The following is a 53896-nucleotide window of genomic DNA, read 5'->3' on the forward strand; positions in this document are numbered from 1 at the left end:
GTTGGCCAGAAGCCCGACGTGGCTTCCTCGAACAGGCCTAATACATAGATGCAGTCGGGTTTTCATGTTCAAAAGCGGGTTGACGGTGGGGGTGAGTCCATACATAGGAGCGGGCCCTGCCCGCGATGGGGGCTACCCGGCGGCATCGGCGTCTTGGATTGACGCCGCTCCCTCTCCCCAACCCTCGGCTGCACGCCCGGCCCTCAAGGGAGAGGGGGTCGTTCGGCGTTGTCCTGAACCATTGGTTCGCGAGCAAAAACAGAAGGCCCCGGTTCCTCACGAAACCGGGGCCTTCGTTCAAGCGCAAAACCGCGCCGTTACTGGCGCATCCCCCGCCCGCTCACCAGCAGGCGGATGCAGAAGAAGTACAGGATCACCGTCGCCACCAGCATGAAGATCAGCGCCGTGCCGATCTGGATGTCCGACACCCCGAGGATGCCGTAGCGGAAGGCGTTGACCATGTGCAGGATGGGGTTGGCCAGCGATACCGTCTGCCAGAACTCCGGCAGCATGTGGATGGAGTAGAACACCCCGCCCAGGTAGGTCAGCGGCGTCAGCACGAAGGTCGGGATGATCGAGATATCGTCGAAGTTGCGCGCGTACACCGCGTTGACGAAGCCGCCCATGGAGAAGATGGTGGCCGTCAGCACCACCACCAGCACGGTGATGCCCAGGTGGTGCACCTGCAGCTTGGTGAAGAACAGCGACAGCGCCGTGACGATGACGCCCACCGCCAGCCCGCGCAGCACACCGCCCACGGTGTAGCCGAGGAGGATGGTGTGCGGCGACACCGGCGACACCAGCAGCTCCTCGATGGAGCGCTGGAACTTGCTGCCGAAGAAGCTCGACACCACGTTGCCGTAGGCGTTGGTGATCACCGACATCATGATCAGCCCCGGCACTATGTACTGCATGTAGCTGAAGCCGCCCATGCCGCCGATCTGCCGGCCGATCAGGTTGCCGAAGATGACGAAGTACAGAACCATGGTGATCGCCGGGGGCAGCAGGGTCTGCGGCCAGATGCGGGTGAAGCGGCGGACTTCGCGGTAGACGATGGTGTTCAGGGCCACCCAGTTGGCGCGCAGCTCGCTCATACCGCCACCTTCGACAGGTTCTTCTCGACCAGCGACACGAACAGCTCCTCCAGACGGTTGGTCTTGTTGCGCAGGCTCAGCACCTCGATGCCCTGCCCGTTCAGCTGGGCGAACAGGCCGTTGATGCCGGCCGCCTTGTCCACCTGCACCTCCAGGGTGTGGTCGTCCAGCAGCCGCGCAGGGTAGCCGGGCAGTTGCGGGAGCTGGGCCACGGCGCCCTTGAGGTCGAGCACGAAGGTCTCCACGTGCAGCTGGGTCAGCAGCTTGCGCATGCTCGTGTTCTCGACGATGGTGCCGTGGTCGATGATCGCGATGTTGCGGCAGAGCTGCTCGGCCTCCTCCAGGTAGTGGGTGGTGAGGATGATGCTGATGCCCTGCTGGTTCAGTTCGGTGAGGAAGTTCCACATCGAGCGGCGCAGCTCGATGTCCACCCCGGCGGTGGGCTCGTCGAGGATCAGCAGGCGCGGCTCGTGGATCAGCGCGCGGGCGATCATCAGCCGGCGCTTCATGCCGCCGGAAAGCTCGCGCGAGGCCGAGTTGCGCTTGTCCCACAGGCCCAGCTGGTTGAGGTACTTCTCGGCGCGCTCCTTGGCGATCTTCGCCGGGATGCCGTAGTAGCCGGCCTGGGTCACGACGATGTCGAAGACCTTCTCGAACTGGTTGAAGTTGAACTCCTGGGGCACCACGCCCAGGCAGCGCTTGACCTTCAGCGGCTCGCGGTCGAGGTCGTGGCCGAACACAGTGACCGTGCCGCTGGTCTTGTTCACCAGGGTGGAAAGGATGCCGATGGTGGTGGACTTGCCGGCGCCGTTGGGGCCGAGCAGGGCGAAGAAATCGCCCTCGGCGACGTCCAGGTCGATGCCCTTGAGGGCCTGGAAACCGTTGCCGTAGGTTTTCGTCAGTTGACGGAGGGTAAGCGCGGAACTCATGGAATTTCCCGTGGCTGGGCGGCGCATGAAAATGGAACAGCTAGATAAGGGCCCGCGCCGGCAAATGCAACCTTCGCCGGCGCCGCGGGCGGTTCAGGTCAGCTCGGTCATCACCGCGCTGCGGTAGGCCGGGCGCTCGCGCAGGCGGGCATACCAGGCCTCCAGGTGCGGCATCGGCGGGCGCTGGATGGGCATCTCGAACCAGGCGTAGATGAAGCTGCCCAGGGGGATGTCGCCCATGCCGAAGCGCTCGCCGGACAAGTATGGCTGGCGCCCCAGGGCCTGCTCGGGCACCGCCAGGGCCGTCACGCAGGCCTCGATGCCGGCGGCGATGGCCGCTTCGTCACGCTGCTCCGGCGGGGTGCGCAGGGTACCCCAGAACACCGTGCGGAAGGGCCCGGCGAAGGTCGAGGTGGTCCAGTCCATCCACTTCTCGGCGCTGGCGCGCTGCTGCAGGTCCTGCGGGTAGAGGCTGTCGGGCGCGTACTTCGCCGCCAGGTAGCGGACGATGGCATTGGATTCCCAGAGCACGAAGTCGCCATCCTCCAGGGTCGGCACCACGCCGTTGGGGTTGAGCGCGCGGTAGGCCGGCTCGTTCACCACGCCGAAGGCGCCGCCGGCGTCGATGCGCTGGTAGGCCACCGCGGCCTCCTCGGCGCACCACAGCGCCTTGCGCACGTTGGACGAATTCTTGCGGCCCCAGATTTTCAGCATGGCGTGCAGCCTCTTCTTGTTCGGTGGGTGAACGCGGCCGCGGCAGGTCGGCCGGTGAACCCAAGCACCCTACCGGTCGGCGCGGCAAGAAGAAAGGCGTGCGGACTGATGATGACTATCGATTGCCTTCATGCTTCGGCGCTTCGGCCTGCATGTCGCCGGACAGCGGCGTGGGGCCGGCGTCGAACAGGCGCGCAGGTGGCCGAAGAACAGGTCCTCGGGGACGTCGGCGAACTGGCCGTGGTCGCACAGGTACTCCATGTGCCGCCGGCCGCCCTGGTCGAATTCGTGGAAGACGCTGTCCTGGCGCCCGTCGAATTCCAGCGGCAGCACGCCGAAGGCCTCGCACAGCTCGCGGTTGAAGGCCGGCGTGGCCTTGACCCAGCGGCCGTCGAGGAACAGCTCGGTGTAGCCGTGCATGGCGAACACCTCGCTGCGCAGCATCTCCACCATGCGCCCGCTGGCCAGGTGGTTCTTCACGTCGGCCAGGCCGATGCGCGCGGGGATGCCGCAATGCCGGGCGCAGGCCGCCAGCAGCGCGGCCTTGGGCACGCAGTAGGACTGCCCGGCCTGCAGCGCGTGGCTGGCCTTGAGCGTCTGCGCATCGAGGCTGAACACATAGGGGTTGTAGCGGATGCCGTCGCGCACCGCGTAGTACAGCGCCACCGCCTGCTCGCGCGGCTGCGGCGAGGCGCCACGGTGCCTTTGGGCGAACTCGACCACCGCGGGGTGGTCACTATCCAGGTAGCGGCCGGGTTCGAGGTAAGCCTGCATGGGGGAATCTCCTTCACGGTTCCGGCCAGTCTAAACAGCCCGTCCGCATGCCGTGGAGGACGATCCGGCCAAGCTCGCCGAGGAAGGCGCCAACACCCGGCTAAGCTGTGAGGGATCGCCCCGTCGTTCATCATGGAGGAAAGTGCATGTCGTTGCTCTGGTTGATCGTTCTCGTGCTCGGCGTCGCCTGGCTGGCCCACCGGCGCGTGGCGCCGGCCCCGGCGCTGGGCATAGTCGCCGTCTATCTCATCTTCATGGGCCTGTTCAGCCATGCCCACGGCTGGATGATCCTGCTCTGGCTGCCCTGGCTGGCGGTGGCCGCCGCCCTGGCCCTGCCCGACCTGCGCCGCAAGCTGTTCAGCGGCCCGCTGTACGCCTGGTTCAAACAGGTGCTGCCGCCGATGTCCGACACCGAGCGCGAGGCCATCGAGGCCGGCACAGTGTGGTGGGACGGCGACCTGTTCAGCGGCCGCCCGGACTGGAGCAAGCTACTGGGCGCCCCGGCGCCGCAGCTCACCGAGGAGGAGCAGGCCTTCATCGACGGCCCCACCGAGCAGCTCTGCGCCATGGTCGACGACTGGGACATTTCCCGGCGCATGGACCTGCCGGAGGAAGCCTGGGCCTTCATCAAGGAACAGGGCTTCTTCGGCCTGATCATCCCCAGGGAGTACGGCGGCAAGGGCTTCTCCGCCTTCGCCCACTCCCAGGTGGTGATGAAGCTGGCCAGCCGCAGCGGCGACCTGGCCTCCACCGTGATGGTGCCCAACTCCCTGGGCCCGGCCGAGCTGCTGCTGCACTACGGCACCGACGAGCAGCGCCAGCGCTACCTGCCGGGCCTGGCGCGCGGCGAGGAAATCCCCTGCTTCGGCCTAACCAGCCCGCAGGCCGGCTCCGACGCCGGTGGCATGACCGACATCGGCATCGTCTGCAAGGGCCAGTGGCAGGGCGAGGAAGTGCTCGGCCTGCGCCTGACCTGGGAGAAGCGCTACATCACCCTGGGCCCGGTGGCCACCCTGCTCGGCCTGGCCTTCAAGTGCCACGACCCGGACCACCTGCTGGGCGGCGAGGAAGACCTGGGCATCACCCTGGCCCTGGTGCCCACCGACACTCCCGGAGTGGAGATCGGCCGGCGCCACGTGCCCCTGGGCGCGGCCTTCATGAACGGGCCGAACTCGGGCAAGGACGTGTTCCTGCCGCTGGACTGCATCATTGGCGGCCAGGCGATGATCGGCAAAGGCTGGATGATGCTGATGAACTGCCTGTCGGTGGGCCGCTCCATCTCCCTGCCGGCGGTGGGCACCAGCGCGGCCAAGGGCTGCAGCTACAGCAGCGGGCGCTACGCGCAGATCCGCGAGCAGTTCAACGTGCCCATCGGCGCCTTCGAGGGCATCCAGGAAGCCCTCGGGCGCATCGGCGGCAACGCCTGGATGATGGACTGCGCGCGCATCCTCACCGCCCACGCGGTGGACCTGGGCGAGAAACCCTCGGTACTCTCGGCCATCCTCAAGTACCACCTCACCGAGCGCGGCCGCGAATGCATCAGCCACGCCATGGACATCCACGGCGGCAAGGGCATCATCCTCGGCCCGCGCAACTACCTGGGCCGCGCCTGGCAGACGGCGCCGATCTTCATCACCGTGGAAGGCGCCAACATCCTCTCGCGCAACCTGATGATCTTCGGCCAGGGCGCCATCCGCTGCCATCCCTTCGTGCTCAGGGAGATGGCCCTGGCCCAGCAGGAAGACCAGGGCCACGCCGCCCACGAGTTCGACCGCCTGCTGCTGCGGCACATCGGCTTCGCGGTGAGCAACGCCGCCAGCAGCCTGCTGCTGGGCCTGGGCTTCGGCCGCTTCGACCACGTGCCCGGCGACCGCCTGACGCGCCCCTACTTCCGCGCGGTGAACCGCCTGGCGGCCAGCTTCGCCATGCTCGCCGACTTCAGCATGATGCTGCTGGGCGGCGAGCTGAAGCGCAAGGAACGCCTCTCGGCGCGCCTGGGCGATGCCCTCAGCCACCTCTACCTGGCCTCGGCGGCGCTCAAGCGCTACCACGACCTGAACCATGCCGAGTACCTGCAACCGCTGCTGCGCTGGGCCCTGGAGGAAAACCTGGCGAAGGCCGAGGAGGCCCTGGCCGCCCTGCTGGAGAACTTCCCCAACCGCTGCGTCGGCTGCCTGCTCAAGCTCCTGGTGTTCCCCCTGGGCCGCCGCCACAAGGGCCCGAGCGACGCGCTGGACGCGGAGATCGCCGGCATCCTCGGCCGCCCGCTGGACGACCCGGCGCTGCAGGCGATCCTCTACGGCGCCTTCCTGCCCACGGCGCAAGACGACCCGCTGGCCGACCTGGAGCGCGCCCTCACCGCCCTGCGCGAGGTAGCGCCCCTGCAGAAACAGCTGCACAAGGCGCTCAAGGAAGGCAAGGTGCGCCCGGCGCCCGGCCAGTCGCCGATCGACGCCGCGGTGGCCGCGCGGGTGCTGGACGAAGACCAGGGCCAGCAGCTGCACGCCGCGGAGAAGGCCCGGCGCCAGGTGATCGACGTCGACGACTTCGCCAAGGAGGAACTCGGCCAGCCCGGCAAGGTCTGACCACCCAGAACCCTTCCCTACCCCATGAAGGGAGCAGTACGCCAAGGGCGCCGACACGGCGCCCTTGGCGTTTTCGCCCCGGGGGCTGCCAGTGCCGGCGGATGGGTGCACACTGGCAGGCAAAGGCAACCGGGAGAACGCCCATGCGCATCCTGCCCATCCTCCTCGTCGGCCTGGCCCTGGCAACCACGGCGCAGGCCGATTCCTGGCTCTACCCGAGCCGCAACAGCCCGCCACCGGCGCCGCTGGTCGACCTGGACGCGCAACAGCAGCAGATCGACAGCCTGCAGCGCCAGGCCGAACAACGCCGCGCGCAGCAGCAGGACCAGCGCCTGCAATACGAGGACCAGCGCCTGCAGCTCAAGCAGCAACAGCTCAAGGACCAGCAGCAGGCCCTGGACCGCCAGCGCCAGCAACAGCGCCTGCAGGACCAGACCATCGAGCGCCAGCGCACCGACCTGCAGCAGTTCCGCCTGCAGCAGCAACAGCAGCAGCTCGACATGCAGCGGCGGATGATCGACAACCAGCGCCGGCAGACGCAATCGCGGCCGCTGCGTTGAACCCCGCCGCGCGGCTGGGGGCGGCGAAACCCTATATACTCCGCCCCCGTTTCAGCCGTTTCCGCAGAGGACCCCACCATGGCCAGCGCCTACCTTGACCACCACCTCGCCCTGCTGCAGCACCTGCGCATGATCCTCGGCGCCCTGGGCGAAGCCGAGCAGGTCCCGGAGGAGAACCACGGCCTGTTCCTCGAACGCTTCGACGAACTGCTGCAGGAACTGCCGCGCGACCCGGTGGGCGCCCAGTACCTGGGCCAGGACCTGATTTCCCAGACCTTCCACCGCTACCCGCAGATCGCCCACCTGGTGCCGCGCGACCTGCTGTGGTTCTTCGGCGGCGACTGCCTGCACTTCATGCCCGACGAAGAGATCGACCTGTACCAGCAACTGGACGAACGCCGCTTCGCCGCCGAGGAAAACGGCGAGCCCTTCGACTGGAACAAGGAAAAGGCTTTGCTGGCGTTGCCGGAAGACTCGGCCAAGCATTGAGCCGACGCAATCGCGGATACGGGGATACCGCGTAGGGCGCATAACGCCTACGGCGTTATCCGCCGTTTGGCCTCGGCCCCCGGCGGCTCCGGGGTTGGCCTGGGCATTGGCAGGGAAGCACGATCGTAGGAGCAACTGTCTTGCGCCGAGGTGCTCTTCGTAGGATGGGTTGAGCTTGCGAAACCCATGCTGTTGCGGCGATGGGTATCGCTTCGCTCAACGCCATCCTACGAAAAGCCGTGCTTCCTGGAACCGTAGGAGGACTGCGTCCGCGATCCGGCCGTCAGGCCGCCCTACCCCTCCTCCGGCACCCGTATCCGGTGGCAATCCTTGATCTCCCGCAGCGCCAGGGTCGACTGGATCGACGCGATGCCCGGCTGCTTGCGCAGCACCTTCTCGACGAACTCCGCATAGGCGTCCAGGTCCTTCTCCAGCACCTGCAGGAGAAAGTCCGCATCGCCGGTGATCTTATGGCAGGCCAGCACCTCCGGCAGGTCGCGCACGGTCGCCTCGAAGCGGTCCGAGGCATCGTCGGAATGGGCGGCGAAGCGCACGTGGACGAACGCCAGGATGTCCAGGCCCAGGCGCCGACGGTCGAGGTTGGCCTGGTAGTCGCGGATGTAGCCTTCCTCCTCCAGGCGCTTGCGCCGCCGCCAGCAGGGCGTGACGCTCAGCGCCAGGCGCTCGCTCAGCTCGGCGTTGGACAGGCTGGCGTCGTCCTGCAACAGGCGCAGCATCGCCAGGTCGGTGGCATCCAGGTCGGCCACGCTGGAATTTCTTTTCTTCATTCCTCTCATCCTGAGTCTGTCTTTGCGCAGAAGCCTAGCCCATGCAGTCAGAAAGCACAGTTATTCCCGGCCAGCGGCATAGACTGACCCCAGGCGCCCGATGAACGCGCGGCGCTCCCACTCAGGAGGATGGCAGCATGACCCGTTATCTGGATGTGCAGGACGTTGGCCGACTGCTCGGCGAGGTCGGCCCGGGCGCGGCCATCCGCGCCATGGCCGGCTACATCGAGGCCGACTACCGACGCTGGGATGAATTCACCAAGTGCGCCCGCGTCGCCAACCACTCCGCCCTCGGCGTGATCGAACTGATGCCCGCCGACGACGGCAAGCTGTATGCCTTCAAGTACGTCAACGGCCACCCGAAGAACCACCGCGTCGACCTGCCCACGGTGATGGCCTTCGGCGTGCTGGCCACGGTGGACAGCGGCTACCCGCTGCTGCTCGGCGAACTGACGCTGACCACCGCCGTGCGCACCGCCGCCACCTCGGCGCTGTTCGCCGGCTGCCTGGCCCGCCCCGACGCCCGCCGCATGGCGCTGATCGGCAACGGCGCGCAGAGCGAGTTCCAGGCCATCGCCTTCCACGAGCTGCTGGGCATCGAGGAAATCCGCCTGTTCGACATCGACCCGGCGGCCATCGCCAAGCTGCAGCGCAACCTCGCCGGCCTCCCCGGCCTGAAGCTGGTGGTGGCGGACTCGGTGCGTGAAGCGGTGCGCGGCGCCGATATCGTCACCACGGTCACCGCCGACAAGACCAACGCCACCATCCTCACGGCCGACATGCTCGAACCGGGCATGCACATCAACGCCGTGGGCGGCGACTGCCCGGGCAAGACCGAACTGCAGGCCGAAGTGCTGGAGCGCGCGCGGGTGATAGTCGAGTTCGAACCGCAGACCCGCATCGAAGGCGACATCCAGCAGATGCCGGCGGACTTCCCGGTGATCGAGTTCCAACGCATCCTCGCCGGCGCCGCCGAGGGCCGGCAGAACGCCGAGCAGATCACCGTGTTCGACTCGGTGGGCTTCGCCCTGGAAGACTTCTCCGCCCTGCGCTGGCTGCACGACGCGGCGCGCGAACGCGGCATCGGCCGCGACATCGAGCTGGTTCCACGGCCGCAGGACCCGAAGGACCTGTTCGGCCTGGTCCGGCAGCCTCAGGGCCAGGCGCTGCGTGCCGTGCGCTGAGCCTGGCGCGCCAGGGCAAGGGCCGGCTCACTCCAGCACGCTGAACTCGATGCGCTGGTTGCGCGCCCGGCCCGCCTCGGTGGCGTTGCTGAAGAGCGGCTGGCTGCGCCCGTAGCCCTTGGCCTGCAGACGGTCGGGCGCCACGCCCAGCTCTACCAGGCGCGCCACCACGGCCTCGGCCCGAACGCGGGAGGCCTGCTGGCTGCTCTGCGAATCGTCGCTGTCGTCGGTGTGCCCGCCCACTTCCACGAGGGTGCCCGGCGGCGCCTGGCGGATGGCTTCGGCGGCTTCGGCCAGCACCTCGTCGCTGTCGCGGCTGATGGTGCTCGAGCGGTTGTCGAAGCGAATCCCCAACTGGGTCAGGGCATCGGCCAGTTGCCGGGCGCCGGAGCCCGGCGGCAGGCCGTTGAGGGCGGCCAGGGTGCGGTTCCACAGCCCCAGGAATTCGAAGCCGCCGAAGGTCTCGCGCAATTTCTGCGACAGCTCGATGCGCTGCCCCTGGCTCAGCGCGGTGGAATCCATGCGGATGCGCTCGCCGTTGAAGCCCAGCTTGAGCCCCTCGACCTTCAGTTCCGGCAGCAGCTCCAGCAGTCCGTCGAGCCAGGCCGCGGGGCTGGTTTGCCGCTTGACCAGGATGTCGCCCCGCAGGCGCTCCGCGCCGAAGACCTCCTTCAGCCGCCCCAGCAGCGCCGCGCGCTCGTCGATGCTGGTGAGCTGGCCGTTGATGCGCACCTTGCCCTCGCGCAGTTCGAGCATGAAGCGCGGCGCCTCCAGCACCGGGCTGGCCTCGGGCTGCGGAGCCACCTCCACGGCTGCCGCCACCCGCGCCTGGGCCACGGGCGCGGACGAGCAATGGCGGAACGACAGCACCATGGTGAGCAGCGACAGCACCAGCAGCGCGCCCAACCAGGGCGCCAGCCCACGCTTCGCCTCCGGTCGCGGCCCGGCCGGCTCGCCGATCGCCTCCGGCCGCAGCGCCGGCAGCAATTCGGCGGTGTCGGCCATCAGCACAGTCAGCCCCTCGGCTCCGGCCTGCGCCGCGCCACCGGCAGCGTCCAGCCCGGCCAGCAGTTCCGGCAGGCAGGCGGCGACCGCCTCCTCCAGCCCCTCGTCGGACAGCCCCAGCTGCCGGGCGAAGCGGCCCAGCGTCTCGGCGTCGAACACCTGCTCCAGCTGGGCGCGGTCGGGCGCCTGCGCAGGGGGGCCACCCTGCAGCCAGGCGCCCAGTCCCTGCCGGCGCAGGTGCTGGACGAAACCGGCCCAGCCGCCGCGCTGCTCGTCGAGCACCAGGTGAGCCAGCAGGCCCAGGAGCTTCCCGGCGTTTTCCGGCGCCAGGCCGAAGCGGCGGACGAGCGTCTCCAGGAGCCGCCCAATGAAATCGTCATACATATGAAGAACTACTCGGAGAATATCCATCGACCCGTGCCAGGCATTGCGGCCACACGGTCCCTGCAATGCTGCCCAGGCGCCGATGCGCGCCGGGGAAGCCGGCGCTATCAGAGCAAATCCCCCCGGCGGACCAAATAAGGGCAATCCGAATTCGCTGCCCGGCGCCGGCATTGCCCGGGGGCGAGGAAACGTCTCACCGGCGCCCGCGCCTGCGCCTTATTCCACCGGCCGGGCAAGCCTTGCCAAGCTGGCCGGAACACTTCGCCAAGGCGCTATCGCAGGACCTCCCCATGCCGCACCTCCCACCGATGACCACCAGCCATGGAGGGCTGCGGCTGCGCTCGGGCAGCATCCTCGCCCTGCTGCTGGTGCTGCTGGCGAGCCTGGCGCCCAGCAGCCAGGGCCAGAGCCAGGGCGGGCAGCGGACGGCGAAGGTCGAGGTGGAAAGCTTCGTGCGCCGGCTGTACGGCGACGAAGGCCCCGGGGCGCTGTCCGGCGATATCGGCGAGGCGCGCGCCCGGCGCTGGCTGAGCCCGGCGCTGGCGCGGGCGCTGAAGGCCTACCGCGCCGCCCGCCACGAAGGCGCGGGGCTGCTGGAGAACGACCCGCTCTGCGTCTGCCGGCGTTCGCCTGGCCTGGAACTGGAGCAACTGCACGTCAGCCTGGCCGGCGAGGGCCGGGCCACGGCCAGGGTGATCCTGGTGCACGAGCAGTGGCGCCGCGGCGTGCTGCTGCGCCTGGTCAGGCGCGGGGGAGCCTGGCGCCTGGACGACCTCGCGCAACCGGCCATGCCCAGCCTGCGCCAGGCGCTGGAGCGGGAAACGCGGGGCAGCGAGCCGGCGCCTGCGGATAAGCGAGGGGACGGAAACGCAAAAAGGCTGCCCTGAGGCAGCCTTTTTGTGTGGATCACCGCGAGGGGCGATCCGGATTGGAGCGGGAAACGAGACTCGAACTCGCGACCCCGACCTTGGCAAGGTCGTGCTCTACCAACTGAGCTATTCCCGCATCAACTTGTTGCAACCTCCGGCTTTCGACCGGAGGGTAACGCCATTTCGCTTTCCGTTCACCGCCGGGGCGATGACCGAGAATTTGGAGCGGGAAACGAGACTCGAACTCGCGACCCCGACCTTGGCAAGGTCGTGCTCTACCAACTGAGCTATTCCCGCAATGGCGTCCCCTAGGGGACTCGAACCCCTGTTACCGCCGTGAAAGGGCGGTGTCCTAGGCCACTAGACGAAGGGGACGCGGCCCGGAACTTACAACATTCTTTCCGGCTTCTTCGCTCTGCCTTTCGGCTTTCGCGTCGAAGTGGCGCGCATTCTATGGAGCCTTTGGAGGGGCGTCAACCCTTCCGGAAAAATTTTTTTAAATCAAAGACTTCTGGTCAAATTTTGCGCCGCCGCTATGACCGGTGTCAGCGAGCCATTACACTCGGGAAAAATCCTTCAGGGAGTTTCCAAGGTGTCGCCACTCGTCATCACCGCCCTGGTCGTCGCCGGCATCGTCATTCTGATCGCCATCGTCTTCATCAACCAGCAGCTGGAAAACCGTAAGCTGGAGAAGGCCCGGGAGAAAGCCGACCTGCAGGATCGCTTCCGCCGCTGCGGCGCCATCGCCGAGAGCCTGCCCGGCCAGTTCATCTCCGCGGACCTCAAGCTGCTGCTCAGCCGTTTCGAACTCGCCCTGGGCGAACGCCTGCTCAAGCTGGAAAAGACGCCCCAGGTCGCCGAGCGCGTCGCCGAACTCAACCGTCTGGTAAGCCAGGGCAGCGCCATGGAAGTGCGCAACGCCCCGCAGTTGATCCTCACCGAAGCCAAGGCCAAGGAAGTCCGCTTCCTTTTCGAGGGCCTGCACGCCCAGATCAACCGCTTCGCCCAGGACGGCCTGCTTCCGCGCAACGACGCCCAGCGCTGGCTGAAGGAAATCCGCCACCTGCTCACCCAGCTGCATATAGAGTTCTTCACCAACATCGGCCAGCAGGCGCTGCAGCAGGGCCAGCCCCGCCAGGCCCGCCTGGCCTTCGAGCGCGGCGTGCAGTACCTGCAGAAGCAGGCCGACCTCGGCCGCTACCAGGCCCAGCTGAAGCAACTGGAACAACAGCTCGAACGCGCCAACGCCCTGGTCCTGGAAAGCAGCAAGCCCTCCGCCGAGGAAAACACCGAGCTGACCGAAGGCCTGAAGGCGCTGGACGAAGACGACATCTGGAAGAAGAAGAATCTCTACGACTGAGGAGACCCGCATGAGCCTGACCCTCTACGGCGCCGCTCTATCCCCCTTCGTCCGCAAGGTTCGCCTGTGCCTGGCGGAGAAGGGCCTGGACTACCAGCTGGAGAACGTCGACCCGTTCAACCAGCCGGACTGGTACGCCGACCTCAACCCGCTGCGACGCATCCCCGCCCTGCGCGACGGCGACGTCACCCTGGCCGACTCCAGCGTCATCTGCCACTACCTGGACGACCGCGATCCCCAGGCCACGCCCCTGTGCGGCGGCAATGCCCTGGCCCGCGCGCGGATCAGCTGGCTGGAAAAATACGCCGACTACGAAGTGGCGCCCCTGGCCACCTTCACGGTGTTCCGCAACCGCCTGCTCAAGCCGCTGCTGGGCAAGCCGTGCGACGAGGCGGCGGTAGAGGCCGCGCTGCAGGAGAAACTGCCGCCGCACTTCGACTACCTGGAAGGCTGCCTGGGCGGAGCCGAGTATTTCGTCGACGACCGCTTCAGCCTGGCGGACATCGCCGTGGCCAGCCAACTGGTGAACATGCGCCACGGCGGGGAAGTATTGGATGCCGGGCGCTGGCCGCGTCTGGCCGCGCACTTCCAGCGCATGCTGCAGCGCCCTGCCCTGCAGGCGCTTCTCGAGGGTGAACAGCGGGTCGTCGACAAGATCCGCGCACGCATCGCCCAGGCGCCGGCCTGAATAGAAAGACGCCTTCGGTCGGGGCACGGCGTACATCCCCGTAGCGGACCTTGTCCGCGATAGCCCGAGGTATCGGCGCGGTTCGCGGATGAGATCCGCTCCTACGCCGCCCCACCCGCGCCATTCCCTTGTAGGAGCGTGCCCTGCGCGCGATTTCGCGGGCAGGGCCCGCTCCTACAGGTGCGGGGAAACGCCGTGCCTCACGGAGCGCATAGGGGCACGGAATCGAGCGAGCAGGCCTGCGGCCCCCTCACCCTAACCCTCTCCCAGAGGGAGAGGGGACCGTTCGGAGTGCGTTGGTGTTTCGGCGTTAGCCGTCTAGCGCAGGGGTTGCCGGCTGAAACCAGGCCTTCTCTCGGCACGGACTGGCTCCCTCTCCCTCCGGGAGAGGACCGTTCGGCGTGCGTTGGTGTTTCGGCGTTAGCCGGCTAGCGCAGGGGTCGCCGGCTGGAACCAGGCTTCCTCTCGGCACGGACTAGCTCCTTCCCTCGGGAGAGGACCGTTCGGCGTGCATTGGTGTTTCGGCGTCAGCCGGCAAGCACAGGGATCGCCGGCTGAAACCAGGCCTCCTTTCGGCACGGACTGGCTCCCTCTCCCTCCGGGAGAGGGCTGGGGTGAGGGGAAAGCCCGAGCGCCGATGCCATTCCCCTGCGCGCGATTTCGCGGGCAGGGCCCGCTACAGGTGCGGGGGGAAACGCCGTGCCTCACGGAGCGCATAGGGGCACGGAATCGAGCGAGCAGGCCTGCGGCCCCCTCACCCTAACCCTCTCCCAGAGGGAGAGGGGACCGTTCGGAGTGCGTTGGTGTTTCGGCGTTAGCCGGCTAGCACAGGGATCGCCGGCTGAAACCAGGCCTCCTCTCGGCACGGACTGGCTCCCGCTCCCTCGGGAGAGGACCGTTCGGCGTGCGTTGGTATTTCGGCGTCAGCCGGCAAGCACAGGGATCGCCGGCTGAAACCAGGCCTCCTTTCGGCACGGACTGGCCCCCTCTCCCTCCGGGAGAGGGCTGGGGTGAGGGGAAAGCCCGAGCACCGACGTCATTCCCCTGTAGGAGCGCGCCCTGCGCGCGATTTCGCGGGCAGGGCCCGCTCCTACAATTCGTGCCTCAGCAATCGGTCAGGCGCAGGAAGATCTCGGCCAGGCGCTCGATGCCGGCCTGGTCCTCGGCGCTGAAGCGGCCGATGCTCGGGCTGTCCAGGTCGAGCACGCCGATCAGCCGGCCGTCCTTGACCAGCGGCACCACCAGCTCGCTGTTGGAGGCACTGTCGCAGGCGATGTGCCCGGGGAAGGCGTGCACGTCTTCCACCCGCTGCGTCTGGCGGGTGCGCGCCGCGGCGCCGCACACGCCCTTGGCGAAGGGAATGCGCACGCAGGCCACCTTGCCCTGGAACGGGCCCAGCACCAGTTCCTCGTCCTTGTTCAGGTAGAAACCGGCCCAGTTCAGGTCGCCCAGTTCGTGGAACAGCAGGGCGGCGAACTGCGAGGCGTTGGCGATGAAGTCGCGCTCGTCGGCGAACAGCGCTTCGGCCTGCGCCGCCAGCAGCGCGTAGCCACCCAGCCCGGCGCCGGTCTGTTGCAGGTCGATCATGGTTCTTCTCCTTCGAGCAATTGACGGCCCACCCACTGGCGGGCGAATTGATAGGCGCAGCGGCCGTTGCGGTTGCCGCGCCCGAGGGCCCAGCGGATGGCTTCCTTCTCCAGCGGCTCGTCCCAGGTGAAGGCCAGCCCCGAACGGCCGGCCAGCACTTCCACCCAGTGCCGCACCACGTCCAGGAAGTGCTCCTGGGTGAAGGGGTAGAACGACAGCCACAGGCCGAAACGATCCGACAGGGCAATCTTGTCCTCCACCGCCTCGCTGGGGTGCAGCTCGCCGTCGACCATCTTCCAGTTCTCGTTGTCGCTCTGCTTCTCCGAGACCAGGTGGCGGCGGTTCGAGGTGGCGTACAGCAGGACGTTGTCCGGAGCCTGCTCCAGCGAGCCGTCGAGCACGCTCTTGAGCACCCGGTAGTCGCCCTCGCCGGCGTCGAACGACAGGTCGTCGCAGAACAGCACAAAGCGCTGCGGCAGGCCGTGCAACTGCTCCACCACCCGCGGCAGGTCGGCCAGGTGGTCGCGCTCGATCTCGATCAGGCGCAGGCCGTCGCCGGCCAGCTCGGCCAGCAGCGCGCGCACCAGCGAGGACTTGCCCGTCCCCCGGGCGCCCCACAGCAAGGCGTGGTTGGCCGGCCTGCCGGCGACGAACTGGCGGGTGTTGCGGGCCAGCTGTTCGCGCTGCTTGTCGACGCCGAGCAGGTCGTCCAGGCGCAGGTCGAGGCTCACCTGCAGCGCCTGCAGGTAGCCGCTGCGGCCATCGCGGTGCCAGCGGGCGGCCAGGCAACGCTGCCAGTCGATGGGCTCGCGCAGCGCCGGGAGCAACGGCTCCAGCCGGGCCAGCACGCTTTCGGCGCGGGCCAGGAAATCATTCAGACGGGAATCCACGGCTTTCTCCCTGGGATCTTCAGCGTAGCGACGCTGTCGTTCGGTCATGTCACATGGATGGCATCGCCTCTGCCGACAGCCTGCCGGCTTGGGCTATGCTACGCGCCTGGAAAGCATTCTCGAGGCGAAGTACCGCACCTCATGGATATTGCGCTCACCCATCGCCTCTCGTTCAAGCAGGCCAGCCTGACGGTGCTGGTCGCCTTCATCCTCGGCACCCTGCTCAGCCTCATCCAGGTGGGCGTCGATTATGCCAGCCAGGACGCCTCCATCAACCGCGAAGTACGCGCCCTGCTGGACGTCAGCCACAACCCGGCGGCGCGCATCGCCTACAACATCGACGCCGAACTGGCCCAGGAACTGGTGGTGGGCCTGCTGCGCTCGCCGGCGGTGATCCGCGCGGAGATCATCGACAGCGCCGACGTGGCCCTGGCCAGCGCCGGCCGGCCACCGGCGGAGAGCCGCCTGCGCCCGCTCAGCGACTTCCTCTTCGGGCATATGCGCGTCTACGAGGAGCCGCTGTATATAGAGCACCAGCCCAAGGAATCCCTCGGCGTGCTGCGCCTGGAGATCGACACCTTCGTCTTCGGCAACGACTTCCTGCGCCGCGCCGGCATGACGCTGATCTCCGGCTTCGTCCGCAGCCTGCTGCTGTCGCTGATCCTCCTGGTGCTGTTCTACGGCCTGCTGACCAAGCCGCTGGTGAGCCTGATCGAGGTGCTCGCCCGCCACGACCCGCGCTCGCCCACGCGCCTGCGCCTGCCCTGCCCCCAGGGCCACGAGCGCGACGAGATCGGCGTGCTGGTGGAGGTGACCAACCGCCAGCTCAGCCACATCGCCGTGGAGATGGAGCAGCGCCGCGAGGCCGAGGACCGCCTGACCCGCTACCTGGCCGAGCTGGAGAACATAGTGGCGGCGCGCACCGCCGAGCTGAAAGCGGCCAACGCCCGCCTGACGCAGTCCAACCAGCAACTGGAGCGCGCCCGCCTCAACGCCCTGGACATGGCCCAGGCCCGCGCCACCTTCCTGGCCAACATGAGCCACGAGATCCGCACCCCGCTCAACGGCCTGCTGGGCATGCTCGGCCTGGCCCTGGACGGCCCGCTGAGCCCGGAACAGCGCCAGCAGCTGTCCATCGCCCACGACTCGGGCAAGGTGCTGGTGGACCTGCTCAACGACGTGCTCGACCTGTCCAAGTTCGAGTCCGGCCAGCTGGAGCTGGAGAAGATTCCCTTCGACCTCGCCACCCTGGTGGAGGACACCGCCAGCCTGCTGTCGCAGAACGCCGCCCCGGCGGTGGAGCTGACCTGCCTGGTCAGCCCCGACTTGCCTGCACAGCTGGAAGGCGACCCGACGCGGGTGCGGCAGATCGTCAGCAACCTGCTCTCCAACGCCCTCAAGTTCACCCGCCTGGGCCGCGTCGACCTGCGCGTCGAGCCCTGGGAGGACGGCGTGCGCATCAGCGTCCGCGACACCGGCATCGGCATCGCCGCCGACGCCCTGCAGCGCATCTTCCAGCCCTTCACCCAGGCGGATGCCGGCATCACCCGCCAGTTCGGCGGCACCGGCCTGGGCCTGGCGCTGACGCGCAAGCTGTGCGAGGCCATGCAGGGCGAGCTGAGCGTCAGCTCGCAACCGGGCCTGGGCAGCGAGTTCGCCGCGACCCTGCCGCTGCCCGCCCTGGACCCCGCGCAGGCGCTGGAGCCCCTGAGCGGCAAGGTGGTGGCGCAATGCCCGGCCAGCAGCGGTCTGGCTGAACTATTGCAGACCTGGCTGCCACGCTGGGGCCTGGACTACCGGCGCCTGGACACCGACGCCAGCCTGCTGGGCGTGGAGCTGGACGTGCTGCTGTCCGACTGCCCGGACTGCCTGGTCGGCTTGCGCCAGCACCTCAAGGACCGCCCGGTGCTGCTGGTCACTGCCTATGGCAGCTTCGTCGAGGCCGAACTGGCGCAGCAGTTGGCGCCCCTGCGCCAGTTGGCCCGCCCGCTCAGCCGCGCCACCCTGCACCAGGCCCTGCAGCAGGCCCTCCGCCGCCCGGCCATACAGCCCCAGCGGCAATCGCCGGGCGAAGCCCCGGAGCAATTCGCCGCGCGCGTGCTGCTGGTGGAAGACAACCCGGTCAACCAACTGGTGGCCCGGGGCCTGTTGCAGAAGCTCGGCTGCCGGGTGCGGGTCGCCGCCGATGGCCAGGAGGCCCTGGATGCCCTGGCCGAGGAAGACTTTGAGCTGGTGCTGATGGACTGCAACATGCCGGTGATGGACGGCTACGAGGCGACCCGCCTGATCCGCCAGCAGCCGCGCTGGAAGGACCTGCCAGTGATCGCCCTGACCGCCAACGCCTTGCCCGACGAGCGCGAGCGCTGCCGCCTGGCCGGCATGGACGACTACCTGGCCAAGCCCTTCCACCGCGACGAGATGGCGGCGATGCTGGAGCGCTGGGCGCAGCCCCGGCTGGATGCCTGAGGCCGGCGGCGCCTTACGGCTCCAGCGCCAGCAGTTGCCCGAGCAGGTCGTCCAGGCGTCCGCGCAGCTCATCCATCGCATTGAGGTCCAGGCCGCTGGCACACAGCAGCGCCTCGCGCAGCGGCGCCACCTTCTCGCGCAAGGCGATGCCCTCCCCGCTCAGGCCCAGGTGCACCTCGCGCTCGTCCTGCCGCGCCCGCCGGCGCTGCACCAGGCCGAGCTGCTCCAGGCGCTTGAGCAGCGGCGTCAGGGTGCCGGAGTCGAGCATCAGGCGCTCGCCCAGGGCCTTCACCGTCGGCTGCGCCGGCGGCTTGTCCTGCCATTCCCACAGCACCAGCATCACCAGGTACTGCGGGTAGGTCAGGCCGAGCGCATCGAGCATCGGCCGGTAGCCGCGGATGATCGCCCGCGAGGCAGCGTACAGGCGGAAGCACAGCTGGTTGTCCAGCAGCAGCGCCTGTTCCGGTTCGCGGCGGCTCATCGCAGCAGCGCTTCGATCTCGGCGGTGAGCTCCTCCGGCTTGGTCAGCGGGGCGAAGCGCTTGACCTGGCTGCCGTCGCGGCTGACCAGGAACTTGGTGAAGTTCCACTTGATGCCCTGGCTGCCCAGCACGCCCGGCGCGCGCTTCTTCAACTGCACGTAGAGCGGGTGGGCGTCGGCGCCGTTGACATCGATCTTCTTGAACAGCGGGAAGCTGACGCCGAAGTTCAGCTCGCAGAACTGCGAGATCTCGCCCTCGTCGCCCGGCTCCTGCTTGCCGAACTGGTTGCAGGGGAAGCCCAGCACCACCAGGCCCTTGTCGCGGTACTTCTCCCACAGCGCCTCCAGGCCCTTGTACTGCGGGGTGAAGCCACACTGGCTGGCGGTGTTCACCACCAGCAGGGCCTTGCCACCGAAATCGGCCAGGGTCTTCTGCTCGCCCTTGATGGTCGTGCAGGGGATATCCAGCAATGCGTCGCTCATGGAACCGGCTCCAGGAAAGTGGGAGCGATCAAGATAGCTCGCAATTAAATTGCACACAATTTATTTACATCGAAAAAAGGCCCGCCGACGACCGGCGGGCCTTGCGTCACTCAAGCCCCGTCGCGCGGCACCAGCTTCAGCGACGCCGAGTTGATGCAGTAGCGCAACCCGGTCGGCCGCGGCCCGTCGGGGAACACGTGGCCCAGGTGGGCTTCGCAGGCCGCGCAGCGCACCTCGATGCGGTGCATGCCATGGCTGAAGTCTTCCAGTTCGGCGATGGCCTCCTTGGACACCGGCTGGAAATAGCTCGGCCAGCCGCTGCCGGAATCGTACTTGGCGTCCGAGTCGAACAGCGCCGCGCCGCAGCACACACAGTGGTAGATGCCGGGGGTCTTGGTCGCGTAGTACTCGCCGGTGAAGGCACGCTCGGTGCCTCCCAGGCGGCAGATGTGGAACTGCTGTTCGTCGAGCTCCTCGCGCCAGCTTTCCAGGGGCTTCTCGATCTTTTCCATCGCTGTACCTCGCAAGCTTGAAAAAAGCCCGTCCGCGCCCTTTCGCGGGAAACGGGCCGCACGTATGATGCGTGACGTCATCGTTGGATGCAGAATCTGCCGCACAAGGGATCATCGACGATAAAAAAGCCTTTTTATGGGCTTTTTTTCGTTCGTTTCTCCGTCAACCAGGCGTTTTTTCAGTTTTACCGCCAGGACGCGCGACATTCCGCACCTCGTATAGACGCCAGTCTGTCACCCGCGTTACAGCCTGCCAAGCCAGGGCCGGAGCGCGGGAACCTTCATTTCGGGAACGCCACATCATGCAGGTCAGCAAATCGAACAAGCTCGCCAACGTCTGCTACGACATCCGCGGGCCGGTGCTCAAGCACGCCAAACGCCTGGAAGAGGAAGGCCATCGCATCCTCAAGCTGAACATCGGCAACCCGGCGCCGTTCGGTTTCGAAGCCCCTGACGAGATTCTCCAGGACGTCATCCGCAACCTGCCCACGGCCCAGGGCTACAGCGACTCCAAGGGCCTGTTCAGCGCGCGCAAGGCGGTGATGCAGTATTACCAGCAGAAGCAGGTGGAAGGCGTCGGCATCGAGGACATCTACCTGGGCAACGGCGTCTCCGAGCTGATCGTCATGGCCCTGCAGGCGCTGCTCAACAACGGCGACGAGGTGCTGATCCCGGCGCCCGACTACCCGCTGTGGACCGCCTCGGTGTCGCTGGCCGGCGGCAAGCCGGTGCATTACCTGTGCGACGAGCAGTCCAACTGGTTCCCCGACATCGCCGACATGAAGGCGAAGATCACCAGCAACACCAAGGCGCTGGTGCTGATCAACCCGAACAACCCCACCGGCGCGGTCTACTCGAAGGAAGTGCTGCTGGACATCGTAGAACTGGCGCGCCAGCACAACCTGGTGATCTTCTCCGACGAGATCTACGACAAGATCCTCTACGACGAGGCCGTGCACATCTCCACCGCCTCCCTGGCGCCGGACGTGCTCTGCCTGACCTTCAACGGCCTGTCCAAGGCCTACCGGGTGGCCGGCTTCCGCTCCGGCTGGATCGCCATCTCCGGGCCCAAGCACAAGGCGCAGAGCTACATCGAGGGCCTGGACATCCTGGCCAACATGCGCCTGTGCGCCAACGTGCCGAGCCAGCACGCCATCCAGACCGCCCTGGGCGGCTACCAGAGCATCAACGACCTGGTGCTGCCCGGCGGCCGCCTGCTGGAGCAGCGCAACCGCGCCTGGGAGCTGCTCAACGACATCCCCGGGGTCAGCTGCGTCAAGCCCATGGGCGCGCTCTACGCCTTCCCGCGCATCGACCCGAAGGTCTGCCCGATCCACAACGACGAGAAGTTCGTCCTCGACCTGCTGCTGTCCGAAAAGCTGCTGATCGTCCAGGGCACCGCCTTCAACTGGCCGTGGCCGGATCATTTCCGCGTGGTCACCCTGCCCCGCGTCGACGACCTGGAGCAGGCCATCGGGCGCATCGGCAACTTCCTCGGCAGCTATCGTCAGTAACCATGGACCTGCAGATCGACGACTTCTACAAGGACGCCGCCGCCGGGCTGCTCCTGCTCTACCAGGCCTTCCCGCGCAAGATCGCCCTGTACGTGGAAGACCTCATCGGCCGCGAGGAACACGACGAGTTCGGCCTGCCCAGCAAGCGTCACCAGGCCTGCCTGGGCGCGCTGCTGTGGCTGGCCGAGGAAGGCTACCTGCGCTACGACAGTTGCATCCGCCACGAAGCCCTGGACCAGGCCGTGCTCAGCGAAAAAGGCTTCCTGCGCCTGAGCCGCGCCCTGCCCCGCGGCAGCGATGACGACGCGCAGCTGCCCGCCAGCGTGCGGCGCCAGCAGGCCACCCTCGCGCAGCAACTGCGCGACGCGCTGGCCGATGCGCACAGCGAGCGCATCTCGCGCCTGGCCCGGCTACTCTTCGAATGTGCTGGCGTGGAAAAAGAGACATAGTTTGAAATAGTCCCCACGTTGAATCGCCTAGGGGCCGACCGTATATACCCCGCATAATCCAGCCCGGCCCCGGAGCGCGCACGCCCGGGGCACCGGCGCGCCCCTGCGCGCCGTGCGCCCAAGTCGCGAGGAGAAGTCTTACCCATGATGCGCATCCTGCTGTTCCTGGCCACCAACCTGGCGGTCGTGCTCGTCGCCAGCATCACCCTGAGCCTGCTCGGCTTCAACGGGGTCATGGCCGCCAACGGCGTCGACCTCAACCTGCAAGCGCTGCTGGTCTACTGTGCCGTCTTCGGCTTCGCCGGCTCGATCATCTCGCTGTTCCTGTCCAAGTGGATGGCCAAGACCACCACCGGCACGGAAATCATCAGCCAGCCGCGCACCCGCCACGAGCAGTGGCTGCTGCAGACCGTCGAGCAGCTCTCGCGCGAAGCCGGCATCAAGATGCCCGAGGTGGGGATCTTCCCGGCCTACGAGGCCAACGCCTTCGCCACCGGCTGGAACCGCAACGACGCCCTGGTGGCCGTCAGCCAGGGCCTGCTCGAGCGCTTCTCGCCGGACGAGGTGCGCGCGGTGCTCGCCCACGAGATCGGTCACGTGGCCAATGGCGACATGGTCACCCTGGCGCTGATCCAGGGCGTGGTGAACACCTTCGTCATGTTCTTCGCGCGTATCTTCGGCAACTTCGTCGACAAGGCGGTGTTCAAGACCGAGGAAGGCCGCGGCCCGGCCTACTACATCGCGACCATAGTCGCGGAACTGGTGCTGGGCATCCTCGCCAGCATCATCGTCATGTGGTTCTCGCGCCGCCGCGAGTTCCGCGCCGACGCCGCCGGCGCCCACCTGGCCGGCAGCAATGCGATGATCGCCGCGCTGCAGCGCCTGCGCGCCGAGCAGGGCGTGCCGGTGCACATGCCCGACAGCCTGACCGCCTTCGGCATCAACGGCGGCCTCAAGCACGGCCTCGCCGGCCTGTTCATGAGCCACCCGCCGCTGGAAGAACGCATCGAAGCGCTGCGCAACGCGCGCTGAGCAAGCAAAAAAGGGCGGCCTCGGAGCCGCCCTTCTTCTTTCAGTCCCGGTGCAGCCGGAACACCACTTCTTCCAGGCGATTCACCCCGCGGTCGAGGAACTTCCAGTTCTCGCCCAGCACATCCAGGCGCTCCAGTTCCACGACCTGCCACTGCGCGAAGCGCTCCCTCACCTCATCCGCGAGCACCGCGAACGGCGGTCCGGACATCTGCTCCTGAGGGTATTCCAGGGTGACCAGCAGGCCATCCAGCGGCCGCGGCAGGATGGCGGACAGGTGCCGCGCGTAGCTTTCGCGCATGTCCGGCGGCAGGGCAATGAGCGCAGCCCGGTCGTAGAGCGCCTGGCAATCGGCCAGGTGTTCGGCCGCCAGGTCGAAGAAGTCGCCCTGGAGGATTTCCACCGCGCCATGCCGATAACAGCGCAGCGCGCCGCGCTGCTCCACCTCGGGCTGCCAGCCCTGCTCGGCGAAGAAATCCTTCACCGCGCGCTCGGCCAGCTCCACCCCCAGCACCCGGTAGCCCTGCTCCGCCAGCCAGACCAGGTCACGCGACTTGCCGCACAGCGGCACCAGCACGCGCGCGCCCCTTGGCAGGGCCAGGGCCGGCCAGTGGCGAACGAGGTAGGGGTTGACCTCGGCGAGGTGGAAACCGATTTCGTTGCGCGACCAGCGCGCCTGCCAGAAGTCTTCGTGCATGGGCTCCATTCCTGCTGCGGTGCAGGCCGGATTGCCTGCACGGAATCGACGGAGCGGCTCCGCCGGATGCCCATGATCGCCCAGCCGGGCGTCTGCCGCTAGCGACCGCGCAGCAACGCCGGCCGCAGCGGCCAGTGCAGCCAGCCGTGGCGCTCGGCCTGCTCGCGCTGCTCGACCACCCCCAGGCTCACCCGCCCCGCGCGGATGCGGCGGACGATGAGTTCGGTACCGTCGTCGAGCACGAAACGATCGCCTTCCCGAAGGATCAGCTCTTGCCTGAAGGCTTGCATGGATGGAACCTCGAACGCTGGAAACGACGACTGCACCGCGGGGCGCGAATTATCCTCACCCCCGCCCCTCAGCCAAAGAGACGCAAGCCGCAACTTGCTGTGGCTCTTTTCCGAGAATAGATGGCTTTGCGACGCAGCCGGCAAAAACGCCTCGACCCCGTCACAGTCGAGAGCGACCACTCGTATTGGAGCGGCCACTGGCCATCCAGGTTCCGCCCGACCGTCGCTTCGCGGCACAGCTTGATGGCATCGAATTAACGGATTGTTATGGTCGAAAACCCATACTGGATTTCGATCTATCCCAGCGGGAACATAACGCCATTCCCCTGGAGGTGTTCCATGCTCCCCACCCTGTTCATATCCCACGGCTCCCCCATGTTGGCGCTGGAGCCCGGTGCCAGCGCGGCGCCTCTCCAGCGCCTGGCCGCCGAGTTGCCCCGGCCGAAGGCGATCCTGGTGGTATCGGCGCACTGGGAAACGCCGGACCTGCGCGTCACCGCCAATCCCCGGCCGGAGACCTGGCACGACTTCTACGGCTTCCCCCGCGCCCTCTACGAGGTCCAGTACCCCGCGCCCGGCGCCCCGGAGCTGGCCCGGCGGGTCGTCGAACTGCTGGCCAGCCAGAACATCCCGGCCAGCCTGGACGCCGAGCGGCCACTGGACCACGGCGCCTGGGTGCCGCTGAGCCTGATGTACCCGGCCGCGGACATCCCGGTGCTGCAGCTGTCGCTGCCCAGCCGCCTCGGTCCGCGCCTGCAGGACCATGTCGGCAAGGCCCTGCGCCAGTTGCGCGAGGAAGGCATCCTGCTCATCGGCTCGGGCAGCATCACCCACAACCTCGGCGAACTGGACTGGCACGCCGGCCCCGAGGTGGTCGAACCCTGGGCCCGGGCCTTCCGCGACTGGATCGTCGAGAAGCTGGCGCGCAACGACGAAGCCGCGCTTTTCGACTATCGCCAGCAGGCACCGTCGGCAACGCGAAACCACCCCAGCGACGAACACCTGCTGCCGCTGTACTTCGCCCGCGGCGCCGGCGGCCCCGCAATGCACATCGAGCACGCCGGCTTCACCCTGGGCGCCCTGGGCATGGACATCTACCGCTTCGGCTGAGGCTCGCCACGAAGGGAAGGATGAGGCAGTCCATGCGGCCATGGCGATGGGTATCGCTTCGCTCAACCCATCCTACGGGTGGGAATGCCGGGCTTCACGGCACCCTGTAGGAGCGGACTCCGTCCGCGATTCGCGCGCAGGGCGCGCTCCTACATGGGAATGGCGCGGGTGGGGCAGCGTAGGAGTGGATCTTATCCACGAACCGCACCGGGACGTCCGGCTATCGCGGACAAGGTCCGCTTACGTTGCAGACGAGCACGGCTTCTCGTAGGAGCGAGCTTGCTCGCGAATGAGCCCCGCAGCCATGGGGATGGCGTCGGTATGCGGCGGATACAAAAAAGGCGGAGCAGGTCACCCTGCTCCGCCTTTTCTCACAGCCGATGGATCAGTATTTCTCGACCTCGGCCTTGTCGCTCAGTTGGCGACGGAAGGCGGCGAAGTCTTCCTGGCCGCTGCGCGAGGCGAGGAACTGGCGATACATGGCCTTCTCCTGGTCGCTCAGGGTGGCGCTCGGCTCGCTGACGCCGTTCAGGCGGATCAGCACGTAGTCGCCATTGCCCAGGGTCACGCCGGCGAAGGTCGGTTGCTCGGCCTTGGCCGGACGCGCCATGCGGAACACTTCCTGGAGCAGTTGCGGATCGACGCCGTCCTGGCCACGGGAAGCGGCCTCCACCACTTTCCAGGTCTGGCCGTTCTGGGCCTGGGCCAGCGGCGTCTTGCCGTCGCGCAGGCCTGCCAGCAGGGCTTCGCCCTGTGCCTTGGCGGCATCGGCGGCATGCTGGCGCTGCAGCACTTCGCGGATGGAAGCGGTGACTTCCTCCAGTGTCTGCTGCTGCGGCTTGTGGTGCTCCTTGACGCGCAGCACCACCACGGTGTCCGGATCCAGCTCGATGGCGCCACTGTTGGCGCCATCCTCCAGCACCTCGGTGCTGAAGGCAGCCTGGACGACCTGGCGGTTGGCGGCGACGCCCTCGCCGCCCTCGCGGCCGAAGGGCTTGCTGGTCTCGACCTTCAGGCCCAGTTCCTGGGCCGGTTGGGCCAGGTCGGAGGCTTCGTAGGCAGAGCTTTCCAGCTGCTTGGTGGCGTCGACGAAGCGCTGCTCCACCAGTTGGCTCTTCAGGTCCTGTTCCAGCTTCGGCTTCAGGCTGGCGAAGCTCGGGACTTCCGGCGCCTGCACGCCCAGCAGCTTGATCAGGTGCCAGCCGTACTGGGTACGCACCGGCTCGGACACATCGCCCTTGGCCTTCAGGCCGTAGAGCGCATCCTCGAAGGCCGGGTCGTAGACGCCACGGCCGGCATAGCCCAGGTCACCGCCATTGTTGGCGGAGCCGACGTCGTTGGATTCCTCCTTGGCCAGCTTGGCGAAGTCCTCGCCCTTGGCCAGGCGCGCCTTGATCTCTTCGATCTTGGCCTTGGCCTGGGCATCGGTCTGCTTGGCGTTGACCTCGACGAGAATGTGCGCGGCGTCGCGCTGCTCGGAGAGACCGGCGATTTCCTTCTGGTACTGGGCCTGCAGGTCCTCGTCCTTGGCGACGACCTGGTTGAAGAAGGACGACTTCTTCAGCTCGATGTAGTCGATCACCACCTGGTCCGGGCTCATGAACTCGGCCTTGTGGGCATCGTAGTAGGCCTTGATGTCGGCGTCCTCGACCTTGGCCTTGGACGGATCGGCCTTGAAGGTCAGGGTGGCGAAGTCGCGGGTCTGCTTCTCCAGGCGGGCGAAGGCCTGCAGCTCGTTGTCGGTGACGAAGCCGGAGCCGGCGATGCCGGCGCGCAGTTGGCCGATGAGCATTTCCTGCTCGAGCATCTGGCGGAACTGCATGCGGGTGTAGCCGTTCTGGCGCAGCGCCTGGTCGAACTTGTCGGCGTTGAACTTGCCGTCGACCAGGAATTCGGGAGTCTGCAGGATCAGTTGGTCGACCTGCTGCTGGGTGAAGGCGAACTTGTCGTTCTGCGCGGCCTGGAGCAGCAGCTTGCGCTCGATCAGGCCCTTGAGTGCGGCGTCCTTGAGCAGCTTGTCGTCCAGGGTCGAGGCGTCGAAGTCCTTGCCCAGGCGCTGCTGCAACTGGCGGCGCTGCATTTCCTGAGCCTGCTGCAGCTCGGGGATGCTGATGTCATCGCCATTGACCTTGGCAGCGACATTCTCATGATGGGTAGCCCGGATGATGGCATCGAAACCGGTCAGCGCCATCAGCACGACGATGACACCGATGATGGTCTTGGCGATCCAGCCCTGGGAATTGTCCCTGATGTTTTGCAGCATGCGGCCCCCAAAAGCGGCCACGCACCTGCCGTCAGTGGCGGCGAGGCGTGGGTATTTAATATGCGGATATGAGAAAGGCGCATCCGAGGATGCGCCTTCTCGCAACTGGCGGAGCTAGCGGGCCAGGCCCGCGACCCCCGGCGATGCGGGATGGTAACCCATCCCGAGCGCCGCTCCGCGGCCGATCCGACGCTAGGTCGGACCGGACAGGTCAAGTCCAGAAAGACGCTTAGTTGACAGCATCCTTCAGGGCTTTACCGGCTTTGAAGCCCGGGATCTTAGCGGCAGCGATCTTGATCGGCTTGCCGGTTTGCGGGTTGCGACCGGTGCGGGCAGCACGCTCTTTGACAGCGAAGGTGCCGAAGCCAACCAGTACGACGGAGTCACCCGCCTTCAGGGCGCCAGTGACGGACTCGATTACCGCGTCCAGAGCGCGACCGGCAACAGCTTTCGGGATATCAGCAGATGCGGCAATTGCATCGATCAGTTCCGACTTGTTCACTCTAAGTCCCCTTATTTCTGTTGAGTATGTTTCTATGTGTTAGGTGTAAGCAAAAGCAGGTGCTGGTTTGCCAACTGACAAAGCAAGTGCCGCTTTATAACAAGGGCCCAAAAACAGTGTCAAGAAAGCCCCCCGGCTAATGCGTGCTGATTCGCTCCTTGGAATCAGACTCGCGTTTTTCATCCTTTGCAACCATCTCGGGAGCCGCATCGGGCAAGGGCTCCGGCGTGTATTGCAGCGCAATTTGCAGGACCTCGTCAATCCATTTAACCGGTTTAATAACGAGATCTGCCTTAATGTTATCCGGAATTTCCTTGAGATCACGGACATTTTCTTCGGGGATGATCACGGTTTTGATTCCCCCGCGGTGGGCCGCCAGAAGTTTTTCCTTGAGCCCGCCGATGGCCAGCACCTGGCCGCGCAGGGTGATCTCGCCGGTCATGGCGACGTCCGCGCGCACCGGGATCTGGGTGATCGCCGAGACCAGCGCGGTGCACATGCCGATGCCGGCGCTGGGGCCGTCCTTGGGCGTGGCGCCTTCCGGGACGTGGATATGGATATCGTGTTTTTCGTGGAAGTCCGCCGGAATTCCCAGACTTTTCGCACGACTACGCACGACGGTCAGCGCAGCGGTGATGGACTCCGCCATCACGTCGCCCAGCGAACCGGTCTTGGTCAGCGCGCCCTTGCCGGGGACGATGGCCGACTCGATGGTCAGTAGTTCGCCGCCCACCTGGGTCCAGGCCAGCCCGGTGACCTGGCCGATCTGGTCCTGCTGCTCGGCAAGGCCATAGCGGAACTTGCGCACGCCCAGGTAGTTCTCGAGGGTCTCGGTGGTGACCTTGGCCTCGATGCGCTTGGCCCTGGCCCCCTCCTTCACCGCCTTGCGGCAGACCTTGGCGATCTGCCGCTCCAGGCTGCGCACGCCCGCCTCGCGGGTGTAGTAGCGGATGATGTCGCGGATGGCCGCTTCGTCGAAGGTCAGCTCGCCCTTCTTGAGACCATTGGCCGCAGTCTGCTTCGGTACAAGATATTTCGAGGCGATGTTGACCTTCTCGTCCTCGGTGTAGCCCGGCAGGCGGATGACTTCCATGCGGTCCAGCAGCGGCGCCGGGATGTTCATGGAGTTGGCGGTGCAGAGGAACATCACGTCCGAGAGGTCGTAGTCGACTTCCAGGTAGTGGTCGTTGAAGTTGTGGTTCTGCTCCGGGTCCAGCACCTCCAGCAGCGCCGAGGCCGGGTCGCCGCGCATGTCGCTGCCCATCTTGTCGATCTCGTCGAGCAGGAACAGCGGGTTGCGCACGCCCACCTTGGTCATCTTCTGGATCAGACGGCCGGGCATGGAGCCGATGTAGGTGCGGCGGTGGCCGCGGATCTCGGCCTCGTCACGCACGCCGCCCAGGGCCATGCGCACGAACTTGCGGTTGGTGGCGCGGGCGATGGACTCGGCCAGCGAGGTCTTGCCCACGCCGGGCGGGCCGACCAGGCAGAGCACCGGGCCCTTGACCTTCTTCACACGCTTCTGCACGGCGAGGTATTCGAGGATGCGTTCCTTGACCTCTTCCAGACCGTAGTGGTCGGTGTCGAGAATGTCCTCGGCCTTGTCCAGGTCGTGGCGCACCTTGCTCTCGGCCTTCCACGGCACGTTCACCAGCCAGTCGATGTACGAGCGCACCACGGTGGCCTCGGCGGACATCGGCGACATCTGCTTGAGCTTGTTCAGCTCGGCGTTGGCCTTGGCCAGCGCTTCCTTGGTCAGGCCGGCGGCGTCGATGCGCTTCTTCAGCTCCTCGACCTCGTTGTGGCCCTCGTCGATGTCGCCCAGTTCCTTCTGGATGGCCTTCATCTGCTCGTTCAGGTAGTACTCGCGCTGGCTGCGCTCCATCTGCTTCTTCACGCGGCCGCGGATGCGCTTCTCGACCTGCAGCAGGTCGATCTCGGCATCCAGCATGGCCAGCACGTGCTCGACGCGGGCGGCCAGCTCGGTGATTTCGAGGATTTCCTGCTTCTGCTCGATCTTCAGGGCCATGTGCGCGGCCATGGTGTCGACCAGGCGGCCCGGCTCGTCGATGCTGTTCAGCGACGACAGCACTTCGGCCGGGACCTTCTTGCCCAGTTGCACGTACTGTTCGAACTGGCTCAGCAGGCTGCGGATGAAGACCTCGGACTCGCGCTCGCCGACCGGCGCCTCGTCGATGATCGACACTTCGGCGCGGCAATGGGCGTCTTCGTCGATGAAACGCTCGACATGGCCGCGCTGCTCACCTTCCACCAGGACCTTCACGGTGCCGTCGGGCAGCTTCAGCAGCTGCAGCACGGTGGCCACGGTGCCCATGCGGTACAGGCCGTCTTCGCCCGGGTCGTCGTCGGCGGGGTTCTTCTGCGCCAGCAGGAGGATCTGCTTGTCGCTGGTCATCGCGGCCTCCAGGGCCTCGATGGATTTCTCGCGCCCCACGAACAGGGGGATGACCATGTGCGGATAGACCACTACGTCACGCAGGGGAAGCAGGGGCAACTCGACGAGTGTTTTCATGATATTCGGCTCTACAGCGGCACTTGGCCAAAAAAGATGGGGTTAGCCCCTTGGACCTAAGATGGGGTTAGGCCAGGGAAAAAACAAGCGCGGTAGACGGGAAGGAAAAAGGGGGCCCGAAGGCCCCCTTTTCTTTATGCCTCAGGCGCAGCCTTGGCAGGCTGCTCGCTGTTCTCGTAGATCAGCAGTGGCTGGGACGAGCCGTCGATGACGCTCTCGTCGATGACCACCTTACTGACCTCGGTCTGCGAGGGGATTTCGTACATGGTGTCGAGCAGGATGCCTTCGAGGATCGAACGCAGGCCACGGGCGCCGGTCTTGCGCTCCAGGGCCCTGCGGGCGACGGCCTTGAGGGCGTCCGGGCGGAACTCCAGGTCCACGCCTTCCATCTCGAACAGCCGGGCGTACTGCTTGGTGAGGGCGTTCTTCGGCTCGGTGAGGATCTGCATCAGCGCCGCCTCGTCGAGCTCGTCGAGGGTGGCGATGATCGGCAGGCGGCCGACGAATTCCGGGATCAGGCCGAACTTGACCAGGTCTTCGGGCTCAACTTCGCGCAGGGCCTCGCCGACCTTCTTGCCCATCTCCTGGCTGCGCACTTCGGCGCTGAAGCCGATGCCGCCCTTGGTGGAACGGTTCTGGATGACCTTTTCCAGGCCGGCGAACGCGCCACCGCAGATGAACAGGATGTTGCGGGTATCGACCTGCAGGAACTCCTGCTGCGGGTGCTTGCGGCCGCCCTGGGGCGGAACCGAGGCGACGGTGCCCTCGATCAGCTTCAGCAGGGCCTGCTGCACGCCTTCGCCGGACACGTCACGGGTGATGGACGGGTTGTCCGACTTGCGCGAGATCTTGTCGATCTCGTCGATGTAGACGATGCCCATCTGGGCCTTCTCTACGTCGTAGTCGCACTTCTGCAGCAGCTTCTGGATGATGTTCTCGACGTCCTCGCCCACGTAACCGGCTTCGGTCAGGGTGGTGGCGTCGGCGATGGTGAAAGGCACGTTCAGCAGGCGCGCGAGGGTCTCGGCGAGCAGCGTCTTGCCCGAGCCGGTCGGCCCGATCAGCAGGATGTTGCTCTTGCCCAGCTCGACGTCGTCCTTGCGGTCGCGCTGATTCAGGCGCTTGTAGTGGTTGTAGACCGCTACCGCCAGGGTTTTCTTGGCACGTTCCTGGCCGATCACGTATTGATCGAGGATGGAACGGATCTCTTTCGGCGCCGGAAGCTTGTGCGCGCTACTCTCCGCCTGTGCTTCCTGCACCTCCTCGCGGATGATGTCGTTGCACAGGTCGACGCACTCGTCGCAGATAAAGACCGAGGGGCCGGCAATCAACTTGCGCACTTCGTGCTGGCTCTTGCCGCAGAAGGAGCAATACAGCAGCTTGCCGTTGTCCTCGCCGTTGCGGGTGTCAGTCATTAGATCGTTCCAGTCGGATAGGGCTTGAAACACAAGATGAAGGCAAATGCGGGCATTTTCAAGCCCGCGAAACGGCCGGTCGCCCGGCCGCGTTCGAGCGGAAAGACTCAGGCGGCCGAGGGGCGCTGAGTGTAAACCTGATCGATCAGACCATATTGCACCGCTTCCTCGCCGCTCATGAAGCGGTCGCGGTCGGTGTCGCGGGCGATGACGTCCAGCGGCTGGCCGGTGTGGTGCGCCAGCACCTGGTTCAGGCGCTCCTTGATGAAGAGGATTTCCTTGGCGTGGATCTCGATGTCCGAGGCCTGGCCCTGGAAGCCGCCCAGCGGCTGGTGGATCATCATCCGCGAGTGCGGCAGGCAGTAGCGCTTGCCGGCGGCGCCGCCCGCCAGGAGCAGCGCGCCCATGCTGCAGGCCTGGCCGACGCAGATGGTCGACACGTCCGGCTTGATGAACTGCATGGTGTCGTAGATGGACATGCCGGCAGTCACCGAACCGCCCGGCGAGTTGATGTACAGGTGGATGTCCTTGTCCGGGTTCTCGGCTTCGAGGAACAGCAGCTGGGCCACCACCAGGTTGGCCATGTAGTCCTCGACCTGGCCGACCAGGAAGATGATCCGCTCCTTCAGCAGGCGCGAATAGATGTCGTAGGAACGCTCACCGCGGGCGGACTGCTCCACCACCATCGGCACAAGGCCACCGGCGGCCTGGATGTTCGGAACTTGCGGCATGAAGGTATTCGGCATGTCCGACGATCACTCCCTAATGAAATAGATATGTCTCAAAGACATAAGCCAGCCCGAGGGCTGGCTTATGACGATCAAACGAAGGGTTGGATCAGGCCGCCACAGGAGCTTCAGCAGGCTTGACCGCGTCTTCGTAGGATACCTGCTTATCGGTCACTTTGGCCTTCTGCAGGACAGTATCTACAACTTGTTCTTCCAGTACAACCGAGCGCACTTCGTTCAGTTGCTGGTCGTTCTTGTAGTACCAGGCGACCACTTGCTCGGGCTCCTGGTAGGCCGAAGCCATCTCTTCGATCATCTCGCGAACGCGGGCTTCGTCGGCCTTCAGCTCGTGCTGCTTGACCAGCTCGGCGACGATCAGACCCAGGACCACGCGGCGCTTGGCCTGCTCTTCGAACAGCTCGGCCGGCAGTTGCTCGGGCTTGATGTTGCCGCCGAACTGCTGGACGGCCTGCACGCGCAGACGGTTCACTTCGTTGCCGATCAGGGCCTTGGGCACTTCGATCGGGTTGGCGGCCACCAGACCTTCCATCACCTGGTTCTTCACCTTGGACTTGATGGCCTGGCGCAGTTCGCGCTCCATGTTCTTGCGAACTTCGGCGCGGAAGCCTTCCAGGGTGCTTTCCTTGATGCCGAACAGGGCGAAGAACTCTTCGGTCAGTTCCGGCAGCTTGGGCTCGCTGACAGTGTTCACGGTGACGGTGAACTCGGCGGCCTTGCCGGCCAGGTCGAGGTTCTGGTAGTCCTCGGGGAAGCTCAGGTTGAGCACGCGCTCTTCACCGGCCTTGGCGCCGACCAGGCCTTCTTCGAAGCCCGGGATCATGCGGCCGGAGCCCAGCACCAGCAGGGTGCCCTTGGCCGAACCGCCGGCGAAGGCTTCGCCGTCGATCTTGCCGACGAAGTCGATGTTCACCTGGTCGTCGTTCTGCGCGGCGCGCTCGACGGCCTCGAAGCGGGTGTTCTGCTTGCGCAGGATTTCCAGCATGTTGTCGACGTCGGCGTCGGCCACGTCGGCCTGCAGGCGCTCGACCTCGATGCCGTCGAAGCCGGCAACCTGGAATTCCGGGAAGACTTCGAAGGTGGCCACGTATTCCAGGCCCTTCTCCTTCTCGAACACTTTCGGCTCGACGGACGGAGCGCCGGCCGGGTTCAGCTTCTGCTCGACCACGGCTTCGTAGAAGGTTTCCTGGATCAGGTCACCGAGGGCTTCCTGACGAGCGGCGGCTTCGTAGCGCTGGCGGATCACGCTCATCGGCACCTTGCCGGGACGGAAGCCGGGAACCTTGGCGCGACGAGCGGTCTGCTGCAGACGCTTGTTGACTTCGGTCTCGATGCGCTCGGCCGGCACGCCAACGGTCATGCGGCGCTCAAGAGCGGAGGTGCTTTCAACGGAAACTTGCATGGATATTCCTCGTGGCACAGACGTAAGCCGGTCCTTCCGGCTCCCAGAATCAAGGGCAAGCATTCTAGTCACAAGAAATGCAGAAGTCACCCAGGCTGAAAGCGGCGGAAATACTCGGGCTGCGAGAGCTTCTGGAAAAGAATGGTGCGGACGGAGAGACTCGAACTCTCACAGCTTGCGCCACCGGAACCTAAATCCGGCGTGTCTACCAATTTCACCACGTCCGCAGGGAACCGCAGAAACGAAAACGCCAGGCTCGGGGCCTGGCGCTTCGGAATATGGGGTGGACGATGGGAATCGAACCCACGACACCAGGAGCCACAATCCTGTGCTCTACCAACTGAGCTACGCCCACCATATTACATGCTTCACCGAACGCCAGTATGGCGCACCCGGCAGGACTCGAACCTGCGACCATCCGCTTAGAAGGCGGATGCTCTATCCAGCTGAGCTACGGGCGCTTTAGTGGCTGCAACCCTTGCTAAGCAGATCAGTGGAAACCACTGAACCGGTTTGCACTGCCTTGGCTTTCTTGCTTCAGGCTGTGCTCGGCAAGCGGGGCGCATGTTAGCGGCGAGCCCTACCCTCGTCAACGGTTTTTTCAAAAAAATTTCAAAGAGATAAAGGAGTTACGGCAAATCGGGGACGGCCCGCCTTTGCCTTATGTGGACGGCGTGCGAAAATGCGCGTCCTTTTTTCCCCGTCTCTATGGTTGCTCCTCCGACATGACCGCACAACTGATCGACGGCAAAGCGATCGCCGCCAGCCTCCGCCAGCAGATAGCCCAACGCGTCGCCGAGCGCCGCCAGCAGGGGCTGCGCATTCCCGGCCTGGCGGTGATCCTGGTCGGCAGCGATCCGGCTTCCCAAGTCTACGTCGCGCACAAGCGCAAGGACTGCGAGGAAGTAGGCTTCCTGTCCCAGGCCTACGACCTGCCGGAAAGCACCACCCAGGAAGAACTGCTGGGCTTGATCGACCGCCTCAACGCCGACCCGGCGATCGACGGCATCCTGGTCCAGCTGCCCCTGCCCGCCCACCTCGACGCCTCGCAGCTGCTGGAGCGCATCAACCCGGACAAGGACGTGGACGGCTTCCACCCGTTCAACGTCGGCCGCCTGGCCCAGCGCATCCCGCTGCTGCGCCCGTGCACCCCGAAAGGCATCATGACCCTGCTGCAAAGCACCGGCGCCGACCTGTACGGCATGGACGCGGTGGTGGTGGGCGCCTCCAACATCGTCGGCCGCCCCATGGCCCTGGAGCTGCTGCTGGCCGGCTGCACCGTGACCGTCACCCACCGCTTCACCCGCGACCTGGCCGACCACGTGCGCCGCGCCGACCTGGTGGTGGTGGCTGCCGGCAAGCCGGGCCTGGTCAAGGGCGAGTGGATCAAGGAAGGCGCCATCGTCATCGACGTGGGCATCAACCGCCAGGCCGACGGCCGGCTGGTGGGCGACGTGGAATATGAAGTGGCGGCCGAGCGCGCCAGCTGGATCACCCCGGTGCCGGGCGGCGTAGGCCCGATGACCCGCGCCTGCCTGCTGGAGAACACCCTGTACGCTGCGGAAGAGCTGCACGCGTAACAGCCTTGCTCCAGCAAAAAAAGGCCGCATCTGCGGCCTTTTTTTCATGGCGCGCCCAGGCCCTGCCTGCGATTCGCGCGCAGGGCGCGCTCCTACATAGGAATGGAGCGGTGGGGCAGCGGATCTCATCCGCGAATCGCGCCGGAACGCCCGGCTATCGCGGACAAGGTCCGCTACGTTGCAGCCCCGCAGGATGGGTCGAGCGAAGCGATACCCATCGCCGTGACCGCATGGGTTTCGCCAAGGCTCAACCCATCCTACGAAAAGCGCTTCGGTGCAACCGGCAAGACAATTGCTCCTACGGTTCCAGGAAGCACGGCTTTTCGTAGGATGGCGTTGAGCGAAGCGATACCCATCACCACGGCAGCATGGGTTTCGCCAAGGCTCAACCCATCCTACGAAAAGCGCTTCGGTGCAGTCGGCAAGACAGTTGCTCCTACGGCTCCAGGAAGCATGGCTTTTCGTAGGATGGCGTTGAGCGAAGCGATACCCATCACCACGGCAGCATGGGTATCGCAAGCTCAACCCATCCTACGAAGAGCACCTCGGCGCAATCGGCAGAAAAAAAGGCCGCATCGGCGGCCTTCTTTCCTTTCAGCGGTGGATCACTCGGCCAAACGCCAGGTGGTGCCGCCCTTGCCGTCTTCGAGAACCACGCCCATGGCGGTCAGCTCGTCGCGGATGCGGTCCGACTCAGCCCAGTTCTTCGCCGCGCGGGCTTCCAGGCGGGCCTGGATCAGCGCTTCCACCTGGGCGGCGTCGACCTTGCCGGCGGCGCCGGCCTGGAGGAAGGCATCCGGCTCCAGTTGCAGTACGCCGAGCAGGCCGGCCAGCTCGCGAAGCTTCGCCGCCAAGGCCGCTGCGACCTGCAGGTCGGCCTCGCGCAGGCGGTTCACTTCGCGGGCCATCTCGAACAGCACGGCGACGGCTTCAGGGGTATTGAAGTCATCGTCCATGGCCGCGGCGAAACGCTCGGCGAAGGCTTCGCCACCGCTCGCCTCGACCTCGGGCAGGCCGCGCAGCGCGGTGTAGAAGCGCTCCAGCGCGCCCTTGGCTTCCTTGAGGTTGTCCTCGGAGTAGTTGATCGGGCTGCGGTAGTGGCTGGACACCAGCAGGAAGCGCACCACCTCGGGGTGGTACTTCTCCAGCACCTCGCGGATGGTGAAGAAGTTGCCCAGGGACTTGGACATCTTCTCGCCGTCCACGCGCACCGCGCCGGCGTGCATCCAGGTGGCCGCGTAGGGCTTGCCGGTGGCCGCCTCGCTCTGGGCGATCTCGTTCTCGTGGTGCGGGAACACCAGGTCCGGGCCGCCGCCGTGGATGTCGAAGGTCTCGCCCAGGCAGCAGGTGGACATCACCGAGCACTCGATGTGCCAGCCCGGGCGCCCGGCGCCCCAGGGCGATTCCCAGCTCGGCTCGCCCGGCTTGGCCGCCTTCCACAGCACGAAGTCCAGCGGGTCTTCCTTGGATTCGTCGACCTCGATGCGCGCGCCGATGCGCAGGTCTTCGATCTTCTTGCGCGACAGCTTGCCGTAGCCGACGAACTTGCCGACGCGGTAGTAGACGTCGCCGTTGCCCGGGGCATAGGCGAAGCCCTTATCGATCAGCGTCTGGATCATCGCGTGCATGCCGGCGATGTGGCCGGTGGCGCGCGGCTCGATGTCCGGGCGCAACACCGACAGGCGCGCCTCGTCCTCGTGCATCGCGGCGATCATGCGTTCGGTCAGGGCGTCGAAGGGCTCGCCGTTCTCCTGGGCGCGACGGATGATCTTGTCGTCGATGTCGGTGATGTTGCGCACGTAGGTCAGCTCATAGCCGCGCTGGCGCAGCCAGCGGGCGATGACGTCGAAGGCGACCATGACGCGGGCGTGGCCGATGTGGCAGAAGTCGTACACGGTCATGCCGCACACGTACATGCGCACCTGGTTGCCGACCAGCGGCTGGAACGGCTCCTTGGCCTTGCTCAGGGTGTTGTAGAGGGAAAGCGCCATTTACTGCCCCCAGGAATCGCGCAGGGTCACGGTGCGGTTGAAGACCAGGGCGCCAGCCTTGGAATCCTTGCTGTCGGCGCAGAAGTAGCCTTCGCGCTCGAACTGGAAACGGTCCTCGGCGCCGGCGCTGGCCAGCGACGGCTCGGCGCGGCAACCCTTGAGCACCACCAGGGAGTCGGGGTTGATGTTGTCGAGGAAGCTGCCGCCCTCTTCGGACTTTTCCGGGTTGGCCGAGCGGAACAGGCGGTCGTACAGGCGCACTTCGCACTCGACGCTCTCGGCGGCCGGCACCCAGTGGATCACGCCCTTGACCTTGCGGCCTTCCGGGTTCTTGCCCAGGGTGTTCTCGTCGTAGCTGCAGCGCAGTTCGACGATGTTGCCGGCGGCGTCCTTGATGGCTTCGTCGGCGCGGATCACGTAGCTGCCGCGCAGGCGCACTTCGCCACCGGGGACCAGGCGCTTGTAGCCGGCCGGCGGGACTTCCTCGAAGTCGCCGGCGTCGATGTAGATCTCGCGGCTGAACGGCAGCACGCGCACGCCCATGTCCTGCTTCGGATGGCGCGGCAGCTCGAGGTTCTCGACCTGGCCTTCCGGGTAGTTGGTGATGACCACCTTCAGCGGCTTGAGCACGCACATGGCGCGCGCGGCGTTGGCGTCCAGGTCGTCGCGGATGGCGAACTCCAACATGCCGATGTCGACCACGCCACCGGCGCGGTTGACGCCGATCATGTCGCAGAAGTTGCGAATCGAGGCCGGGGTGTAGCCGCGGCGGCGGTAGCCGGAGAGGGTCGACATGCGCGGGTCGTCCCAGCCGTCCACGTGGCCTTCGTCGACCAGTTGCTTGAGCTTGCGCTTGCTGGTGATGGTGTAGTTCAGGTTCAGCCGGGCGAACTCGTACTGGCGCGGCTGCGCCGGCACCGGCAGGTTGGCCAGGAACCACTCGTACAGCGGGCGATGGTCCTCGAACTCCAGGGTGCAGATGGAGTGGGTGATGCCCTCGATGGCGTCCGACTGGCCGTGGGTGAAGTCGTAGCTGGGGTAGATGCACCACTTGTCGCCGGTCTGGTGGTGGTGGGCGTGGCGGATGCGGTAGAGGATCGGGTCGCGCAGGTTGATGTTCGGCGAGGCCATGTCGATCTTCGCCCGCAGCGACTTGGCGCCGTCGGGGAACTCGCCGGCCTTCATCCGCGCGAACAGGTCGAGGTTCTCTTCCACCGAGCGCTCGCGGAACGGGCTGTTCCTGCCCGGCTCGGTCAGGCTGCCGCGGTATTGGCGCATTTCCTCGGCATTGAGGTCGCAGACGAAAGCCTTGCCGGCCTTGATCAGGTCCACCGCCCAGGCGTGCAACTGGTCGAAATAGTCGGAGGCGAAGCGCACCGGGCCGGCCCACTGGAAGCCCAGCCACTTCACGTCGGCCTCGATGGCGTCGATGTATTCCTGGTCTTCCTTCGCCGGGTTGGTGTCGTCGAAGCGCAGGTGGCAGTCGCCGCCGAAGTCACGGGCCAGGCCGAAGTTCAGGCAGATCGACTTGGCGTGGCCGATGTGCAGGTAGCCATTGGGCTCCGGCGGGAAGCGGGTGACGATCTTCTGGTGCTTGCCGCTGTCCAGGTCTGCCTGGACGATGGGGCGCAGGAAGTTGGCGGCGACAGTGGCTTCTTTCGAATCGGCGGTGGGCTTGCTCATGGTGTCCTTGATCGTTACTGACGTTCGGCCAGGGTAGGCCGGCCAAACCAAAGCGCTTATCATAGCCGAAGCTGTCAACCCCCTGACAGGCCTTCGATTTTCCCGACAGAGTGGAATCCCCTCATGATCAAGCTGCACACCAACCATGGCGTCATCACCCTGGAACTCTTCGAAGACAAAGCCCCGGAGACCGTGGCCAACTTCAAGGAGTACGTGAAGAGCGGTCATTACGACAACACCATCTTCCACCGCGTGATCAACAACTTCATGATCCAGGGCGGCGGTTTCGAGCCGGGCATGAAGCAGAAGAGCACCCGCGCCCCGATCAAGAACGAGGCCAACAACGGCGTCGGCAACAAGGTCGGCACCGTGGCCATGGCCCGCACCATGGAGCCGCACTCGGCCAGCGCGCAGTTCTTCATCAACGTCGCCGACAACGACTTCCTCAACCACAGCGCACCGACCGTGCAGGGCTGGGGCTACTGCGTGTTCGGCCAGGTAGTGGACGGCATGGACGTGGTCAACAGGATCAAGGGCGTGGCCACCACCATGCGCGCCGGCCACCAGGACGTGCCGAGCGAAGACGTGATCATCGAGAAGGCCGAGATCGTCGAGTGAGTCGATGAGCGTCCTGTTCATCTCGGACCTGCATCTGGAAGCGGAACGCCCGGACATCACCCGGGCGTTCTTGCATTTCCTCCGCAGCCGCGCCCGCCAGGCCGAAGCGCTCTACATCCTCGGCGACTTCTTCGAGGCCTGGATCGGCGACGACGGCATGGACGAGTTCCAGCACTCCATCGCCCGCGCCCTGCGCGAACTGGCCGACAGCGGCACGCGCATCTACCTGATGCACGGCAACCGCGACTTCCTGATCGGCAAGGCGTTCTGCCGCGAAGCCGGCTGCACCCTGCTGCGCGACCCCAGCGTGATCCGCCTGAACGGCGAGAAGGTGCTGCTGATGCACGGCGACAGCCTGTGCACCCTGGACGTCGGCTACATGAAGCTGCGCCGCTGGCTACGCAATCCGGTCTCGCTGTTCATCCTGCGCAACCTGCCGCTTTCCAGGCGCCACCAGTTGGCGCGCAAGCTGCGCAAGGAAAGCCGCGCGCAGACGCGCATGAAGGCCAGCGAGATCGTCGACGTGACGCCGGACGAGGTGCTCAAGGTCATGCGCCAGCATGGCGTGCGCACCCTGATCCACGGCCACACCCATCGCCCGGCGGTGCACGAGTTGCAGCTCGACGGCCAGCCGGCCCGGCGCATCGTCCTCGGCGACTGGGACCGTCAAGGCTGGGCCCTGCAGGCCGACGCCAACGGCCTGCACCAGGCGCCCTTCAGTCTCGAAGCGGGGCCGTCCGGCCACTGACGCGGATCAACTTCATGGCCCCGGGCCAGCAGCTATGCTCAATCCATCCATAGCCGCATCGTCCGGGATCGCCATGAAAAAATACCTGCTGCTCGCCGCTTGCCTGCTCGCCCTCGCCGGTTGCTCCAGCGAGTACATCATCAGCACTGCCGATGGCCAGATGATCACTACCGACAACAAGCCGAAGCTGGACAAGGCCAGCGGGATGATTCGCTTCGAGGATGCCGAGGGCAAGGAGCAGATGATTCCGCAGTCGCAGATTCGGCAGATCATCGAGCGCTGAAGGCGCCCCCCATTGCATGGGGCGTTATCCACCAATCGCGGACGCCCGTGCTTTGCAACTGTCTTGCCGGCTGCACCGAGACGCTCTTCGTAGGATGGGTTGAGCCTTGGCGAAACCCATGCGGTCGTGATGATGGGTATCGCTTCGCTCAACACCATCCTACGCGGCGTCGTGTTTGCCGGTGAGGTAGGAGCAACTGTCTTGCCGACTGCGCCGGGGTGCGCCTCAACGGATGGATTGAGCTTGCGAAACCCATCGGGCCATGGTGATGGGTATCGCTTCGCTCAACGCCATCCTACGAAAAACCGTGCTTTCCCGGAGGTGTAGGAGCGGACTCCGTCCGCGATTGGGCCCGCCGGCCACGCTGGGTTATCCGGTAGCACCGAGCCCCTTCACCCCAACCTGGAAGCCAAAGGCCTCAAGCCACCCGCGGCACACCGCTATGAAAGCGGAACTCCCCATCCGGCGAACTGATGAGAGCCGCCTCAACCTCACGAATATCCTCCACCCGCCGCTGGATATCGGCCTCGTCGCCATACCGCCGCGCCAATGCCAGGTATCCCTGGAAGTGCCGCGCCTCGGACTTGAGCAGCGAACCATAGAACTTCGCCAGGTCCGCATCCAGGTGGTCGACCAGGGCGGCGAATCGCTCGCAGCTGCGGCATTCGATGAAGGCGCCGACGATCAGGGTGTCGACCAGCTTGTGCGGCTCGTGGTTGCGCACCGCCGCGCGCAGGCCCGAGGCGTAGCGGCCGGCGGAGATCGGCCGCAGGGCGATGCCGCGCTTCTTGAGGATCGCCAGCACCTGCTCGTGGTGGCGCAGTTCCTCGCGCGCCAGGCGCGACATGAAGTTCACCAGTTCCTCGTGGGCGCTGTACTTGGCGATCAGCGCCAGGGCGGTGCTGGCGGCCTTGAACTCGTTGTTCTTGTGGTCGATCAGCAGCACTTCCTGGTCCCGCAACGCGGCCTCGACCCAGGCATCGGGCGTGGCGCAACCGAGGAATTCGCGGATTTCGGACAACATGACGGGCTCCAGTCACTCATCGCCGCCGCGCAAAAGGGTTCGCCGGCGGCCAAAGGCGGAGCATTATACGAATGCAGCGGCGCACGGCCAGCGCCACACTTGATGCACCTCAAGAACCGCGCGGCCGGATCGCGTCTACAGTTGCTGCAAAGCAACGGCAAGTGCCAAGGGAGACGACCATGCAAGCCATCCGCAGCATTCTCGTAGTAGTGGCCCCCGACCAGCCCGACGGCCTGGCGCTCAAGCGCGCCAAGCTGATCGCCAGCGTCACTCAATCCCACCTGCACCTGCTGGCCTGCAGCAAGCAAGGCGACGCCGGCGCCCGGCTGGAGGAGCTGACCGCCAGCCTGCGCGAGGAAGGCTACAGCAGCAGTTGCCGGCAGGCCTGGCACGACAGCCTGCACGCCACCATCATCGCCGAGCAGCAGGCCGAGGGCTGCGGCCTGGTGGTCAAGCAGCACCACCCCGACAGCCCGCTGAAGAAGGCGCTGCTCACCCCCGACGACTGGAAGCTGCTGCGCTACTGCCCCGCTCCCGTGCTGCTGGTGAAGAGCGCCACGCCCTGGGCCGGGCGCAACATCCTCGCCGCGGTCGACGTCGGCAACAACGACGCCGAGCACCACGCGCTGCACGCCAATATCGTCAGCCACGCCTACGACATCGCCGGGCTGACCCACGGCCAGTTGCACGTGATCAGCGCCCACCCCTCGCCGATGCTGTCCGCCGCCGACCCGACCTTCCAGCTCAGCGAGACCATCGAAGCCCGCTACCGCGAGGCCTGCAAGGCGTTCCAGGCCGAGTACGGGGTGGACGACCAGCACCTGCACATCGAGGAAGGCCCGGCCGACGTGCTCATCCCGCGTACCGCGCACCAGCTGGACGCGGCGGTGACGGTGATCGGCACCGTGGCGCGCACCGGCTTCTCCGGCGCGCTGATCGGCAACACCGCCGAGGTGGTGCTCGATGCTCTGGAAAGCGACGTGCTGGTGCTCAAGCCGGACGAAGTCATCGCCCACCTCGACGAGCTGGCGGCCAAGGCCTGATAGCTAGGCGCCAGCCCCGGCGCCGAGCAGCGCCCGCAGGCGGACGCCCTCCGCCTTGCGGCAGTTCACGTGCACATCCTCAAGGCCCAGCCAGGTGGCCATCTCGCGCAACTGGCCGGCCAGCGCCAGCATCCCCTCCTCGCCCAGCGGCCGCTGCTCCTCGTGCACGGCATGGACCGCCAGGCGCCCCGCCGCCCGCTCGGCGCGCAGGTCGATGCGCGCCGCCAGGCGTTCGCCGAACAGGAAGGGCAGCACGTAGTAGCCGTAGACCCGCTTGTGCTGCGGGGTGTAGATCTCCAGGCGGTAGCGGAAGTCGAACAGCCGCTCGGTGCGGGCGCGTTCCCACACCAGGGAGTCGAAGGGCGACAGCAGCGCGCTGGCCGCCACCTTGCGCGGAATGACTGGTTCGCCGGCGACGTAGGCCGCCTGCGACCAGCCCTGCACGCGCACCTGGCGCAGCGCGCCGGCCTCGACCAGTTCGGCCAGGCGAGCCTTGCTGTCCGCCGGCTCCAGGCGGAAGTAGTCGCGCAGGTCGGTCTCGCTGGCCACGCCCAGGGCGTTGGCGGCATGCAGCAGCAGGCCGCGCTGGGCCTGCTCGGCCTCCAGTTCGGGCGCATCCAGCACGGCGGCGGGCAGCACCCGTTCCGGCAGGTCATACAGCCGCTCGAAACCTCGGCGCCCGGCCACCGTCACCTCGCCGGCGGCGAACAGCCATTCCAGGGCGTGCTTCTCGTCGCTCCAGTCCCACCAGGGGCCGGCCCGCTCGCTGCGGGTGGTCAGGCTGCCGGCGCCCAGGGCGCCCTGCTCGCGCACCGCCTGCAGCACGCGCTCGATCACCTCGCGGCGTTCCTCGCCGAAGCGCGCCAGTTGCTTGTAGATGCCCTGCCCCACGGCCGCGCGGCGCATGCGCCAGCGCATCAGCGGATAGAGTTCCAGCGGCAGCAGGGACGCCTCGTGGCCCCAGTACTCGAACATCCGCCGGTGTCGCCCGGCGCTCCAGGCCGCCTCGTCCAGCAGGGCCTGCGGGTAGCTGCCCAGGCGCGAGAACAGCGGCAGGTAGTGCGAGCGGGTCAGGGCGTTGACCGAGTCGATCTGCAGCACGCCCAGGCGTTCCAGCACCTGCTGCAGGTGCCGGCGCTGCACCTGGCTGCGCGGCCGCCGGCTGGCGAAGCCCTGGGCCGCCAGGGCCAGGCGGCGGGCTTGCTTGAGGGACAGGCTGTCGGTCATGGGCGCTTCCTGCTGGCTGGATCGAAGCCCTCGATCCTACGCCAAAGCCGCCAACGCCGACATCAGGCCGGCAGGGCTTGCGCGCTGGGCGCGGGGAACGGCCGGGCGATGCTGAAGGCTTCGGCGCTCGGCCCGTGCTCGGCCAGGCGCTGCAAGGCCGCGCGGGCCTGGGCCAAGGTCGGCAGTTGCCCGGCTGGCAGCCACCAGAGCGCCAGGCTCGGCCCCGGCAGCTTCTCCATCCAGTCCTTGCGCCGGCGCAGCACGCTCAGGTGCTCGCCGCCATAGACATAGTCGCGCAACGCATCCAGGGATTCCCAGAGCGACAGGTTGACGATGATCCGCGGGTCGGCGAAGGCCTGGACGCCGGTGGCGTCGCCCGCCTCGTCCTGCAGGCGCCAGATGAAGCCGGGGCTGGCCTCGGCCAGGGCGTTGATGGGCGCCAGCTGGTCGACGAAATCCTGCATCAGCGGGTGGTCGAGAGGGGCCCTGGCCCGGGCGATGTTGACCTGGGCCAGGTGGTAGCGGTGCGGCATGGGCCTTTCCTTGTGCTCGTGCGGATAGAAGGGGTTCAGCGACGCAGGTGATCGATCCAGAAGGGCTTTTCCGCCTCCTGCAGGATGTCGGCACGGCTCAGGCCGATGTCCTTGAGCGCCGCATCGCTGAGCCTGGCCAACTGCTCGCGCTGCCGGGCCAGTTCCCGCCAGCGGCGGATGCGGCCCAGCAGGCGCTGCCAGAAGGCCGCTCCGGCGTGCCGGCGGGTGAATGCCGAGGGTGTCATCACGAAACCGAATTGCGCTTTCATCGTGTCGTCCTCCCTGTGGGGTTGGCGCCAGTCTCGCGCCGGGCATAAGATCAATCCAACGAATCATTCTTATGCATCCCATCTTGGAGATTGATGTATGAGCACCTTCCCCAGCATCGACAGCGAACTGCTGCGCACCTTCGTCGCCATCGCCGATCACGGCGGCTTCACCCGCGCCGCAGAGATGGTCAACCGCACCCAGTCGGCGGTGAGCATGCAGATGAAGCGCCTGGAGGAAGACGTGCTGGAACGCACCCTGTTCGAGCGCGACGGCCGCCAGGTACGCCTGACGCCCGAGGGCCAGGTGCTGCTGGGCTATGCGCGGCGCATCCTGCGGCTGCAGGGCGAGGTGTTCAACACCCTGCGCCAGCCGCACATGGTCGGCGCGGTGCGCATCGGCACGCCGGACGACTACGTGATGCGCTTCCTCCCGGAAATCCTCTCGCGCTTCGCCCAGGCCTACCCGCTGGTGCAGGTGGAAGTGCATTGCGAGAGCTCCTCGCAACTGCTCACCCGCAAGGACCTGGACCTGACCATAGTCACCCGCGAGCCGGGCACCGAGATCGGCCAGTTGCTGCGCCAGGAGCCCTTCGTCTGGATGGCCGCGGAAAGCTTCTGCCCGCAGGAGCAGCGCCCACTGCCGCTGGCGATGTTCAACACCACCTGCTTCTGCCGCGCCTGGGCCTGCAACGCCCTGGAAGCGCTGGAGATCGACTACCGCATCGCCTACAGCAGCCCCAGCCTCTCGGCGCTGTTCGCCGTGGCCAGCGCGGGCCTGGCGGTCACCGCCCAGCTGCGCAGCCTGCTCACCGGCAACCTGCGCATCATCGGCGAGGAGGAAGGCCTGCCGGCCCTGCCCTCGGCGAGCATCGTGCTGCTGCGCAACCCGGCGCGGCAGTCGCCGGTCACCGACAAGCTGGCCGACTACATCGTCGAAGGCTTCGCCACCTGAGCCGGCTCACTGGCGCAGCAGAAGCAGCGCGCAAACTACCAGGAACAGGCTGAAGGCGAAGCGCAGGGCGCGCTCGGGCAGCGCGTGGGCCAGCTTCACGCCCCAGGAGATGCTCAGCAGGCCGCCGGCCGCGAGGCAAGCGCCCATGCGCCAGTCGACGTGGCCATGCAGCGCATAGGTGCCCAGCGCCACCGCGGTGCTCGGCGCGGCCAACGCCAGGGCCAGCCCCTGGGCCACCACCTGGGTGAAGCCGAACAGCGAAGTCAGCACCGGCGTGGCCAGCACGCCGCCGCCCACACCGAACAGCCCGCCCAGGGAGCCCGCGCCCAGGCCGAGGGCGGCGAACCAGGGCAGCCCCGGTGTTTCCTCGCGCGGCTGCGCCTCGCTGCGCTGGCGCAGCAGCAGGTAGCCGGCCAGGGCCAGCAGGAACACCACGAAGGCCGTGCGCATGTGCGCCGCGTCGATACGAAGCGCCAGGCTGGAGGCGAGAAAGGCGCAGAGCAGGCCGGTCACCGCAAGCACCGCCGCCTGGCCGGGATCGATGCGATTGCGCTGGTGATAACGGCGCAGCGCCAGCAGCACGTTGGGCACCACCATCACCAATGCCGTGCCCTGGGCCAGTTGCTGGTCGAGGCCGAACAGCACGCCCAGCGCCGGGATCGCCAGCAGGCCGCCGCCGATGCCGAACAACCCGCCCAGGCAACCCAGGACCAACCCCAGGACGAAATCCAGCCCCATCTCCAGCATGCGAACCTCCAAATACGTCGAGGCCATGCTAGAAAACCGCCGCTGGATGGGAAACGCAAAGCCCAGCACAATGGCTTTGCGCTTTACGCATAGGCAAGCACCATGACCCCGACCGCCCTGGAAGACCAACTGGACCTGTTCCTCGACGTACTCGACAGCGGCAGCTTTTCCGCCGCCGCGCGCCTGCGCCAGCTCACGCCCTCGGCGGTGGCGCGACGCATGGATGCCCTCGAACGCGGCCTCGGCAGCCCGCTGCTGGCCCGCAGCACCCACGTGGTGCGCGCCACGCCGGCGGGCCTGGCCTTCGCCGAGCGCGCCCGGCGCATAGTCGAGGAACTGCGCCAGGCCCGCGCCGAGGCGGTGTCGCTGAGCACCGCGCCCGAAGGCCTGATCCGCATCGACGCGCCCGTGCCCTTCGGCCGCCGCCACCTGGCACCGGCCATCGCCGACTTCCTCAAGGCCAACCCCGGCCTGGACGTACAGCTGCGCCTGATCGACAGCTTCACCGACCTGCAGGGCGACAACCTCGGCCAGGTCGACCTGGTGCTACGCATCGGCCCGCTGCCGGACAGCCGCCTGGTGGCCACGCCGCTGGCGCCCATGCGCCGCATCGTCTGCGCCAGCGCCGACTACCTGGCCCGCCACGGCCGGCCGCGCTCGCCGCTGCAGTTGCCCGAGCACGTCGGCCTGGACTGGGAAGGCCTGGCGCCGCCGCTGGCCTGGCGCTTCGCCGTCGACGGGCGCCTGCAGCACCTGCGCCCACGGCGCCTGCGGCTGACCGCCAACAACGCGGAAACCCTGGTCGAAGGCGCCTTGCAGGGGCTAGGCGTGGCTCACCTGCCAACCTGGCTGTGCAGCGAATACCTGGTGCACGGCGAACTGCAGCCGCTGTTCTGCGAACAGGGCCTGCCGGAAGCCGAACCGGGCGGCATCCACGCCCTGCGCCTGGAGCGCGGCACCCACCCGCGCAGCCAGCGCCTGCTGGCCTTCCTCGTCGAGCGCTTCGGCTTCCCGCCACCCTGGGACAGCGCCCTCGCCGCGCACCTGGCAGACAAGGAACTGGCGAAGAAATAGCCAGCGCGCTAAATTAAGGCGCAATCATCTATTCGGAGGCCCGTCATGAGCCAACCCAAGGACGCCTGCGAATCGCTCAAGCTCGACAACCAGCTGTGCTTCGCCCTCTACTCCACCTCGCTGCAGATGACCAAGGTGTACAAGCCCCTGCTCCAGCAACTGGGCCTGACCTACCCGCAGTACATCGCCATGCTGGTGCTCTGGGAACAGGACGGCATCACCGTCGGCGAGATCAGCGCGCGCATGCTCACCGACCCCGGCTCCCTCACCCCGCTGCTCAAGCGTCTGGAAGGCGAAGGCCTGATCACCCGCAAGCGCAGCGCAAGCGACGAGCGGGTGGTCGAACTGCGCCTGACCGACAAGGGCCGGGAGCTGCGCCAGCAGGCCGAGAGCATCCCGGCCTGCATCCTCGCCGCCAGCGGCCTGTCCCTCGAAGAACTAGGCAGGCTGAAGAACGAACTGGTGGACCTGCGCGGCAGCCTGCAAGTCTCGGACTAGGCGCTTATTCCAGGATCGCGAATACCTTATCGCGAATTCTTCCAATAAATATCTTGCGCGCAAAATAACACAGGGCTAACTTCTGTCTCACGCATTTAGTTAGTGCGCAAAATTTTAACGAACAAACAGACATCCGGAGACACCGCCATGCAAACCATCAAAGCCCTCTACACCGCCACTGCCACCGCGACCGGAGGCCGCGACGGCCGCGCCGTCTCTTCCGACGGCAACCTCGACGTGAAACTGACCACCCCGCGCGAACTGGGCGGCCAGGGCGGCGCCGCGACCAACCCCGAACAGCTCTTCGCCGCCGGCTACTCGGCCTGCTTCATCGGCGCGCTGAAGTTCGTCGCCAGCCAGAGCAAGCGTCAACTGCCCGCCGACGCCTCCATCACCGGCAAGGTCGGCATCGGCCAGATCCCCGGCGGCTTCGGCCTGGAAGTGGAACTGAACATTGCCCTGCCGGGCCTGGAGCGCGCCGTCGCCGAGGAACTGGTGGCCGCGGCCCACCAGGTCTGCCCGTACTCCAACGCCACCCGCGGCAACATCGACGTGCGCCTGAACATCGCCGTCTGACCCACGCAGCCCAAGGAGACCCCGAACATGAAAGCGCTCAGCAAAACCCTCGCAGGCGGTCTGCTCGCCCTGGCCGTCGGTAACGCCTTCGCCGCCGGCAGCCCCGGCGTGCAGCACGACACCCAGGCCTTCCTCGAAGCCCTGCAGGCCGGCGGCGGCAAACCTCTGGAAACCCTGTCGCCGAAAGACGCCCGCGCGGTACTGAGCGGCGCCCAGGCCTCGGTGAAGGTCGACCTTTCCGGCACCAACGTCAGCGAGAAGACCATCCAGGCAGACGGCCAGCGCATCAAGCTGACCATCGTCCGCCCGGCAGGTGCCAAGGGAACCCTGCCCGCTTTCATGTTCTTCCATGGCGGCGGCTGGGTGCTGGGCGACTACCCGACCCACGCCCGGCTGATCCGCGACCTGGTGGTGAACTCCGGCGCGGTGGCGGTGTATGTCGACTACACGCCCTCCCCCGAGGCCCACTACCCGGTGGCGATCAACCAGGCCTACGCCGCCACCAGGTGGGTGGCCGAGCACGGCAAGGAAATCGACGTCGATGGCGCGCGCCTGGCGGTGGCCGGCAACAGCGTCGGCGGCAACATGGCCGCGGTGGTCGCGCTGATGGCCAAGGACAAGGGCACGCCCAAGCTGCGCTTCCAGGCCCTGCTGTGGCCGGTGACCGACGCCAGCTTCGAGACCGGCTCATACGGCCAGTTCGCCCAGGGGCACTTCCTCACCAAGCCGATGATGCAGTGGTTCTGGGACAGCTACACCACCGACGCCAAGCAGCGCGCCGAGATCTACGCCTCGCCGCTGCGCGCCAGCACCGAGCAACTGAAGGGCCTGCCGCCGGCACTGGTGCAGACCGCCGAGTTCGACGTGCTGCGCGACGAAGGCGAAGCCTACGCCCGTAAGCTGGACGCCGCCGGCGTGGCCGTCACCGCCACGCGCTACAACGGCATGATCCACGACTACGGCCTGCTCAACCCGCTGGCCAAGGTGCCCGCCGTGCAGGCCGCCATGCGCCAGGCCGGCGAGGAGTTGAAGGCGCACCTGAAGTAACCCGCGCCAGAACCGAAAAGACCCGGCATCTGCCCCCTCACCCCAGCCTTCTCCCGAAGGGAGAGGGGGCAGTTCGTGCCACCGGGGCGTCCGGCGTGGCCGGTGGTTCCAATCGCGGACGGAGTCCTTCCCGGCAACTTGTAGGAGCGGGCCCTGCCCGCGATTCGCGCGCAGGGCGCGCTCCTACAAGGGGAGCGAATCGCGGGCAGGGTCCGCTCCTACCCCCTCCGGCAAACACAAGACCCGTAGGATGGCGTTGAGCGAAGCGATACCCATCACCTGGACCGCATGGGTTTCGCCAAGGCTCAACCCATGCGTTGAGGCGCACCTTGGCGCAGCCGGCAAGACAGTTGCTCCTACGCCCGGGGGCGCCTGGTTCGGGCCTGCGTGGCGGGGAGTTCGCGAATGAAAAAATGCCGTTTCTCCCAGAAAGAGAAACGGCATTCTTTCTTGAGTGAAAAGCTCTACGGCATCTGCCGGGCTGTTTCACATCACGCGAAGGCTCAAGCCTTGACGCGGGACTTGTACTCGCCGGTGCGGGTATCGATCTCGATGGAGTCGCCGATTTCGCAGAACGCGGAAACCTGCAGCTCGGCACCGTTCTTCAGGCGGGCGGTCTTCATGACCTTGCCGGAAGTGTCGCCGCGAACAGCCGGCTCGGTGTAGACGATTTCACGAACGATGGTGGTCGGCAGTTCGACGGAGATCACCTTGTCGTTGTAGAAAACCGCTTCGCAGACGTCGGTCATGCCGTCTTCGATGAAGGTCAGCACGCCTTCCAGGTCGCCCTTCTCGATCTCGTACTGGTTGAACTCGTTGTCCATGAAGACGTACAGCGGGTCCGCGAAGTAGGAGTAGGTCACTTCCTTGCGGTCGAGGATGATCGGTTCCAGCTTGTCATCGGCCTTGAACACGGTCTCGGTGCCGGCGCCGGTCAGCAGGTTCTTCAGCTTCATCTTGACGACGGCGCTGTTACGGCCGGACTTGTTGAACTCGGCCTTCTGGATGACCCAGGGGGCGCCGTTGATGTTGGCAACCTGGCCTGCGCGGAACTCTTGAGCGGTTTTCATACGAATATCCGATTTGGATTGGAGACAAAAAACAGGGGACGTATCATAGCCAATTTGTATAAAAACGCACCAGCCCCGCGGCGAGATCCGGCTGTGCGGCATGCTTTTCGCTCCAGCGCAGCGCCCATTCCCGCCAGGCTCCGGCCCGCTGCTGCAGCGCCGCCCAGGCCGTCGCCGCATCGCCAAGGCCGTTCCAGGCGTGCCAGTAGGCCAGCAGGGCAGCCTCGAGCCCGGGCTCCATGCCCTGGGTATAGATAGAGAGGAAGGCGTCCAGCTTCTCCAGGTGCACGCCCTCCTCCTGCTCATAGATGTGCCAGACGAATGGCCGCCCCGCCCAGAGCGCGCGGACGAAGGAATCCTCGCCGCGCACCGCGTTGAGGTCGCAGCTCCACAGCAGCAGGTCGTAGTCCTCCTGGCGGACGAACGGCAATACCTGCAGGCGCAGGTTGCCGCGCCGATGGCGGTCGCCCGGCGCCAGTCCCGGCAGGCCCAGCCAGTCGGCGACATCGCCCAGCACGCGCCCTTCCGGCACCAGCAGCAGCGTCGGCTGCGCGTCTTGCGCCAGCGCGTCCAGCCAGGACGCCAGCGCCGGGTTCTCGTAGGCGAACAGGGAAATCAGACGCTCCCTACCCTCCACTTCCACGCCAAGGGAGGCCAGGAATGCCCGGCGGCTGGCGTCGTCCGCCTGGAAGGCCCGGCGCCGCTCGATCAGCCCCGCCTCCCGCAGCAGGCCGCCGACGCCCGGCTGCACCCCGGGGAAATAGAAGTACTTCTGCAGGCCGTTGGCCTGCAGCGAAGGCAGGCCGTGGCAGGCAGCCACCCAGTCCTCGGCGCTGAGGTACTCCAGGTTCAGCCACAGCGGCGCCACGGCGCGCTCGCGCATGGCCGCCACATAAGCCGGCGGCAATGGGCAGGCGAATGCCTCGATAACTACGTCGGCGGCCGGCGTGTCTTCCCAGCGCGCGGGCCAGTGGCGGACTTCGACGCCCGCCTGGCGCTGGCCGGGCAGCGCCGGATCGGCCCCGGGGCACAGCCGCGCGAAGGCATTCAGGTCGTCCACCCACAGGCGCACCGCCTGGCCATGCTCGCCGGCGAGCTGGCGCGCCAGGCGCCAGGTCACGCCGATGTCGCCATAGTTGTCCACCACGCAGCAGAAGATGTCCCAGCTCGCCATCGCACTCGCCTTTGGAAGGAAGCCGCCAGTTTAGCAAGGCGGGCCGCCCCGGTTTCCCCTCGACGTCCTTAAGCCGATGAATCCGTTGAAAAAACATTTGCCTTTCGGAAAACCTTTGAGTAAAGTGCGCGCCTCGACAGACACAGCGCTGTCGAAACCCTGGTGAGGTGTCCGAGCGGTTGAAGGAGCACGCCTGGAAAGTGTGTATACGGGAAACCGTATCGAGGGTTCGAATCCCTCCCTCACCGCCAGATCAAAAAGCCCGGCTGACTGATGAAGTTAGCCGGGCTTTTTCGTTCCAGCGCGTTGCACTCGCAATGCACCCTTGCAATTGGCGACACAGTTAGTCGCCATTAGTTCCCAGCAGACTTTCGTCCTATCGCGTTTTAGCATTACTTCGGACGTCTATACTCGGATATTCCGCCCTCGCCTCGGCTCCTCCCAACAGCCCCGCTGTAGGGCAGTCGCGGACACTTGCACATTTTTTGCACAACTACCGGGCAATTAAGAGTTCAAGCAGGCCCGGCATGAAAAAAAAGTGCCGTACTTGCGCTTGGTCAGTTTACTTACTACAAGTAATGAGTACTATGTAGTCCGGCTAATTTCCCAGTCCCATGGGGAATTGCTTTAATGGAAATGTCCACCTTAAGGGGAACACGATGAACAACGTTCTGAAATTCTCTGCTCTGGCTCTGGCTGCTGTTCTGGCCACCGGTTGCAGCAGCCACTCGAAAGAAACCGAAGCCCGTCTGACCGCTACTGAAGACGCCGCTGCCCGTGCCCAAGCCCGCGCTGACGAAGCCTATCGTCACGCTGACGAAGCTCTGGCCGCTGCTCAGAAAGCCCAGCAGACTGCTGACGAGGCTAACGAGCGCGCTCTGCGTATGCTGGACAAAGCCAGCCGCAAGTAATAGATCCTCGGATCTGTTCGAAAAGCCGACCTCTCGAGGTCGGCTTTTTTATTGCCCGGACTTTCTCCTAGGCAATGAAAAGCCCGCGGACCTTGCGGTCGGCGGGCTCGGCACAACGGCGCAGGCGTCAGGGCATCTGCACGGTGGTGTTCTCGCTGGCAGCCACCGAGGAACCGGGCTGCTGCGGCATGGCGATGGCCACCGGCAGGCCGTCTTCGGCGGCCACCACTTCGCGCACCACGTTCCAGTCCATCTGCATCTGGTTGGCGATGTCTTCGCGCTTGAGCAGCGCGTTGATCACCGCGGTGTGCTTGTCCACGACCGAGGGATTGCCGTGGTCGTCGATCGGCGTATGGGCCTCGAGGTAGATCTTGCCTTCGCTGCGGCCGAACTTGTACGGCTCGTTGATGATGCGCACCGAAGTGCCCACCGGCACCATCGGGAACAGCTCGGTCACGTCGCCGTTGTACATGCGGAAGCAGCCGTGGCTGGTGCGGGTGCCGATGCCGAACTTCTTGTTCGAGCCGTGGATCAGGTAGCCGGGAACGCCCAGCGACATCTTGAACGGGCCCAGCGGGTTGTCCGGCCCCGGCGGCACCACGGTCGGCAGCGGGTCGCCGTCGGCGGCGTGCTCGGCGCGGATCGACGCCGGCGGGTACCAGGCCGGGTCCTTGGTCTTGGCGACGATGCTGGTGTGGGCGATGGGCGAGCCCCAGCCCTCGCGGCCGATACCCAGCGGGTAGGTGTAGACCACGTTCTTGCCTTTGGGGAAGTAGTACAGGCGGTACTCGGCGATGTTGATCACGATGCCTTCGCGCGGGCCCGGCGGCAGGATGAAGCGCGTCGGGATGATGACCTCGGTGCCCACGCCGGGCAGCCAGGCGTCGACGCCCGGGTTGGCGGCGAGCATCTCCTGGTAGCCCAGGTCATAGGTCTGGCCGAGGTCGGCGAAGGTGTCTTCGTACTTGGCCTTGATGACCTGCACCTGGCCGACGATATCCTCGCCGGGCGCCGGCAGCGGCAGCTCGAGGGCGGAAACGGGGCCGGCCGAGAGCAG

51 protein-coding genes, 7 tRNA genes and 1 pseudogene (1 of these 59 cut by a window edge) are annotated in these 53896 nt (G+C 66.4%); 24 read left to right on the forward strand and 35 right to left on the reverse strand.

Annotation, left to right across the window (positions count from 1 at the left end):
* Window positions 1-317: 317 nt before the first annotated feature.
* From QSJ95_RS29105 to QSJ95_RS29120, 4 genes and pseudogenes are all read right to left on the reverse strand, one after another.
* Complete coding sequence (locus QSJ95_RS29105; protein ID WP_009618941.1) at window positions 318-1094, reverse strand: ABC transporter permease; 777 nt, start codon at window positions 1092-1094, stop codon at window positions 318-320.
* Complete coding sequence (locus QSJ95_RS29110) at window positions 1091-2023, reverse strand: ABC transporter ATP-binding protein (protein WP_009618940.1); 933 nt, start codon at window positions 2021-2023, stop codon at window positions 1091-1093. Before QSJ95_RS29110 ends, QSJ95_RS29105 begins: the two co-directional genes overlap by 4 nt.
* Before the next feature lie 93 nt (window positions 2024-2116).
* Complete coding sequence (locus QSJ95_RS29115; protein WP_009618939.1) at window positions 2117-2737, reverse strand: glutathione S-transferase family protein; 621 nt, start codon at window positions 2735-2737, stop codon at window positions 2117-2119.
* A gap of 115 nt (window positions 2738-2852) precedes the next feature.
* Window positions 2853-3511: pseudogene (locus QSJ95_RS29120) on the reverse strand (transglutaminase-like domain-containing protein).
* A 146-nt stretch (window positions 3512-3657) separates the two neighbouring features.
* Here QSJ95_RS29120 and QSJ95_RS29125 point away from each other — a divergent pair.
* From QSJ95_RS29125 to QSJ95_RS29135, 3 genes are all read left to right on the forward strand, one after another.
* Entirely contained in the window at window positions 3658-6096 is a 2439-nt protein-coding gene (locus tag QSJ95_RS29125) for an acyl-CoA dehydrogenase (RefSeq protein ID WP_285647117.1), read from the forward strand.
* A gap of 143 nt (window positions 6097-6239) precedes the next feature.
* Complete coding sequence (locus QSJ95_RS29130) at window positions 6240-6656, forward strand: PA2816 family glutamine-rich protein (protein ID WP_285647119.1); 417 nt, start codon at window positions 6240-6242, stop codon at window positions 6654-6656.
* Between the two features lie 78 nt (window positions 6657-6734).
* Window positions 6735-7145, forward strand: a complete 411-nt coding sequence (locus QSJ95_RS29135) for a PA2817 family protein (RefSeq protein WP_043267118.1) — start codon at window positions 6735-6737, stop codon at window positions 7143-7145.
* A 293-nt stretch (window positions 7146-7438) separates the two neighbouring features.
* Here the strand turns inward: QSJ95_RS29135 and QSJ95_RS29140 are convergent, their stop codons facing one another.
* On the reverse strand, window positions 7439-7933 hold the full coding sequence (locus QSJ95_RS29140; protein ID WP_061561177.1) for an Lrp/AsnC family transcriptional regulator: 495 nt from the start codon (window positions 7931-7933) through the stop codon (window positions 7439-7441).
* A gap of 137 nt (window positions 7934-8070) precedes the next feature.
* Between QSJ95_RS29140 and ocd the strand changes: the two genes are divergently transcribed.
* Window positions 8071-9117, forward strand: coding sequence for an ornithine cyclodeaminase (gene ocd, locus QSJ95_RS29145; protein WP_285647121.1), 1047 nt, complete (start codon window positions 8071-8073; stop codon window positions 9115-9117).
* Between the two features lie 27 nt (window positions 9118-9144).
* On the opposite strand, the gene QSJ95_RS29150 is transcribed toward ocd, so the two are convergent.
* Window positions 9145-10506 carry an OmpA family protein gene (locus QSJ95_RS29150; protein ID WP_285647123.1) on the reverse strand — a complete coding sequence of 454 codons (1362 nt, stop codon included), beginning with the start codon at window positions 10504-10506 and terminating at the stop codon, window positions 9145-9147.
* A 290-nt stretch (window positions 10507-10796) separates the two neighbouring features.
* On the opposite strand from QSJ95_RS29150, the gene QSJ95_RS29155 reads away from it, so the two are divergent.
* Window positions 10797-11393 (forward strand): hypothetical protein, encoded by a 597-nt coding sequence (locus QSJ95_RS29155; RefSeq protein ID WP_009618910.1) that lies wholly within the window; start codon window positions 10797-10799, stop codon window positions 11391-11393.
* Window positions 11394-11435: 42 nt separating this feature from the next.
* Here QSJ95_RS29155 and QSJ95_RS29160 read toward each other — a convergent pair.
* The 3 genes from QSJ95_RS29160 to QSJ95_RS29170 all read right to left on the reverse strand — a co-directional run bounded on the left by QSJ95_RS29160 (window position 11436) and on the right by QSJ95_RS29170 (window position 11750).
* Window positions 11436-11511, reverse strand: a tRNA-Gly gene (locus QSJ95_RS29160).
* An 85-nt stretch (window positions 11512-11596) separates the two neighbouring features.
* Window positions 11597-11672, reverse strand: a tRNA-Gly gene (locus QSJ95_RS29165).
* Between the two features lie 2 nt (window positions 11673-11674).
* Window positions 11675-11750, reverse strand: a tRNA-Glu gene (locus QSJ95_RS29170).
* A 217-nt stretch (window positions 11751-11967) separates the two neighbouring features.
* On the opposite strand from QSJ95_RS29170, the gene QSJ95_RS29175 reads away from it, so the two are divergent.
* Both QSJ95_RS29175 and QSJ95_RS29180 read left to right on the forward strand, forming a co-directional pair.
* On the forward strand, window positions 11968-12735 hold the full coding sequence (locus tag QSJ95_RS29175; protein WP_285647125.1) for a hypothetical protein: 768 nt from the start codon (window positions 11968-11970) through the stop codon (window positions 12733-12735).
* A gap of 10 nt (window positions 12736-12745) precedes the next feature.
* Window positions 12746-13423, forward strand: coding sequence for a glutathione S-transferase family protein (locus tag QSJ95_RS29180; RefSeq protein ID WP_009618908.1), 678 nt, complete (start codon window positions 12746-12748; stop codon window positions 13421-13423).
* A gap of 1104 nt (window positions 13424-14527) precedes the next feature.
* Here QSJ95_RS29180 and msrC read toward each other — a convergent pair.
* Window positions 14528-15010 carry a free L-methionine (R)-S-oxide reductase MsrC gene (gene msrC, locus QSJ95_RS29185; RefSeq protein WP_009623401.1) on the reverse strand — a complete coding sequence of 161 codons (483 nt, stop codon included), beginning with the start codon at window positions 15008-15010 and terminating at the stop codon, window positions 14528-14530.
* Complete coding sequence (locus QSJ95_RS29190; RefSeq protein ID WP_009623402.1) at window positions 15007-15900, reverse strand: ATP-binding protein; 894 nt, start codon at window positions 15898-15900, stop codon at window positions 15007-15009. Before QSJ95_RS29190 ends, msrC begins: the two co-directional genes overlap by 4 nt.
* 141 nt (window positions 15901-16041) lie before the next feature.
* Here QSJ95_RS29190 and QSJ95_RS29195 point away from each other — a divergent pair, with 141 nt between their 5' ends.
* The gene (locus QSJ95_RS29195; protein WP_285647127.1) at window positions 16042-18366 is read left to right on the forward strand and encodes a hybrid sensor histidine kinase/response regulator; all 2325 of its coding nucleotides are present in this window, start codon (window positions 16042-16044) and stop codon (window positions 18364-18366) included.
* Between the two features lie 13 nt (window positions 18367-18379).
* On the opposite strand, the gene QSJ95_RS29200 is transcribed toward QSJ95_RS29195, so the two are convergent.
* The 3 genes from QSJ95_RS29200 to msrB form a co-directional block, all read right to left on the reverse strand.
* Complete coding sequence (locus QSJ95_RS29200; protein ID WP_043267141.1) at window positions 18380-18847, reverse strand: MarR family winged helix-turn-helix transcriptional regulator; 468 nt, start codon at window positions 18845-18847, stop codon at window positions 18380-18382.
* Window positions 18844-19329, reverse strand: a complete 486-nt coding sequence (locus QSJ95_RS29205; protein ID WP_043267143.1) for a glutathione peroxidase — start codon at window positions 19327-19329, stop codon at window positions 18844-18846. The genes QSJ95_RS29200 and QSJ95_RS29205 overlap by 4 nt, the downstream gene beginning before the upstream one ends.
* A 110-nt stretch (window positions 19330-19439) precedes the next feature.
* Window positions 19440-19841 (reverse strand): peptide-methionine (R)-S-oxide reductase MsrB, encoded by a 402-nt coding sequence (gene msrB, locus QSJ95_RS29210; RefSeq protein WP_069866429.1) that lies wholly within the window; start codon window positions 19839-19841, stop codon window positions 19440-19442.
* A gap of 302 nt (window positions 19842-20143) precedes the next feature.
* Between msrB and QSJ95_RS29215 the strand changes: the two genes are divergently transcribed.
* From QSJ95_RS29215 to htpX, 3 genes are all read left to right on the forward strand, one after another.
* The gene (locus tag QSJ95_RS29215) at window positions 20144-21355 is read left to right on the forward strand and encodes a pyridoxal phosphate-dependent aminotransferase (protein WP_009623409.1); all 1212 of its coding nucleotides are present in this window, start codon (window positions 20144-20146) and stop codon (window positions 21353-21355) included.
* Between the two features lie 2 nt (window positions 21356-21357).
* Entirely contained in the window at window positions 21358-21804 is a 447-nt protein-coding gene (locus QSJ95_RS29220) for a hypothetical protein (protein WP_285647132.1), read from the forward strand.
* A gap of 144 nt (window positions 21805-21948) precedes the next feature.
* Window positions 21949-22836: a protease HtpX gene (htpX, locus tag QSJ95_RS29225; RefSeq protein WP_009623413.1), complete on the forward strand. Its 888-nt coding sequence runs from the start codon at window positions 21949-21951 to the stop codon at window positions 22834-22836.
* A gap of 40 nt (window positions 22837-22876) precedes the next feature.
* Here the strand turns inward: htpX and QSJ95_RS29230 are convergent, their stop codons facing one another.
* Both QSJ95_RS29230 and QSJ95_RS29235 read right to left on the reverse strand, forming a co-directional pair.
* Window positions 22877-23530 (reverse strand): thiopurine S-methyltransferase, encoded by a 654-nt coding sequence (locus QSJ95_RS29230; protein WP_285647134.1) that lies wholly within the window; start codon window positions 23528-23530, stop codon window positions 22877-22879.
* Window positions 23531-23628: 98 nt separating this feature from the next.
* The gene (locus QSJ95_RS29235) at window positions 23629-23820 is read right to left on the reverse strand and encodes a hypothetical protein (protein WP_009623417.1); all 192 of its coding nucleotides are present in this window, start codon (window positions 23818-23820) and stop codon (window positions 23629-23631) included.
* 339 nt (window positions 23821-24159) lie between these two features.
* On the opposite strand from QSJ95_RS29235, the gene QSJ95_RS29240 reads away from it, so the two are divergent.
* Window positions 24160-24930: a DODA-type extradiol aromatic ring-opening family dioxygenase gene (locus QSJ95_RS29240; protein ID WP_285647136.1), complete on the forward strand. Its 771-nt coding sequence runs from the start codon at window positions 24160-24162 to the stop codon at window positions 24928-24930.
* Window positions 24931-25315: 385 nt separating this feature from the next.
* Here QSJ95_RS29240 and QSJ95_RS29245 read toward each other — a convergent pair whose 3' ends face one another.
* From QSJ95_RS29245 to QSJ95_RS29285, 9 genes are all read right to left on the reverse strand, one after another.
* Window positions 25316-27193, reverse strand: coding sequence for a SurA N-terminal domain-containing protein (locus QSJ95_RS29245; protein ID WP_285647137.1), 1878 nt, complete (start codon window positions 27191-27193; stop codon window positions 25316-25318).
* Between the two features lie 229 nt (window positions 27194-27422).
* Window positions 27423-27695 (reverse strand): nucleoid-associated protein HU-beta, encoded by a 273-nt coding sequence (hupB, locus tag QSJ95_RS29250; RefSeq protein WP_003087931.1) that lies wholly within the window; start codon window positions 27693-27695, stop codon window positions 27423-27425.
* A gap of 136 nt (window positions 27696-27831) precedes the next feature.
* On the reverse strand, window positions 27832-30228 hold the full coding sequence (lon, locus tag QSJ95_RS29255) for an endopeptidase La (RefSeq protein WP_009623456.1): 2397 nt from the start codon (window positions 30226-30228) through the stop codon (window positions 27832-27834).
* 134 nt (window positions 30229-30362) lie between these two features.
* Window positions 30363-31643, reverse strand: coding sequence for an ATP-dependent Clp protease ATP-binding subunit ClpX (gene clpX / locus QSJ95_RS29260; RefSeq protein ID WP_009623458.1), 1281 nt, complete (start codon window positions 31641-31643; stop codon window positions 30363-30365).
* A gap of 107 nt (window positions 31644-31750) precedes the next feature.
* A complete protein-coding gene (gene clpP, locus QSJ95_RS29265; protein WP_009623460.1) occupies window positions 31751-32389 on the reverse strand; it encodes an ATP-dependent Clp endopeptidase proteolytic subunit ClpP in 639 nt (212 codons plus the stop codon).
* Between the two features lie 91 nt (window positions 32390-32480).
* On the reverse strand, window positions 32481-33791 hold the full coding sequence (tig, locus tag QSJ95_RS29270) for a trigger factor (RefSeq protein WP_009623462.1): 1311 nt from the start codon (window positions 33789-33791) through the stop codon (window positions 32481-32483).
* Window positions 33792-33933: 142 nt separating this feature from the next.
* A tRNA-Leu gene (locus QSJ95_RS29275) sits at window positions 33934-34018 on the reverse strand.
* A 52-nt stretch (window positions 34019-34070) separates the two neighbouring features.
* Window positions 34071-34146 (reverse strand) — tRNA-His (locus QSJ95_RS29280).
* 29 nt (window positions 34147-34175) lie between these two features.
* Window positions 34176-34252, reverse strand: a tRNA-Arg gene (locus QSJ95_RS29285).
* A 264-nt stretch (window positions 34253-34516) separates the two neighbouring features.
* Between QSJ95_RS29285 and folD the strand changes: the two genes are divergently transcribed.
* Entirely contained in the window at window positions 34517-35371 is an 855-nt protein-coding gene (gene folD / locus QSJ95_RS29290; protein ID WP_285647142.1) for a bifunctional methylenetetrahydrofolate dehydrogenase/methenyltetrahydrofolate cyclohydrolase FolD, read from the forward strand.
* 605 nt (window positions 35372-35976) lie between these two features.
* Here folD and cysS read toward each other — a convergent pair.
* On the reverse strand, window positions 35977-37362 hold the full coding sequence (gene cysS / locus QSJ95_RS29295) for a cysteine--tRNA ligase (protein ID WP_285647143.1): 1386 nt from the start codon (window positions 37360-37362) through the stop codon (window positions 35977-35979).
* Window positions 37363-39045 (reverse strand): glutamine--tRNA ligase/YqeY domain fusion protein, encoded by a 1683-nt coding sequence (locus tag QSJ95_RS29300; protein WP_064582585.1) that lies wholly within the window; start codon window positions 39043-39045, stop codon window positions 37363-37365.
* A gap of 123 nt (window positions 39046-39168) precedes the next feature.
* Here QSJ95_RS29300 and QSJ95_RS29305 point away from each other — a divergent pair, with 123 nt between their 5' ends.
* From QSJ95_RS29305 to QSJ95_RS29315, 3 genes are all read left to right on the forward strand, one after another.
* Complete coding sequence (locus QSJ95_RS29305; protein ID WP_285647147.1) at window positions 39169-39663, forward strand: peptidylprolyl isomerase; 495 nt, start codon at window positions 39169-39171, stop codon at window positions 39661-39663.
* Between the two features lie 4 nt (window positions 39664-39667).
* A complete protein-coding gene (gene lpxH / locus QSJ95_RS29310; RefSeq protein WP_064582584.1) occupies window positions 39668-40411 on the forward strand; it encodes a UDP-2,3-diacylglucosamine diphosphatase in 744 nt (247 codons plus the stop codon).
* Window positions 40412-40484: 73 nt separating this feature from the next.
* Window positions 40485-40694: a YgdI/YgdR family lipoprotein gene (locus tag QSJ95_RS29315; RefSeq protein WP_285647150.1), complete on the forward strand. Its 210-nt coding sequence runs from the start codon at window positions 40485-40487 to the stop codon at window positions 40692-40694.
* Between the two features lie 418 nt (window positions 40695-41112).
* Here QSJ95_RS29315 and QSJ95_RS29320 read toward each other — a convergent pair whose 3' ends face one another.
* The gene (locus QSJ95_RS29320; RefSeq protein WP_285647152.1) at window positions 41113-41718 is read right to left on the reverse strand and encodes a MiaE family protein; all 606 of its coding nucleotides are present in this window, start codon (window positions 41716-41718) and stop codon (window positions 41113-41115) included.
* A 179-nt stretch (window positions 41719-41897) separates the two neighbouring features.
* Between QSJ95_RS29320 and uspL the strand changes: the two genes are divergently transcribed.
* Window positions 41898-42761 carry a universal stress protein UspL gene (gene uspL, locus QSJ95_RS29325; protein WP_009623480.1) on the forward strand — a complete coding sequence of 288 codons (864 nt, stop codon included), beginning with the start codon at window positions 41898-41900 and terminating at the stop codon, window positions 42759-42761.
* A 3-nt stretch (window positions 42762-42764) separates the two neighbouring features.
* Here uspL and QSJ95_RS29330 read toward each other — a convergent pair whose 3' ends face one another.
* The 3 genes from QSJ95_RS29330 to QSJ95_RS29340 form a co-directional block, all read right to left on the reverse strand.
* Window positions 42765-43988 carry a winged helix-turn-helix domain-containing protein gene (locus QSJ95_RS29330; protein WP_285647154.1) on the reverse strand — a complete coding sequence of 408 codons (1224 nt, stop codon included), beginning with the start codon at window positions 43986-43988 and terminating at the stop codon, window positions 42765-42767.
* A gap of 62 nt (window positions 43989-44050) precedes the next feature.
* Window positions 44051-44521: a DUF3291 domain-containing protein gene (locus QSJ95_RS29335; protein WP_285647155.1), complete on the reverse strand. Its 471-nt coding sequence runs from the start codon at window positions 44519-44521 to the stop codon at window positions 44051-44053.
* Between the two features lie 35 nt (window positions 44522-44556).
* The gene (locus QSJ95_RS29340) at window positions 44557-44790 is read right to left on the reverse strand and encodes a DUF1127 domain-containing protein (RefSeq protein WP_009623489.1); all 234 of its coding nucleotides are present in this window, start codon (window positions 44788-44790) and stop codon (window positions 44557-44559) included.
* A gap of 97 nt (window positions 44791-44887) precedes the next feature.
* On the opposite strand from QSJ95_RS29340, the gene QSJ95_RS29345 reads away from it, so the two are divergent.
* On the forward strand, window positions 44888-45742 hold the full coding sequence (locus tag QSJ95_RS29345) for a LysR substrate-binding domain-containing protein (protein ID WP_285647157.1): 855 nt from the start codon (window positions 44888-44890) through the stop codon (window positions 45740-45742).
* A gap of 6 nt (window positions 45743-45748) precedes the next feature.
* Here the strand turns inward: QSJ95_RS29345 and QSJ95_RS29350 are convergent, their stop codons facing one another.
* Window positions 45749-46489 (reverse strand): sulfite exporter TauE/SafE family protein, encoded by a 741-nt coding sequence (locus QSJ95_RS29350; RefSeq protein ID WP_061561159.1) that lies wholly within the window; start codon window positions 46487-46489, stop codon window positions 45749-45751.
* 102 nt (window positions 46490-46591) lie between these two features.
* Here QSJ95_RS29350 and QSJ95_RS29355 point away from each other — a divergent pair, with 102 nt between their 5' ends.
* From QSJ95_RS29355 to QSJ95_RS29370, 4 genes are all read left to right on the forward strand, one after another.
* Window positions 46592-47563 (forward strand): LysR family transcriptional regulator, encoded by a 972-nt coding sequence (locus QSJ95_RS29355; RefSeq protein ID WP_285647158.1) that lies wholly within the window; start codon window positions 46592-46594, stop codon window positions 47561-47563.
* 45 nt (window positions 47564-47608) lie between these two features.
* A complete protein-coding gene (locus QSJ95_RS29360; RefSeq protein WP_285647159.1) occupies window positions 47609-48061 on the forward strand; it encodes a MarR family winged helix-turn-helix transcriptional regulator in 453 nt (150 codons plus the stop codon).
* A 147-nt stretch (window positions 48062-48208) separates the two neighbouring features.
* Entirely contained in the window at window positions 48209-48637 is a 429-nt protein-coding gene (locus tag QSJ95_RS29365; protein WP_009623499.1) for an organic hydroperoxide resistance protein, read from the forward strand.
* A 27-nt stretch (window positions 48638-48664) separates the two neighbouring features.
* Entirely contained in the window at window positions 48665-49684 is a 1020-nt protein-coding gene (locus QSJ95_RS29370; RefSeq protein ID WP_285647161.1) for an alpha/beta hydrolase, read from the forward strand.
* A gap of 503 nt (window positions 49685-50187) precedes the next feature.
* On the opposite strand, the gene efp is transcribed toward QSJ95_RS29370, so the two are convergent.
* The gene (gene efp, locus QSJ95_RS29375) at window positions 50188-50754 is read right to left on the reverse strand and encodes an elongation factor P (protein WP_009623501.1); all 567 of its coding nucleotides are present in this window, start codon (window positions 50752-50754) and stop codon (window positions 50188-50190) included.
* A 43-nt stretch (window positions 50755-50797) separates the two neighbouring features.
* A complete protein-coding gene (gene earP, locus QSJ95_RS29380) occupies window positions 50798-51928 on the reverse strand; it encodes an elongation factor P maturation arginine rhamnosyltransferase EarP (RefSeq protein WP_285647163.1) in 1131 nt (376 codons plus the stop codon).
* Window positions 51929-52089: 161 nt separating this feature from the next.
* On the opposite strand from earP, the gene QSJ95_RS29385 reads away from it, so the two are divergent.
* Window positions 52090-52179, forward strand: a tRNA-Ser gene (locus QSJ95_RS29385).
* A 408-nt stretch (window positions 52180-52587) separates the two neighbouring features.
* Entirely contained in the window at window positions 52588-52839 is a 252-nt protein-coding gene (oprI, locus tag QSJ95_RS29390; protein ID WP_024128796.1) for an outer membrane lipoprotei OprI, read from the forward strand.
* 127 nt (window positions 52840-52966) lie between these two features.
* On the opposite strand, the gene QSJ95_RS29395 is transcribed toward oprI, so the two are convergent.
* A protein-coding gene (locus QSJ95_RS29395; protein ID WP_009623505.1) for a L,D-transpeptidase family protein crosses the window boundary here: on the reverse strand, window positions 52967-53896 show its 3' portion. It continues 45 nt past the right edge of the window; 930 of the gene's 975 nt are visible here — the last part of the coding sequence; its start codon lies off the right edge, out of view; it ends in the stop codon at window positions 52967-52969.

The sequence above is a fragment of the Pseudomonas sp. NBRC 100443 genome, assembly GCF_030268185.1.
In the GTDB taxonomy this organism is placed as follows: Bacteria; Pseudomonadota; Gammaproteobacteria; order Pseudomonadales; family Pseudomonadaceae; genus Pseudomonas; species Pseudomonas citronellolis.

What these genes read in the sequence shown, in the direction of transcription:
- QSJ95_RS29305 (WP_285647147.1), top strand. Translation starts at nt 39,169, where the DNA reads ATGATCAAGCTGCACACCAACCATGGCGTCATCACCCTGGAACTCTTC.
- QSJ95_RS29205 (WP_043267143.1), bottom strand. Translation starts at nt 19,329, where the DNA reads ATGAGCGACGCATTGCTGGATATCCCCTGCACGACCATCAAGGGCGAG.
- QSJ95_RS29220 (WP_285647132.1), top strand. Translation starts at nt 21,358, where the DNA reads ATGGACCTGCAGATCGACGACTTCTACAAGGACGCCGCCGCCGGGCTG.
- lon (WP_009623456.1), bottom strand. Translation starts at nt 30,228, where the DNA reads ATGAAAACACTCGTCGAGTTGCCCCTGCTTCCCCTGCGTGACGTAGTG.
- htpX (WP_009623413.1), top strand. Translation starts at nt 21,949, where the DNA reads ATGATGCGCATCCTGCTGTTCCTGGCCACCAACCTGGCGGTCGTGCTC.
- efp (WP_009623501.1), bottom strand. Translation starts at nt 50,754, where the DNA reads ATGAAAACCGCTCAAGAGTTCCGCGCAGGCCAGGTTGCCAACATCAAC.
- QSJ95_RS29110 (WP_009618940.1), bottom strand. Translation starts at nt 2,023, where the DNA reads ATGAGTTCCGCGCTTACCCTCCGTCAACTGACGAAAACCTACGGCAAC.
- QSJ95_RS29360 (WP_285647159.1), top strand. Translation starts at nt 47,609, where the DNA reads ATGAGCCAACCCAAGGACGCCTGCGAATCGCTCAAGCTCGACAACCAG.
- clpX (WP_009623458.1), bottom strand. Translation starts at nt 31,643, where the DNA reads ATGACTGACACCCGCAACGGCGAGGACAACGGCAAGCTGCTGTATTGC.
- QSJ95_RS29330 (WP_285647154.1), bottom strand. Translation starts at nt 43,988, where the DNA reads ATGACCGACAGCCTGTCCCTCAAGCAAGCCCGCCGCCTGGCCCTGGCG.
- QSJ95_RS29125 (WP_285647117.1), top strand. Translation starts at nt 3,658, where the DNA reads ATGTCGTTGCTCTGGTTGATCGTTCTCGTGCTCGGCGTCGCCTGGCTG.
- QSJ95_RS29315 (WP_285647150.1), top strand. Translation starts at nt 40,485, where the DNA reads ATGAAAAAATACCTGCTGCTCGCCGCTTGCCTGCTCGCCCTCGCCGGT.
- QSJ95_RS29240 (WP_285647136.1), top strand. Translation starts at nt 24,160, where the DNA reads ATGCTCCCCACCCTGTTCATATCCCACGGCTCCCCCATGTTGGCGCTG.
- QSJ95_RS29350 (WP_061561159.1), bottom strand. Translation starts at nt 46,489, where the DNA reads ATGCTGGAGATGGGGCTGGATTTCGTCCTGGGGTTGGTCCTGGGTTGC.
- QSJ95_RS29195 (WP_285647127.1), top strand. Translation starts at nt 16,042, where the DNA reads ATGGATATTGCGCTCACCCATCGCCTCTCGTTCAAGCAGGCCAGCCTG.
- QSJ95_RS29115 (WP_009618939.1), bottom strand. Translation starts at nt 2,737, where the DNA reads ATGCTGAAAATCTGGGGCCGCAAGAATTCGTCCAACGTGCGCAAGGCG.
- QSJ95_RS29345 (WP_285647157.1), top strand. Translation starts at nt 44,888, where the DNA reads ATGAGCACCTTCCCCAGCATCGACAGCGAACTGCTGCGCACCTTCGTC.
- tig (WP_009623462.1), bottom strand. Translation starts at nt 33,791, where the DNA reads ATGCAAGTTTCCGTTGAAAGCACCTCCGCTCTTGAGCGCCGCATGACC.
- cysS (WP_285647143.1), bottom strand. Translation starts at nt 37,362, where the DNA reads ATGGCGCTTTCCCTCTACAACACCCTGAGCAAGGCCAAGGAGCCGTTC.
- QSJ95_RS29320 (WP_285647152.1), bottom strand. Translation starts at nt 41,718, where the DNA reads ATGTTGTCCGAAATCCGCGAATTCCTCGGTTGCGCCACGCCCGATGCC.
- QSJ95_RS29335 (WP_285647155.1), bottom strand. Translation starts at nt 44,521, where the DNA reads ATGCCGCACCGCTACCACCTGGCCCAGGTCAACATCGCCCGGGCCAGG.
- QSJ95_RS29370 (WP_285647161.1), top strand. Translation starts at nt 48,665, where the DNA reads ATGAAAGCGCTCAGCAAAACCCTCGCAGGCGGTCTGCTCGCCCTGGCC.
- QSJ95_RS29200 (WP_043267141.1), bottom strand. Translation starts at nt 18,847, where the DNA reads ATGAGCCGCCGCGAACCGGAACAGGCGCTGCTGCTGGACAACCAGCTG.
- lpxH (WP_064582584.1), top strand. Translation starts at nt 39,668, where the DNA reads ATGAGCGTCCTGTTCATCTCGGACCTGCATCTGGAAGCGGAACGCCCG.
- clpP (WP_009623460.1), bottom strand. Translation starts at nt 32,389, where the DNA reads ATGCCGAATACCTTCATGCCGCAAGTTCCGAACATCCAGGCCGCCGGT.
- folD (WP_285647142.1), top strand. Translation starts at nt 34,517, where the DNA reads ATGACCGCACAACTGATCGACGGCAAAGCGATCGCCGCCAGCCTCCGC.
- QSJ95_RS29245 (WP_285647137.1), bottom strand. Translation starts at nt 27,193, where the DNA reads ATGCTGCAAAACATCAGGGACAATTCCCAGGGCTGGATCGCCAAGACC.
- oprI (WP_024128796.1), top strand. Translation starts at nt 52,588, where the DNA reads ATGAACAACGTTCTGAAATTCTCTGCTCTGGCTCTGGCTGCTGTTCTG.
- QSJ95_RS29150 (WP_285647123.1), bottom strand. Translation starts at nt 10,506, where the DNA reads ATGTATGACGATTTCATTGGGCGGCTCCTGGAGACGCTCGTCCGCCGC.
- QSJ95_RS29235 (WP_009623417.1), bottom strand. Translation starts at nt 23,820, where the DNA reads ATGCAAGCCTTCAGGCAAGAGCTGATCCTTCGGGAAGGCGATCGTTTC.
- QSJ95_RS29140 (WP_061561177.1), bottom strand. Translation starts at nt 7,933, where the DNA reads ATGAAGAAAAGAAATTCCAGCGTGGCCGACCTGGATGCCACCGACCTG.
- QSJ95_RS29230 (WP_285647134.1), bottom strand. Translation starts at nt 23,530, where the DNA reads ATGCACGAAGACTTCTGGCAGGCGCGCTGGTCGCGCAACGAAATCGGT.
- msrB (WP_069866429.1), bottom strand. Translation starts at nt 19,841, where the DNA reads ATGGAAAAGATCGAGAAGCCCCTGGAAAGCTGGCGCGAGGAGCTCGAC.
- ocd (WP_285647121.1), top strand. Translation starts at nt 8,071, where the DNA reads ATGACCCGTTATCTGGATGTGCAGGACGTTGGCCGACTGCTCGGCGAG.
- earP (WP_285647163.1), bottom strand. Translation starts at nt 51,928, where the DNA reads ATGGCGAGCTGGGACATCTTCTGCTGCGTGGTGGACAACTATGGCGAC.
- msrC (WP_009623401.1), bottom strand. Translation starts at nt 15,010, where the DNA reads ATGATCGACCTGCAACAGACCGGCGCCGGGCTGGGTGGCTACGCGCTG.
- QSJ95_RS29365 (WP_009623499.1), top strand. Translation starts at nt 48,209, where the DNA reads ATGCAAACCATCAAAGCCCTCTACACCGCCACTGCCACCGCGACCGGA.
- QSJ95_RS29300 (WP_064582585.1), bottom strand. Translation starts at nt 39,045, where the DNA reads ATGAGCAAGCCCACCGCCGATTCGAAAGAAGCCACTGTCGCCGCCAAC.
- QSJ95_RS29130 (WP_285647119.1), top strand. Translation starts at nt 6,240, where the DNA reads ATGCGCATCCTGCCCATCCTCCTCGTCGGCCTGGCCCTGGCAACCACG.
- QSJ95_RS29135 (WP_043267118.1), top strand. Translation starts at nt 6,735, where the DNA reads ATGGCCAGCGCCTACCTTGACCACCACCTCGCCCTGCTGCAGCACCTG.
- QSJ95_RS29215 (WP_009623409.1), top strand. Translation starts at nt 20,144, where the DNA reads ATGCAGGTCAGCAAATCGAACAAGCTCGCCAACGTCTGCTACGACATC.
- QSJ95_RS29155 (WP_009618910.1), top strand. Translation starts at nt 10,797, where the DNA reads ATGCCGCACCTCCCACCGATGACCACCAGCCATGGAGGGCTGCGGCTG.
- QSJ95_RS29105 (WP_009618941.1), bottom strand. Translation starts at nt 1,094, where the DNA reads ATGAGCGAGCTGCGCGCCAACTGGGTGGCCCTGAACACCATCGTCTAC.
- QSJ95_RS29355 (WP_285647158.1), top strand. Translation starts at nt 46,592, where the DNA reads ATGACCCCGACCGCCCTGGAAGACCAACTGGACCTGTTCCTCGACGTA.
- uspL (WP_009623480.1), top strand. Translation starts at nt 41,898, where the DNA reads ATGCAAGCCATCCGCAGCATTCTCGTAGTAGTGGCCCCCGACCAGCCC.
- QSJ95_RS29180 (WP_009618908.1), top strand. Translation starts at nt 12,746, where the DNA reads ATGAGCCTGACCCTCTACGGCGCCGCTCTATCCCCCTTCGTCCGCAAG.
- QSJ95_RS29340 (WP_009623489.1), bottom strand. Translation starts at nt 44,790, where the DNA reads ATGAAAGCGCAATTCGGTTTCGTGATGACACCCTCGGCATTCACCCGC.